55 protein-coding genes (2 of these 55 cut by a window edge) are annotated in these 56,585 nt (G+C 60.2%); 26 read left to right on the top strand and 29 right to left on the bottom strand.

The window, feature by feature from the left end:
* From AACY31_RS15650 to puuE, 4 genes are all read right to left on the bottom strand, one after another.
* Positions 1-287: the 5' portion of an ureidoglycolate lyase gene (locus AACY31_RS15650; RefSeq protein WP_339480530.1), read on the bottom strand. The gene continues 226 nt to the left of window position 1, outside the view; the window shows 287 of its 513 coding nt (coding positions 1-287); its start codon is at positions 285-287; its stop codon lies beyond the left edge, outside the window.
* 111 nt (positions 288-398) lie between these two features.
* Entirely contained in the window at positions 399-1,394 is a 996-nt protein-coding gene (gene alc, locus AACY31_RS15645) for an allantoicase (RefSeq protein WP_339480532.1), read from the bottom strand.
* A gap of 68 nt (positions 1,395-1,462) precedes the next feature.
* Positions 1,463-1,978 (bottom strand): 2-oxo-4-hydroxy-4-carboxy-5-ureidoimidazoline decarboxylase, encoded by a 516-nt coding sequence (gene uraD, locus AACY31_RS15640; RefSeq protein ID WP_339480534.1) that lies wholly within the window; start codon positions 1,976-1,978, stop codon positions 1,463-1,465.
* The gene (gene puuE / locus AACY31_RS15635) at positions 1,975-2,916 is read right to left on the bottom strand and encodes an allantoinase PuuE (RefSeq protein WP_339480536.1); all 942 of its coding nucleotides are present in this window, start codon (positions 2,914-2,916) and stop codon (positions 1,975-1,977) included. Before puuE ends, uraD begins: the two co-directional genes overlap by 4 nt.
* Before the next feature lie 414 nt (positions 2,917-3,330).
* On the opposite strand from puuE, the gene uraH reads away from it, so the two are divergent.
* Positions 3,331-3,684 (top strand): hydroxyisourate hydrolase, encoded by a 354-nt coding sequence (gene uraH / locus AACY31_RS15630; protein WP_058546670.1) that lies wholly within the window; start codon positions 3,331-3,333, stop codon positions 3,682-3,684.
* Between the two features lie 202 nt (positions 3,685-3,886).
* On the opposite strand, the gene AACY31_RS15625 is transcribed toward uraH, so the two are convergent.
* The 3 genes from AACY31_RS15625 to AACY31_RS15615 all read right to left on the bottom strand — a co-directional run bounded on the left by AACY31_RS15625 (position 3,887) and on the right by AACY31_RS15615 (position 6,698).
* Entirely contained in the window at positions 3,887-4,513 is a 627-nt protein-coding gene (locus tag AACY31_RS15625) for a LysE family translocator (RefSeq protein ID WP_339480537.1), read from the bottom strand.
* A 62-nt stretch (positions 4,514-4,575) separates the two neighbouring features.
* Positions 4,576-5,925, bottom strand: coding sequence for an NCS2 family permease (locus tag AACY31_RS15620; RefSeq protein ID WP_445261545.1), 1,350 nt, complete (start codon positions 5,923-5,925; stop codon positions 4,576-4,578).
* Between the two features lie 335 nt (positions 5,926-6,260).
* Positions 6,261-6,698, bottom strand: a complete 438-nt coding sequence (locus tag AACY31_RS15615) for a MarR family winged helix-turn-helix transcriptional regulator (protein ID WP_339504730.1) — start codon at positions 6,696-6,698, stop codon at positions 6,261-6,263.
* A gap of 81 nt (positions 6,699-6,779) precedes the next feature.
* On the opposite strand from AACY31_RS15615, the gene AACY31_RS15610 reads away from it, so the two are divergent.
* Positions 6,780-7,946, top strand: coding sequence for an aminotransferase-like domain-containing protein (locus tag AACY31_RS15610; protein WP_339491755.1), 1,167 nt, complete (start codon positions 6,780-6,782; stop codon positions 7,944-7,946).
* Between the two features lie 144 nt (positions 7,947-8,090).
* Here the strand turns inward: AACY31_RS15610 and AACY31_RS15605 are convergent, their stop codons facing one another.
* The 5 genes from AACY31_RS15605 to AACY31_RS15585 all read right to left on the bottom strand — a co-directional run bounded on the left by AACY31_RS15605 (position 8,091) and on the right by AACY31_RS15585 (position 10,854).
* Positions 8,091-8,462: a glutathione S-transferase N-terminal domain-containing protein gene (locus AACY31_RS15605; RefSeq protein WP_204127775.1), complete on the bottom strand. Its 372-nt coding sequence runs from the start codon at positions 8,460-8,462 to the stop codon at positions 8,091-8,093.
* Between the two features lie 104 nt (positions 8,463-8,566).
* Entirely contained in the window at positions 8,567-9,112 is a 546-nt protein-coding gene (gene folE / locus AACY31_RS15600) for a GTP cyclohydrolase I FolE (protein WP_003204506.1), read from the bottom strand.
* Between the two features lie 77 nt (positions 9,113-9,189).
* On the bottom strand, positions 9,190-9,747 hold the full coding sequence (locus AACY31_RS15595) for a Smr/MutS family protein (RefSeq protein WP_003204497.1): 558 nt from the start codon (positions 9,745-9,747) through the stop codon (positions 9,190-9,192).
* Between the two features lie 74 nt (positions 9,748-9,821).
* Complete coding sequence (locus tag AACY31_RS15590; RefSeq protein WP_339480542.1) at positions 9,822-10,142, bottom strand: hypothetical protein; 321 nt, start codon at positions 10,140-10,142, stop codon at positions 9,822-9,824.
* Between the two features lie 121 nt (positions 10,143-10,263).
* Entirely contained in the window at positions 10,264-10,854 is a 591-nt protein-coding gene (locus tag AACY31_RS15585) for a cysteine hydrolase family protein (protein ID WP_339480543.1), read from the bottom strand.
* 254 nt (positions 10,855-11,108) lie between these two features.
* Between AACY31_RS15585 and prmB the strand changes: the two genes are divergently transcribed.
* Positions 11,109-12,017, top strand: a complete 909-nt coding sequence (gene prmB, locus AACY31_RS15580) for a 50S ribosomal protein L3 N(5)-glutamine methyltransferase (protein WP_339480545.1) — start codon at positions 11,109-11,111, stop codon at positions 12,015-12,017.
* A gap of 220 nt (positions 12,018-12,237) precedes the next feature.
* On the opposite strand, the gene AACY31_RS15575 is transcribed toward prmB, so the two are convergent.
* The gene (locus AACY31_RS15575) at positions 12,238-13,026 is read right to left on the bottom strand and encodes a hypothetical protein (protein ID WP_339480546.1); all 789 of its coding nucleotides are present in this window, start codon (positions 13,024-13,026) and stop codon (positions 12,238-12,240) included.
* 152 nt (positions 13,027-13,178) lie between these two features.
* On the bottom strand, positions 13,179-14,144 hold the full coding sequence (locus AACY31_RS15570) for an alpha/beta hydrolase (RefSeq protein ID WP_339480752.1): 966 nt from the start codon (positions 14,142-14,144) through the stop codon (positions 13,179-13,181).
* Positions 14,145-14,287: 143 nt separating this feature from the next.
* On the opposite strand from AACY31_RS15570, the gene aroC reads away from it, so the two are divergent.
* Genes aroC through AACY31_RS15555 form a run of 3 tightly spaced genes read left to right on the top strand, consistent with a single transcriptional unit; the run spans position 14,288 to position 17,127 of the window.
* Complete coding sequence (gene aroC, locus AACY31_RS15565; RefSeq protein WP_003204486.1) at positions 14,288-15,379, top strand: chorismate synthase; 1,092 nt, start codon at positions 14,288-14,290, stop codon at positions 15,377-15,379.
* Between the two features lie 34 nt (positions 15,380-15,413).
* On the top strand, positions 15,414-16,559 hold the full coding sequence (locus AACY31_RS15560) for an MFS transporter (protein WP_339480549.1): 1,146 nt from the start codon (positions 15,414-15,416) through the stop codon (positions 16,557-16,559).
* A 34-nt stretch (positions 16,560-16,593) separates the two neighbouring features.
* Complete coding sequence (locus AACY31_RS15555) at positions 16,594-17,127, top strand: acireductone dioxygenase (protein WP_339480551.1); 534 nt, start codon at positions 16,594-16,596, stop codon at positions 17,125-17,127.
* A 160-nt stretch (positions 17,128-17,287) separates the two neighbouring features.
* On the opposite strand, the gene AACY31_RS15550 is transcribed toward AACY31_RS15555, so the two are convergent.
* A complete protein-coding gene (locus AACY31_RS15550; RefSeq protein WP_339480554.1) occupies positions 17,288-17,566 on the bottom strand; it encodes a DUF3509 domain-containing protein in 279 nt (92 codons plus the stop codon).
* 355 nt (positions 17,567-17,921) lie between these two features.
* Between AACY31_RS15550 and AACY31_RS15545 the strand changes: the two genes are divergently transcribed.
* The 4 genes from AACY31_RS15545 to AACY31_RS15530 all read left to right on the top strand — a co-directional run bounded on the left by AACY31_RS15545 (position 17,922) and on the right by AACY31_RS15530 (position 21,357).
* Positions 17,922-19,760 (top strand): long-chain-acyl-CoA synthetase, encoded by a 1,839-nt coding sequence (locus AACY31_RS15545; protein WP_339480556.1) that lies wholly within the window; start codon positions 17,922-17,924, stop codon positions 19,758-19,760.
* Positions 19,761-19,854: 94 nt separating this feature from the next.
* Positions 19,855-20,376, top strand: coding sequence for an ankyrin repeat domain-containing protein (locus AACY31_RS15540; RefSeq protein WP_339504728.1), 522 nt, complete (start codon positions 19,855-19,857; stop codon positions 20,374-20,376).
* Between the two features lie 187 nt (positions 20,377-20,563).
* The gene (locus AACY31_RS15535) at positions 20,564-21,094 is read left to right on the top strand and encodes a hypothetical protein (protein ID WP_339480561.1); all 531 of its coding nucleotides are present in this window, start codon (positions 20,564-20,566) and stop codon (positions 21,092-21,094) included.
* A 71-nt stretch (positions 21,095-21,165) separates the two neighbouring features.
* A complete protein-coding gene (locus AACY31_RS15530; RefSeq protein WP_339480563.1) occupies positions 21,166-21,357 on the top strand; it encodes a PLDc N-terminal domain-containing protein in 192 nt (63 codons plus the stop codon).
* A 63-nt stretch (positions 21,358-21,420) separates the two neighbouring features.
* Here the strand turns inward: AACY31_RS15530 and AACY31_RS15525 are convergent, their stop codons facing one another.
* The 9 genes from AACY31_RS15525 to gcl form a co-directional block, all read right to left on the bottom strand.
* Entirely contained in the window at positions 21,421-22,620 is a 1,200-nt protein-coding gene (locus AACY31_RS15525) for an MFS transporter (protein WP_339480565.1), read from the bottom strand.
* Between the two features lie 256 nt (positions 22,621-22,876).
* A complete protein-coding gene (locus AACY31_RS15520; protein WP_339480568.1) occupies positions 22,877-23,875 on the bottom strand; it encodes a sulfate ABC transporter substrate-binding protein in 999 nt (332 codons plus the stop codon).
* Positions 23,876-23,970: 95 nt separating this feature from the next.
* A complete protein-coding gene (locus tag AACY31_RS15515; RefSeq protein ID WP_339480570.1) occupies positions 23,971-24,795 on the bottom strand; it encodes an ion transporter in 825 nt (274 codons plus the stop codon).
* Between the two features lie 20 nt (positions 24,796-24,815).
* The gene (locus tag AACY31_RS15510; protein ID WP_339480754.1) at positions 24,816-25,727 is read right to left on the bottom strand and encodes an urea transporter; all 912 of its coding nucleotides are present in this window, start codon (positions 25,725-25,727) and stop codon (positions 24,816-24,818) included.
* A gap of 134 nt (positions 25,728-25,861) precedes the next feature.
* Complete coding sequence (gene pyk / locus AACY31_RS15505) at positions 25,862-27,277, bottom strand: pyruvate kinase (protein WP_339480571.1); 1,416 nt, start codon at positions 27,275-27,277, stop codon at positions 25,862-25,864.
* Entirely contained in the window at positions 27,267-28,547 is a 1,281-nt protein-coding gene (locus tag AACY31_RS15500) for a glycerate kinase type-2 family protein (protein ID WP_339480573.1), read from the bottom strand. Before AACY31_RS15500 ends, pyk begins: the two co-directional genes overlap by 11 nt.
* Before the next feature lie 149 nt (positions 28,548-28,696).
* Positions 28,697-29,587 carry a 2-hydroxy-3-oxopropionate reductase gene (locus AACY31_RS15495; RefSeq protein WP_339480575.1) on the bottom strand — a complete coding sequence of 297 codons (891 nt, stop codon included), beginning with the start codon at positions 29,585-29,587 and terminating at the stop codon, positions 28,697-28,699.
* Positions 29,588-29,734: 147 nt separating this feature from the next.
* The gene (hyi, locus tag AACY31_RS15490) at positions 29,735-30,517 is read right to left on the bottom strand and encodes a hydroxypyruvate isomerase (RefSeq protein WP_339480578.1); all 783 of its coding nucleotides are present in this window, start codon (positions 30,515-30,517) and stop codon (positions 29,735-29,737) included.
* 150 nt (positions 30,518-30,667) lie between these two features.
* On the bottom strand, positions 30,668-32,443 hold the full coding sequence (gene gcl, locus AACY31_RS15485; protein ID WP_339504727.1) for a glyoxylate carboligase: 1,776 nt from the start codon (positions 32,441-32,443) through the stop codon (positions 30,668-30,670).
* 268 nt (positions 32,444-32,711) lie between these two features.
* Between gcl and AACY31_RS15480 the strand changes: the two genes are divergently transcribed.
* Together AACY31_RS15480 and AACY31_RS15475 are read left to right on the top strand one after the other, a co-directional pair.
* Complete coding sequence (locus AACY31_RS15480) at positions 32,712-33,146, top strand: GlcG/HbpS family heme-binding protein (RefSeq protein WP_339491751.1); 435 nt, start codon at positions 32,712-32,714, stop codon at positions 33,144-33,146.
* Between the two features lie 214 nt (positions 33,147-33,360).
* Positions 33,361-33,819 carry an REP-associated tyrosine transposase gene (locus AACY31_RS15475; RefSeq protein WP_339480584.1) on the top strand — a complete coding sequence of 153 codons (459 nt, stop codon included), beginning with the start codon at positions 33,361-33,363 and terminating at the stop codon, positions 33,817-33,819.
* Between the two features lie 132 nt (positions 33,820-33,951).
* Here the strand turns inward: AACY31_RS15475 and AACY31_RS15470 are convergent, their stop codons facing one another.
* Positions 33,952-34,560, bottom strand: a complete 609-nt coding sequence (locus AACY31_RS15470) for a TetR/AcrR family transcriptional regulator (protein ID WP_053182288.1) — start codon at positions 34,558-34,560, stop codon at positions 33,952-33,954.
* Positions 34,561-34,690: 130 nt separating this feature from the next.
* Here AACY31_RS15470 and AACY31_RS15465 point away from each other — a divergent pair, with 130 nt between their 5' ends.
* Complete coding sequence (locus AACY31_RS15465) at positions 34,691-35,605, top strand: DUF808 domain-containing protein (protein ID WP_339480587.1); 915 nt, start codon at positions 34,691-34,693, stop codon at positions 35,603-35,605.
* Between the two features lie 3 nt (positions 35,606-35,608).
* Here AACY31_RS15465 and AACY31_RS15460 read toward each other — a convergent pair whose 3' ends face one another.
* The 3 genes from AACY31_RS15460 to AACY31_RS15450 all read right to left on the bottom strand — a co-directional run bounded on the left by AACY31_RS15460 (position 35,609) and on the right by AACY31_RS15450 (position 38,614).
* The gene (locus AACY31_RS15460) at positions 35,609-36,436 is read right to left on the bottom strand and encodes an HAD-IIB family hydrolase (protein ID WP_339480589.1); all 828 of its coding nucleotides are present in this window, start codon (positions 36,434-36,436) and stop codon (positions 35,609-35,611) included.
* Positions 36,437-36,534: 98 nt separating this feature from the next.
* Positions 36,535-37,323: an MlaA family lipoprotein gene (locus tag AACY31_RS15455; protein ID WP_339491747.1), complete on the bottom strand. Its 789-nt coding sequence runs from the start codon at positions 37,321-37,323 to the stop codon at positions 36,535-36,537.
* The gene (locus AACY31_RS15450) at positions 37,316-38,614 is read right to left on the bottom strand and encodes a serine/threonine protein kinase (protein ID WP_339480595.1); all 1,299 of its coding nucleotides are present in this window, start codon (positions 38,612-38,614) and stop codon (positions 37,316-37,318) included. Before AACY31_RS15450 ends, AACY31_RS15455 begins: the two co-directional genes overlap by 8 nt.
* Before the next feature lie 422 nt (positions 38,615-39,036).
* Here AACY31_RS15450 and AACY31_RS15445 point away from each other — a divergent pair, with 422 nt between their 5' ends.
* The 3 genes from AACY31_RS15445 to AACY31_RS15435 all read left to right on the top strand — a co-directional run bounded on the left by AACY31_RS15445 (position 39,037) and on the right by AACY31_RS15435 (position 42,091).
* On the top strand, positions 39,037-39,891 hold the full coding sequence (locus tag AACY31_RS15445) for a glycine betaine ABC transporter substrate-binding protein (protein WP_339480598.1): 855 nt from the start codon (positions 39,037-39,039) through the stop codon (positions 39,889-39,891).
* A gap of 233 nt (positions 39,892-40,124) precedes the next feature.
* Complete coding sequence (locus tag AACY31_RS15440) at positions 40,125-40,436, top strand: DUF485 domain-containing protein (protein ID WP_014339591.1); 312 nt, start codon at positions 40,125-40,127, stop codon at positions 40,434-40,436.
* Positions 40,433-42,091, top strand: a complete 1,659-nt coding sequence (locus AACY31_RS15435) for a cation acetate symporter (RefSeq protein WP_339504724.1) — start codon at positions 40,433-40,435, stop codon at positions 42,089-42,091. Before AACY31_RS15440 ends, AACY31_RS15435 begins: the two co-directional genes overlap by 4 nt.
* 465 nt (positions 42,092-42,556) lie before the next feature.
* Here AACY31_RS15435 and gltA read toward each other — a convergent pair whose 3' ends face one another.
* Positions 42,557-43,846, bottom strand: coding sequence for a citrate synthase (gene gltA / locus AACY31_RS15430; RefSeq protein ID WP_339480604.1), 1,290 nt, complete (start codon positions 43,844-43,846; stop codon positions 42,557-42,559).
* Between the two features lie 365 nt (positions 43,847-44,211).
* Between gltA and sdhC the strand changes: the two genes are divergently transcribed.
* The 10 genes from sdhC to brnQ form a co-directional block, all read left to right on the top strand.
* Positions 44,212-44,586, top strand: a complete 375-nt coding sequence (gene sdhC, locus AACY31_RS15425; RefSeq protein WP_003179220.1) for a succinate dehydrogenase, cytochrome b556 subunit — start codon at positions 44,212-44,214, stop codon at positions 44,584-44,586.
* Entirely contained in the window at positions 44,580-44,948 is a 369-nt protein-coding gene (gene sdhD / locus AACY31_RS15420) for a succinate dehydrogenase, hydrophobic membrane anchor protein (protein ID WP_041024951.1), read from the top strand. Before sdhC ends, sdhD begins: the two co-directional genes overlap by 7 nt.
* Positions 44,949-44,951: 3 nt before the next feature.
* Positions 44,952-46,724, top strand: coding sequence for a succinate dehydrogenase flavoprotein subunit (sdhA, locus tag AACY31_RS15415; RefSeq protein ID WP_339480607.1), 1,773 nt, complete (start codon positions 44,952-44,954; stop codon positions 46,722-46,724).
* Positions 46,725-46,735: 11 nt separating this feature from the next.
* Positions 46,736-47,440, top strand: a complete 705-nt coding sequence (locus tag AACY31_RS15410) for a succinate dehydrogenase iron-sulfur subunit (protein ID WP_003204434.1) — start codon at positions 46,736-46,738, stop codon at positions 47,438-47,440.
* Between the two features lie 262 nt (positions 47,441-47,702).
* Positions 47,703-50,534 carry a 2-oxoglutarate dehydrogenase E1 component gene (locus tag AACY31_RS15405; protein WP_339480610.1) on the top strand — a complete coding sequence of 944 codons (2,832 nt, stop codon included), beginning with the start codon at positions 47,703-47,705 and terminating at the stop codon, positions 50,532-50,534.
* A gap of 44 nt (positions 50,535-50,578) precedes the next feature.
* Entirely contained in the window at positions 50,579-51,796 is a 1,218-nt protein-coding gene (gene odhB, locus AACY31_RS15400) for a 2-oxoglutarate dehydrogenase complex dihydrolipoyllysine-residue succinyltransferase (protein WP_339491744.1), read from the top strand.
* A gap of 113 nt (positions 51,797-51,909) precedes the next feature.
* Positions 51,910-53,346, top strand: a complete 1,437-nt coding sequence (lpdA, locus tag AACY31_RS15395; protein ID WP_339480615.1) for a dihydrolipoyl dehydrogenase — start codon at positions 51,910-51,912, stop codon at positions 53,344-53,346.
* Positions 53,347-53,542: 196 nt separating this feature from the next.
* The gene (gene sucC, locus AACY31_RS15390) at positions 53,543-54,709 is read left to right on the top strand and encodes an ADP-forming succinate--CoA ligase subunit beta (RefSeq protein ID WP_003179235.1); all 1,167 of its coding nucleotides are present in this window, start codon (positions 53,543-53,545) and stop codon (positions 54,707-54,709) included.
* Positions 54,709-55,593 carry a succinate--CoA ligase subunit alpha gene (gene sucD, locus AACY31_RS15385; RefSeq protein WP_014339581.1) on the top strand — a complete coding sequence of 295 codons (885 nt, stop codon included), beginning with the start codon at positions 54,709-54,711 and terminating at the stop codon, positions 55,591-55,593. The genes sucC and sucD overlap by 1 nt, the downstream gene beginning before the upstream one ends.
* A 351-nt stretch (positions 55,594-55,944) precedes the next feature.
* Positions 55,945-56,585 carry the beginning of a branched-chain amino acid transport system II carrier protein gene (gene brnQ / locus AACY31_RS15380; protein ID WP_339480618.1) on the top strand. 673 nt of this gene lie beyond the right edge of the window, so the window shows 641 of its 1,314 coding nt (coding positions 1-641); its start codon is at positions 55,945-55,947; the stop codon falls past the right edge of the window.

The following is a 56,585-nucleotide window of genomic DNA, read 5'->3' as shown; positions in this document are numbered from 1 at the left end:
GCGACCACGATCAGAAAGGGGTTGCCGAGCAGCGGAATGAAGGCTTGGCTGCCCAGCGGATGGCGCTCCAGCATGCGCACGGTCAACGGCATGTCCAGCGCGTCGGCGCGGAAGATGCTGATGATCGCCTTGTCGTCCGGCGTGGCGGTTTCCACCGTCGCCAGGCGATGGAAGCGCATGGTCGAACCGTTGTTGATCATGAAGTGATCGCTGCCGTCGGTTTCGATCACGTCACCGAACGGGGCGAAGGCTTCTTTGGTCAACGGTTCGATCTTGAGTGTGCGCATGCTGGTCTTCTTATCCAAAAATTCTGTGTTGTCTGTTCTGTGGGAGTACAGCTTGCTGGCGGTGGCGCCAGTGCCGACGCTATCGCCGGTAAGCCGTGGTCCCACAAGAAGTTATTTCGCGACCTTACCGAGCACCCGCAGGCGACTCACCCCACCGTCCGGGAACACGTTCAGGCGGATGTGGGTGATCGGCCCGAGGGCCTTGATCTGCTCGGCGAAGGTGTGTTCGGCGTGCATTTCCAGCTTCTGGCTTGGCAGCAGCTCACGCCAGAACAGCGATTGGGTTTCGATCTGGCTGTCGGTGCCGCCCTTGACGAACGCGCCCTGGATCGAGCAACTGTCGGGGTAGTTGCCCTTGAAGTGCAGGGTGTCGACGATGATTTTCTCGACCTCGCCGGCATGGCCCAGGGCGACGATCACCCAGTCGTTGCCCGGGGTACGACGACGGGCGGTTTCCCAGCCATCGCCCATGTTCACGCCGCGACCGGGGTTGAGGATGTTGCTCATGCGACCGAAGTGTTCGTCGGAACAGGCCAGGGCACGGCCACCATTGAGGGCGGCAGCCAGGTCGATCTGTTCATTGTCGCCCACGGCCGACCAGTCGCGGTACGGAATGCCATAGACCCGCAACCGAGCCACGCCGCCATCGGGGTAGATGTTGAAGCGCAGGTGGCTGAAGGCCTGGACGTTGCTGATTTCGTGATAGTGGTGGCTGTTGCCTTGCAGCTCGACAGCCGACAGCACTTCGCTCCATTGGGTGTTTTCGTCTGGCTCGCCTTCGGTCAGGAAGCAGGCTTCCAGGGAGGCCGAGGGTGGGTAGTTACCGGTGAAGAATGAGGTGTCGATGTCCACGCCTTTGATCGAGCCGGCCACACCCAGGCGGATCACCGCGCTGTCGTAGCCTTCGAAGCGCTTGCGCCGCGATTCCCAGCCATCCATCCACTTGCCGTTGTCATCGAACACGCCCTCCTTCCATACGGCCGGGGTCGGTTGGAACAAACGGTTGGCGTCGGCGAACCAGTCATCGGTGACCGAGATGATCTTGGTGCCGAGGCGGGCGTCGGCCAGGTTGACGAACTTCTCGAAAGGTACGGCGTAAGCTTTCATTCTTCTTGTCTGCCTTTAAATAGGTTGGCTGGGGATGCTTGCAGGGCCTCGGGTAGCAGGGCTGCTCGCTATAGGGTCAGTAATCGGAACAACGCGATCTTGTTGATCTCTGCCAGCGCGCATTTGAATTCGGTGTCTACCGAGTGATGGATGCGCGTTTCGAACGCCGCGAGGATCTGATGCCGGTTGCTGCCTTTTACCGCCATGATGAAGGGGAACTTGAACTTGGCCTTGTAGGCGTCGTTCAGCTCGGTGAAACGCTGGAACTCTTCGGCCGTGCATTGGTGAATACCGGCGCCGGCCTGTTCGTTCGTGCTGGCTTCGGTCAGTTGGCCCTGGACAGCGGCTTTACCTGCCAGGTCCGGGTGAGCATTGATCAGCGCCAGTTGGCGGGCGTGATCGGCGCTCAAGAGGATGTCGCTCATGCGCTGGTGCAGGGTTTCGATCTGGTCGATTGACGGATCCTGGCCCAGGTCGAACGCCTTTTCGGCGACCCATGGCGAATGTTCATAGATGTCGCCGAAAGTCCGGACGAAGGCTGCACGGCTCAAGGTGGAAGGCTTGAGGGTCTGGAAGGTCGTCATTTCGAAGCCCCTGGTTTCAACGCTTGCGGGCACGGGTGAGTCTGTTGCCAGTGGCGGGCGATGTCGACGCGACGGCTGAACCAGACCTGTTCATGACCCTTGGCATATTCGAGGAAGCGCTTGAGGGACGCCAGGCGGGCAGGGCGGCCGATCAGGCGGCAGTGCAGGCCGATGGACAGCATTTTGGGGGCTTCGGCGCCTTCGGCATACAGCACGTCGAAGGCGTCCTTGAGGTATTGGAAGAAATCGTCGCCCTTGTTGAAACCCTGCACCTGGGTGAAGCGCATGTCGTTGGTATCGAGGGTGTAGGGGATCACCAGGTGCGGCTTGCCGTTGGGTGTGTTCGGTTCCCAGTAGGGCAGGTCGTCGTCGTAGGTGTCGCTGTCATAGAGAAAACCGCCTTCCTCCATGACCAGCCGGCGGGTATTGGAGCCGGTGCGACCGGTGTACCAACCCAGCGGGCGTTCGCCGGTGATTTCGGTGAGGATGCGGATCGCTTCGAGCATGTGCTCGCGCTCCTGGGCCTCATCCATGTATTGGTAGTCGATCCAGCGATAGCCGTGGCTGCAGATTTCGTGACCGGCGGCAACCATGGCGCGGATCACGTCAGGATGGCGCTGGGCGGCCATGGCCACGGCGAAAATGGTCAGCGGGATATCGAACGCCTTGAACAGCTTGAGGACCCGCCAGACCCCGGCGCGACTGCCATACTCGTACAGCGATTCCATGCTCATGTTGCGCTCGCCCTGCAGCGGTTGCGCCGCGACCATCTCGGAGAGGAATGCCTCGGATTCCTTGTCGCCATGCAGGATGTTGCGCTCGCCGCCTTCTTCGTAATTGAGCACGAAGGACAGGGCGATGCGGGCATTGCCCGGCCACTGGGGATGGGGAGGGTTACTGCCGTAACCGATCAGGTCGCGTGGGTAGTCAGCGCTCACTGCAGTCTTCCTTCTTGTTCGAACCATGTGGGTGGCGCCCTGGCGATGGATCATAGGCTGGCGTCACGACGATGGGTTGATTGTATACAACTTTATGTACGATTTGTAAGCCTGGTTTTTTGCATTTTTCACCGCTGCTCCGGGTTTGTCTACACTGCAAGAAACCTGCCCATCTGGTCAATTAATCAGTGTAAGGATAGCGTATCCATTGGTTTGGCTTCGGATTGGGTTGGAACCCTGGTCGGAACGCACAGGGGCAAAAATATTGATTTTTTATTGTGTACAATTTTATTTTAAAGTGTCTTAATTCGTTCATCGCCGTGGCGTTTCGTGCTCCGAAACGGTGCGGCCTGTCTTTCAACTGATTCAGGAGGCGTCGGGCCGGACTGCACTGCAGCGAGGCGCGCACAATCAATGGGACGTTTGACTACTCACGTTTTGGATGCTGCACACGGCTGCCCGGGCAGCTCGATCAAAGTCGAGTTGTACCGTGTGGAAGGTTCGCAACTGCAACTGGTCGCCAGCGCGCTGACCAACAGCGACGGTCGCTGCGACGCGCCGCTGCTGCAAGGGGATGACTACCGTTCGGGCGTCTATCAGATTCAATTCCATGCCGGCGATTACTACCGCGCCCGTGGTGTCCAGTTGTCCGAACCGGCGTTCCTGGATGTGGTGGTGCTGCGCTTCGGCATTTCGGCCGAGCAGGAGCATTACCACGTGCCCTTGCTGATTTCGCCTTACGCTTATTCAACCTATCGAGGCAGCTGACCCCCCGAGCTGCTGCCTTGTCCTGGAAGCGACTGCGCATGGCGCTTCTTTGGTTTTTTGCCCGCTCACACTGCGGGCTTTTTTTTGTCCATGAAAATAGGGTGTCTGGGAGGGCGTCTTCGCGAGCAAGCCCGCTCCCACACTGGATTTTTGTCGTTCACAAAAACCTGTGGGGCGAGCCTGCTCGCGATGTTTTTGGCGCTTAGCGGCTCAACAAGGACGCCGCCCCCGCACCGCCAAACAACCCGGCACTGACCCGGTTGAACCAGCCCTGGCCGTTACCCGTACGCAGGTACCGCGCCGCACCGTGGGCGCCGAAGCCGTAGGCCAGCTTGCACAGCAGGTCGAGCACGGTCCAGGTGGCGATCATGATCAACAGTTGGGGCAGGAACGCTTGCTTGGCGCTCAGGAACTGCGGCAGGAAAGCGGCAAAGAACAGAATGTCTTTCGGGTTGCTGGCGCCCAGCACGAACGCCCGGCCGAACAGCGCGCGAAAGCGTGGGATCGCGGCAGCCTGGGGTACTTCGGCACCCTGGGATGGTTGGCGCGATTGCTGCCAGCTCTGCCAGGCCAGATAAAACAGGTACAGGGCACCGACAATCTTCAGGGCACTGAACAGTTGCTCCGACGCCATCAACAACGCACCGAGCCCCAGCGCCGAGGCGCTCAGCAGGCAGATCGAGGCAAACACTCCACCCAGGAACGCCGGATACGAGCGGCGCAGGCCGTAGTTCAGGCTGTTGCCGATCATCAATAACGACAACGGGCCGGGGATGAGGATCACCACCAAGGCGGCACCACTGAACAACAGCCAGGTTTCCAGATTCATTGCTTTGCTCCTGATGTACAAAAGCCTCACCCAATGGATGAGGCGGGTAAATACGGTGTTGCTTACAAGAAGATGAACTTGGCGATGAAGATCGCGCAGAGCACCCACAGGCTGACGGAGATTTCCTTGCGTTTACCGGTGCCGGCCTTGAGCACCACATAGGTGATGAAACCCAATGCGATACCGTCGGCGACCGAGAACGTCAGGGGCATCATGATGGCCGTGACGATGGCCGGGATGCTGTCAGTCGCCTCGTCCCATTCGATGTGGGCCATGCCGCCCATCATCAGCATGGCAACGTAGATCAAGGCCCCGGCCGTGGCGTAGGCCGGGATCATCCCGGCCAGCGGTGCGAAGAACATGGCAGCAATAAATAGCACACCGACAGTCACGGCGGTAAGCCCCGTGCGGCCACCGGCGGCCACGCCAGCGGCACTTTCCACGTAGCTGGTCACTGGCGGCACGCCAACCATGGCGCCGAAGACGCTGGAGGCGCTGTCGGCTTTCAAGGCGCGGGACAGGTTCTCGATCTTGCCATCGGCTTTTACCAGGCCGGCGCGCTGGGCAACGCCCATCAGGGTGCCGGCAGTGTCGAACATGTGCACGAACAGGAAGGCCAACACCACGCTGATCATGCTGACGTTGAACACCCCGGCCACGTCCATCGCCATCCAGGTGGGGGCCAGGCTCGGTGGTGTCGACATGACGCCGTTGTACTGCACCAATCCCAGGCCCCAGCCGGCCAGGGTCACGGCGATGATGCTGATCAGGATCGCGCCGAACACGCGGTGATAGCTGAGCACGGCGATCATCAGGAAGCACACCGCGGCCAACAATGGACCGGGCTCACGCAACGAGCCGAGCTTGATCAGGGTGGCGGGGCTGTCGACGATGATCCCGGCGGTTTTCAGGCCGATCAGCCCGAGGAACAACCCGACCCCCGCGCCCATGGCGAACCGCAGACTCACCGGAATGCTGTTGAGCAGCCACTCCCGCACCCGTGACAGGGTCAGGACCATGAACAGCACACCGGAAACGAACACCGCGCCCAACGCGGTTTCCCAGTTGTAGCCCATGGTGCCGACCACGGTGTAGGTAAAGAATGCGTTCAAGCCCATGCCTGGCGCCAGGCCCACCGGCCAGTTGGCGTACAGGCCCATCAACAGGCAACCCAGGGCCGCGGCGATGCAGGTGGCGACGAATGCGGCGCCGTGATCAATGCCGGCGTCGGCCATGATGTTGGGGTTGACGAAGATGATGTAGGCCATGGTGATGAAGGTCGTCAGGCCGGCAATCAGCTCGGTCTTCACCGTGGTGCCATGCAAGCTGAGTTTGAAGAGGCGCTCCAGCCAGCCCCTGCGTAGTGGCGGCGAGAGGTCCAGCGTCCGGGCTTCGGGTTTGCGGCTTTCCACAGCGAGTACTCCTCAAGAGTTTTATTGTTATTTCCAGCACCGCACTCGCCCTGGGGGTGGCTGCGATGCGCTGAGGCAGGTAAGGCTGGCGAGGGGTATGTTGACCTGTTGGTCAGGAACTCGCACGAAGCGAATTATGCTTTTGTATACAAATAATGCAAATAATGTTTTCTGTGTTGTCGACGAAATGTTTGGCGATAGGGATATATCGCCTATGCGGACGCTATCGCGAGCAGGCTCGCTCCCACAGGGTTCATGGGTGAACACAAATCTTGCATTCATCACAGCCCACTGTGGGAGCGAGCCTGCTCGCGATAGCGTCGGATCAGACGCCGTCAGTCACCAGATTTCCCCAGCCCCAGATTCACCGCCAACCACCCATCCACCGCCGTCTCCCCGGCTTCGGCAAACACCCGCTCCAGCAATTTCACCTGTTCACGCCTCAACGCCTGCTCAAAGCGCTCACCCTCGGCGGTCAGTTCCAGCAGCCGTTTGCGTTTGTCGGTCTCGGACGCGACGCTGTTCACCAAGTGCATTTCCATCAACTGCCGCAACGGCATGTTCAACGCCTGCTTGCTCACCCCAAGCAGGGCCAGCAACTCCTTCACGCTCAATGCCGGGTAGCGGGCGATGAAAAAAACGATGCGCTGGTGCACCCGGCTCAACCCGCGGCGCTCAAGCATTTCATCGGCCTTGGCGGTGAAAGCCTGGTAACCGAAGAAGAACGCTTCCATGGCCATTTGTTGAGAGGTCGGATTTTTAAGGTCAAGCATATTGACGTATCCAGAGGTGGCAGAGTAGTTTTGGTCAACCAGTTTGACTCATTCCTCCCGTGCCCCGCTACAGGTGACCCCATGGCTTTTTCCGAACGTGTCTCGCGCCTCAAAAGTTCTTTGATTCGAGAAATTCTCGCGGCGGCACAGCGCCCTGAAGTGATGTCGTTCGCTGGCGGCCTGCCGGCCGAAGCCATGCTGCCGAAAGTGAAATGGGCGGCCATGCCGTTGTCTATGGGCCAGTACGGCATGAGCGAAGGCGAACCTGCTCTGCGCGAAGCCCTGGCGGCCCAGGCGCGGACGCTGGGCGTGGCCTGTGAGGCGAGTCAGGTGCTGGTGGTCAGCGGGTCCCAGCAAACCCTCGACCTGGCGGCCAAGTTGCACATCGACGTCGGCACGCAAGTGATGCTCGAAGCGCCGACGTATCTGGCCGCGTTGCAGATTTTCCAGCTGTTCGGCGCCGACTGCATCACCGTGCCCCTGGCGGCTGACGGGCCGGACCTGAAACAGTTGCGAGCCCGGCTGGAGCAGCATCGGCCAGCGTTCATCTACCTGATCCCGACGTTCCAGAACCCCTCGGCGGTGCGCTACAGCGAAGCCAAGCGCGATGCGGTGGCGGCGCTGTTGGACGAGTTTGGCGTGACCCTGATCGAGGACGAACCCTACCGCGAGCTGACGTTCGATGGTGGCAGCGCCACGCCGATTGTCAGTCGCTTGAAGAAAGCCAGTTGGATCTACACCGGCACCGTGTCGAAAACCCTGTTACCGGGGCTACGGGTGGGCTACCTGATTGCCAGCCCGGATTTGTTCCCGCACCTGTTGCGACTCAAGCAGTCGGCGGATTTGCACACCAATCGCATCGGTCAGTGGCAGGCGCTGCAGTGGATCGGCACCGAGCAGTACCGCAGCCATTTGAGTGAGTTGAGGGGTTTCTATCGGGACCGTCGTGATCGGTTCCAGGCGGCGTTGCAAACGCATTTCTCTGATATCGCGGACTGGAACGTGCCCCAGGGCGGGTTGTTTTTCTGGCTCACCCTCAGGCAACCGCTGGACACCCGCACCTTGCTCCCCGCCGCCTTGGCGGCCGACGTTGCGTTCATGCCGGGGGAGCCGTTCTTTCCTGAGCCGGACCAGCACCCCGGGCACCTGCGCTTGAACTTCAGCCACATCGACCCGGCGCGGCTGGATGAAGGGCTCAAGCGGTTGGCGGGGGTAGTGCGGGAGGCGTTGGCTGCGAAGGCGGCTTGATCTTCGCGGTGGCTGTCCGGGGCCCGTCGCGAGCAAGCTTTGCCCCCACAGGGACAGTGGCGAATACAAATCCAGTGTTCACCAAGGCCCCCTGTGGGAGCAAAGCTTGCTCACGATGAGGTCAGTCGCCACACCAGAAAACTATCAGGCTGCAGAGAACCGCTTATCCAGATAATCAATGATCACCTTGGACTCATACATCCAGGTGGTCTCGCCATTCTCTTCAATACGCAGGCACGGCACTTTGATCCGGCCGCCTTGCTCCAGCAGCGTCTGGCGATCCTGCTCATTGTTTTTCGCATCGCGCAGCGCCACCGGCACATTGAGGCGGCGCAGGGTGCGGCGGGTTTTCACGCAGAACGGGCAGGCGTGGAATTGATACAGCGTCAGGCTGCGAGCGGCTTGCTCGACCTGCGCCTGAGCCTCGGCCGGGCGCTTTTTCTTGCCCGGGCGGGTGATGAAGTCGATGAAGATAATGAGCTGGCCCAAGCCAACTCGAAGCGCTTTGACGATCACGGTATTAAGCCTCGCGGCAGGGAGGAAGAGGGCGCGCAGCTTACCTGATTTTTCACCGGCGAAAAAAAACCGGCGATCAATGCCGGTTTTCTTCAGGTGACGGATTACTTGATGAGGCTGAGGAATTCGCTACGAGTGGCGGCATTTTCCCGGAACTCGCCGAGCATCACCGAGGTGATCATCGAGGAATTCTGCTTCTCCACACCGCGCATCATCATGCACATGTGCTTGGCCTCGATCACCACCGCCACGCCCAGGGCGCCAGTCACTTGCTGGACCGCATCGGCGATCTGGCGGCTGAGGTTTTCCTGGATCTGCAGGCGACGCGCATACATGTCGACGATGCGCGCGACTTTCGACAACCCCAGCACCTTGCCGCTCGGGATGTAGGCCACGTGGGCCTTACCGATGAAAGGCAGCAGGTGATGTTCGCACAGCGAGTACAACTCGATGTCCTTGACCAGCACCATCTCGCTGTTGTCGGAGCTGAACAAGGCACCGTTGGTGACTTCTTCCAGGGTCTGTTCATAACCGCGGCAGAGGTACTGCATGGCCTTGGCAGCGCGCTTGGGCGTGTCGAGCAGGCCCTCGCGGGAAACGTCCTCGCCCAGTTGGCCGAGAATCGCGGTGTAATTCTGTTCCAGAGACATGAAACTACCTGTGGGATTTTACGCAAAGGGCAAGGGTACGGTGGCGGACACGGCGCTGCAAGCTCGGCAAGCGAGGGCTATTCGTCGCGGCCTTCCATCATGGTGCGCTTGAGCATCACGTAGACCGCCCCGGCGCCGCCGTGTTTTGCCTGGCAGGAGGTGAAGCCCAGCACTTGCGGGTGCTGGCGCAGCCAGGTGTTGACGTGGCTCTTGATCATCGGCCGCTTGCCGTCCAGGCGCACGGCTTTGCCATGGGTGACGCGCACGCAGCGGATTTCGAACTTGGTGGCTTCGGCCAGAAATGCCCACAGGGTTTCCCGGGCCTTTTCGACGCTCATGCCGTGCAGGTCGAGGCTGCCCTCAAAGGGGATCTGGCCGACCTTCAGCTTGCGCATCTGGCTTTCCTGGACGCCGTCGCGCGCCCACATCAACTCGTCTTCCGGCCCGACGTCGATCACGAACTGATCGGACAAGCCATCCACGGTCGTGGCGTCGGTACGCACGGTGGCAGCCTGGCGCAGCTTGGCGATTTGCGCACGATCGGCCTTGGGCTTGCCGGTCTCGGCCCGGTCGTGCTTGATCGGTTTTACGCCCTGGATCGCACTTTTGAACAGGGAAAAGTCGTCGTCTTGCATGTCAGCCTCCGCGAAGGCCGGCCAGTTTACCCAACTCTGGCGGGATCAGGCGCGACAAAACGTCGGATGGCGGGTCAGTCGTGCTTTTTCATCAGGTGCGGAGCCATGGCCAGCTCCAGGGATTGGCGGGCGCGACGGCGGCAGAGGCGCCAGAGCCAGACGCCCAGCAACAACACGAAAAGACCGACTGCCAGGACGATCGCCGAGCCCAGTGGGCTGGCGTTCAACTCGCCCAATGCGGGCGAGCGGCCCAGCAGGCTGGCGGCACCGGCCATGGCCAGCAGTACACCGAGTGTTGCCAGTAGCGCGGCGATCGCCGCGCCAAAACGAAGCCGCCAGTTGCTCGGGCCTTTGGGCCGCAAGCGACGTGCGTCAAAACCATCGGATAACTTCATTCCGACCTTCCTCAATGGGTATCGGCCCTTCGACCGGAAGATGTTCGGGTTGTTCCTGACAGTATGGCAAATGAGAGGCTTTTGCGGATGAGCGGCGCGAATGGCCGCTCATCAAGGCGAATCAGATGAAGTCACGGGTCAACGCCAGGGTGGCGAAGTTGTCTGCCATGATCGCCATTTCGGTCTGCTGAACGTGTTCGGCGCTGAGGACGCCGTCCTTGTGCGGCAGGTCTCGAGTGGCGCAGGCGTCTTCCACCAGGGTACAGCGAAAGCCCAGGTTCTTGGCGGCGCGCACGGTGGTGCTGACGCTGGAGTGGCTCATGAACCCGCACACGATCAGGTCCAGGGGGCCGAGGTCTTCCAGGCGTTTTTTCAACTCGGTGCCGTGGAACGCGCTGGGCAGCAGCTTTTCGATCACGGTCTCATCGCCCTGGGGTTCGAGGCCGGGAATGAATTCTCCGCGTTCGCCTTGCGGATCGAACAGCCCGCCATGGGTGCCCAGGTGGCGCACATGCACGATCGGTCGACCGGCTGCACGGGCCGCGCCGAGCACTTGCTTGATGTTCGCGACGGCTGCATCCATGCCGCTCAGGGCCAGGGGACCTGCGAGGTATTCTTTCTGGGCATCGATGATGATCAGGGTCGCTTGACTCAGATTGGCCGCTGCATAACCACGGCCGCTGAGTTGAAACATCGTTTTTGGAACGGACATTCTGGGGCTCCTTCGAGTGGGGCTTTTGCGACATTGTCCTCTGGCTGAGCGGTTCTGTGAATCGCTTCCATCGCAAGGGCCGCCGTTGCTGGTCTACAGCCTTGTCAAGATGCTCATCTTGTTCAATAGGCGGGTCAAAAAACGGATAATTCCTACGAGCGGTCCGGGGTTTTTCGTTCGTCATCGGGGCGTGTTTGGGTGGGGCCGCGTTTGGCTGGTAGACTCGCCCGTCGATTTTTCTGGAGTTTGCCGCCGTGATCACTTCCCGTCTCCGTACCCTGCGCGACCATATCCGTTGGGCCGTCAGCCGTTTCCATGGGGAGGATCTGTTTTTCGGCCATGGCACCGACAATGCGTGGGACGAAGCCCGGCAACTGGTGTTGGGCGCATTGCACCTGCCATGGGAAATTGCCGACAGCTACCTGGACTGCCGTCTTGAAGACGAAGAACTGGTCCATGTGCAGCGCCTGCTGCGTCGGCGTATCACAGAGCGGGTGCCAACCGCCTATTTGTTGGGGGAGGCCTGGTTCTGCGGGATGTCGTTCATCGTCGACGAGCGTGTGCTCATTCCGCGCTCGCCCATCGGCGAACTGATCGAAAAGCGTTTCGAGCCTTGGTTGGGCCAGGAACCCGCACGGATTCTTGATCTGTGCACCGGTTCCGGTTGCATCGGCATTACCTGTGCCTATGAGTTCCCGGAGGCTGAGGTGGTGCTGGCCGACCTGTCGTTCGAAGCGCTGGAAGTGGCTAACCAGAACATCGAACGCCATGGCGTCGATGAGCGCGTGTTCACGGTCCAGGGCGATGGCTTCGAAGGCCTGCCGGGGCAACGTTTCGACTTGATCGTGTCGAACCCGCCCTACGTCGATGCGGAAGATTTCGCCGACATGCCGCAGGAATACCAGCACGAGCCGGAGCTGGGCCTGGCTTGTGGCGATGACGGCTTGAACCTGGTTCGCCGGATGCTGGCCGAGGCGGCTGATCATCTGACCGAGAAGGGGTTGTTGATTGTCGAGGTGGGCAACAGCCAGGTGCACGTCGAGGCGTTGTACCCGGAAGTCGATTTCGCCTGGCTCGACTTCGAACGCGGCGGCCATGGCGTGTTCATGCTCAGCGCCGAACAATGCCGCCAGCATCAGGGGTTATTTGCTTCGCGGGTTTGATCCTATTGATCGCGGATTGCTTTCGTGGCGAGAGGATTTATCCCCGCTGGGCCTGTAGGAAATGTGTAGGAGCTGTCGAGTGAAACGAGGCTGCGATCTTTCCCCAAACACTTGAGCCTCAAGCGAAAGATCAAGATCAAGAGATCGCAGGCTTCGCCAGCTCCTACAGCGCTATCGCGAGCAAGTTCGTTCCCGCAGGGTTATTCAGGCGCTGTCGGGCTCAATGCCGTGTCGCAATCCAGATCAGCAACCCCGCCTGGAACATGGCGAAGGCCACCAGGCAGGTGATCGTGAAGCGCAGGCCGGCGTCTTCGCGCTTGAACTTGGTGACCTTTTCTTCGTGCTGCTTGAGTTTGACTTCCTGTTCCGCCAGGTTCTGCTCGGCCTGTTGCAGCATCTGCGCCGCTTCAAGGATTTCCACGAACTGCAACTTCTCGGTGTTCCAGTCCCCGAGCAGATCGCCAACGTGGGTTGGCTTGACGCTGCCCTTAAGGTGCTGGGCGTCGACATAGACCACCTCGAAACCTTGAGCCTTGAGAAAGCGGTCACGGCGCTGGCGAGTGTCTTCGTTCAGGGCGTCCTTGTTATCCAGGTCCGTGCCGTTCACCTGGTAGGCCGACCAGCGTTTCTTGGCCCAGGTAAGGCCCTGGGCCGCCAGGAAACGGCCGATGCCACGGTTAGACGGCTCGACTTGCAGGTTGTCCGGAGAAAAGAACAAGCGTTTCTCGACGTGGTCGGCCCAGACGTCCAGGTGATTCTGTTCCTTGCGCACGCGCTGGTTCGGCAACTGGATGCTCATGCGCAGCAAGCTGCGTTCCTTGCTGTGGCGCTCGGCATAGCTGAACTCGACAAACCGCAATGGCCGCGCACCGGTGGCGCGGTCGGTCTTGAGCGGCGCCAGCCGGAGCATCTTGTGATGCTCGGTATGCACGTCGGCCCAAGGCAGTTCCACCGCAGACGAGGCGGGGGCTTCGGCAGCGGTGTTGGGGGAAGTTTCAGTTTCAGTCATAACGGCAAAAATCCTGTCCAGGCCGGCGGGTCGGCAGCCATAGCGCTGCCCGACATCGGGCTATCGGCCGTTTTTGCCAGGACTGGAGGGCGCGTGTCCTGTATTACACATACTGTTTGTGAAACAGGACGCTAAGTGGCTACTAAAACCGCTCAACGGGCAGCTAGCGAGTCAATAAAGCGCAGAATTCGCGAACCAAGCTCGGCCGCCAGGGGCAGGTTGGGATCCTTGTAGGAGGCCAGTTGCCGTTTCATGTTGTTGGGCACGATGCGCATCACGTGGTTCATGCCCACGATCAGCGCCAGTTCGGCGTCGGGCTTGGCGGCTTTCAACTGCCTGGCGTCATCGACGCTGACCTGGATGTCATGGCTGCCCTGGATGATCAAGGCCGGCATCTTCAATGCCGCAAAGGCCTGGGCCGGGTGCTGGCGGAACAATGAGATCAGATAAGGCTGCACGCTGGGGCGGAAAATGACCTGCAGTTGTGCCGGCACGTTGCCGTCGAGTCGACCGGCCTTGAGGCTGTCGAGTAACTCGTTGCTGCGCAACATCAGCGGCGCTGGCAGGCGGTTGCTCAGTTGTTGGCGCAGCACCTGGTCGATCGGCCGGGCGCTGCCGGACAGCGAAATCACCGCCGCTGCATGGGCCTGGGGCGCGGCGAGGCTGGCGATCAACGCGCCTTCACTGTGGCCCAGCAGGATCAACGGGCCCAGGCGTGGATCGTTGGCGAGCTTGTGGCTCCAGGCCACGGCATCGGCCACATAGGCCTCGACGCTCAGGTTGCGTTCGTCCGGCGTCGCCGCAAGGCTGGCCGCTACGCCGCGTTTGTCATAGCGCACGCTGGCGATGTTGTGTTTGGCCAGTACCCAAGCCAGGCGCTTGAGGCTGTCGTTGCGCCCGCCCTCTGGGTTGTTGCCGTCGCGATCCGTAGGACCAGACCCGGAAATGATCAGGACAACCGGCACCGGCGTGTCGGACCTGGGCAGCAACAACGAGCCGAACAGCTCACCACTGCCTGTGTCGAGGCTGATCGGGCGTTGCAGCACCGTGGCCTGGGCCAGGCCGCAAAACAAGCCGGTGAACAAGGTAAGGCTTAAGGCAAGCAGCTTTAACATCATCACGCCATTAGTTACGAAGGTGCCGGTTGGACTGGTGGCCGCCGATAAGGTTCGAGGATGAACTACGCGGGGAGCCTGCGTATACTGGCGCGCATTACGAATCCACGGTTGAGTCTCTCAGCGTTTTTCACGGAGCACCCTGCATGTCCGGCAATACCTACGGCAAGCTGTTCACTGTCACCACCGCGGGCGAAAGCCATGGCCCGGCGTTGGTCGCCATTGTCGACGGCTGCCCGCCGGGCCTGGAGATTTCCCTGGACGACCTGCAGCGTGACCTGGACCGGCGCAAGCCAGGCACCAGCCGCCACACGACCCAGCGCCAGGAAGCCGATGAAGTCGAAATCCTGTCCGGCGTGTTCGAAGGGCGCACCACCGGCTGCGCCATCGGCCTGCTGATCCGCAACACCGACCAGAAGTCCAAGGACTACTCGGCCATCAAGGACCTGTTCCGCCCGGCCCACGCCGACTACACCTACCACCACAAATACGGTGAGCGCGACTACCGTGGCGGCGGTCGCAGTTCGGCCCGGGAAACCGCCATGCGCGTGGCGGCCGGGGCGATTGCCAAGAAGTACCTGGCCAGCCAGGGCATCGTCATTCGTGGCTACATGAGCCAGTTGGGCCCCATCGAAATCCCGTTCAAGACCTGGGACTCGGTGGAGCAGAACGCCTTCTTCTGTCCCGATCCAGACAAGGTGCCGGAACTTGAGGCCTACATGGACCAACTGCGCCGGGACCAGGACTCGGTCGGCGCGAAGATCACCGTGGTGGCTGAAGGTGTGATGCCGGGCCTCGGCGAGCCGATCTTCGACCGCCTCGACGCCGAGCTGGCCCACGCGCTGATGAGCATCAACGCGGTGAAGGGCGTGGAGATCGGTGCCGGTTTCGCCTGTGTCGCCCAGCGCGGCACCGAGCACCGTGACGAACTGACCCCGCAAGGTTTCCTGAGCAACAATGCCGGCGGCATCCTCGGCGGCATTTCCTCGGGCCAGCCGATCGTGGCGCACCTGGCCTTGAAGCCGACGTCCAGCATCACCACGCCGGGCCGCTCCATCGACATCCATGGCAACCCGGTGGACGTCATCACCAAAGGCCGTCATGACCCGTGCGTCGGTATCCGTGCCACGCCCATCGCCGAGGCGATGATGGCCATCGTGCTGATGGATCACCTGCTGCGTCATCGCGGCCAGAACGCCGACGTACGCGTCAGCACCCCGGTGCTGGGGCAGCTTTGATGGGCGGCCTGCCAGCCGCCGTGGCCTGACGACCGTGGCGGCACTGCCGTACTGGCGGCTCTCCAGCTTCTATCTGTTCTATTTCGCCCTGCTCGGTTCGACGGCGCCGTTCCTGGCGCTGTATTTCGACCACCTGGGGTTCAACGCGGCGCGCATCGGCGAGTTGGTGGCAATCCCGATGCTGATGCGCTGCGTGGCGCCGAACATCTGGGGCTGGCTGGGGGATTACACCGGTCGGCGCCTGGCGATCGTGCGTTTTGGTGCAGTCTGCACGCTGCTGGCGTTCTCGCTGATCTTCATCGATAAAAGCTACGCCTGGCTGGCGATGGTCATGGCGCTGCATGCGTTTTTCTGGCATGCGGTGTTGCCGCAGTTCGAAGTCATTACCCTGGCCCATTTGGGTGGGCAGGCCTCGCGCTACAGCCAGATCCGCCTGTGGGGTTCCATCGGGTTCATCATCACCGTGGTCATGCTCGGGCGCTTGTTCGAATGGCTGAGCCTGGACATCTACCCGGTGGCGCTGGTGCTGATCATGGCCGGCATCGTCCTCGCCAGCTTCTGGGTGCCCAACGCCCAGCCATTGCAGGGGTCGCGAGTGGCGGGGGACGGGTTTGTGCGGCAACTGCGCAACCCTGGCGTGCTGGCATTCTATACGTGTGTGGGCCTGATGCAGGTGAGTCACGGCCCGTATTACACCTTCCTGACGCTGCACCTCGAACACCTGGGCTACAGCCGCGGGCTGATCGGCCTGCTCTGGGCCCTCGGCGTCGTGGCGGAAGTGTTGGTTTTTCTGTTGATGAGCCGGATCCTGGCGCGGTTTTCCGTGCGCCGGGTGCTGCTGGCGAGCTTCCTGCTGGCGGCGTTGCGCTGGCTGTTGTTGGGCTCGCTGGCCGAGTTTCTCTGGGTATTGTTGTTCGCCCAAGTGCTGCACGCGGCGACCTTCGGCAGCTTTCACGCCGCCGCCATCCATTTCGTGCAACGCAGCTTTGGGCCTCGCCAGCAAGGCCAGGGGCAGGCGCTGTACGCGGCGCTGGCCGGCACGGGCGGAGCCTTGGGGGCGTTGTATTCCGGCTACAGCTGGAACGCCTTGGGTGCCAGTTGGACATTCAGCGTCGCCAGCCTCGCCGCCTTCGCGGCAGCCGTTATCATTGCCACACGTATGCAAGAGGACCGGCCATGAGCCTTCGAACCGTTAATTTGCTGGAGCCATTGTCATGAGCAGCCTGTCCGTCTATCACGTCTCGAGCCCTGACATTCCGAACAAGGTGTTGACTCACTTTGAGGACATTGCCGCGACCTTGGCTGAGCAAGGTATTCACTTTGCCCGTTGGGAAGCGGCGGTGAAAATCCAGCCGGGTGCCAGTGAGGAAGAGATCATTGCGGCTTACCAGGCTCAGATCGATGGGTTGATGACTGAACGGGGTTATGTTGGGGTCGATGTTGTCAGTGTCAGCAGTGATCATCCGGAACAGGCTGGGGAGCTCGATGAGTATCGCCATAGCCAGGATGAAGTGCGATTTTTCGTTACCGGTCGTGGTTTGTTTAACCTGCACCTTGGCGATTATGTCTACGCGGTGCTGTGTGAAAGGAATGACTTGATAACGGTGCCTGCTGGTACGCCGCATTGGTTTGACAGGGGGGAGCGGCCGCATTTCGTTACGATTCGTTTGTCTGGTGATTTGCAGGGGTTGGTTGCTGAGCTCACTGGGGATGATATTGCTCGGCGGTTTCTGCGTTTGGAGGATTAACAGCAACGCCGTTTACACAAAATCCAGGACACCCCCACACCCTCGAAGAAATGGATCTACACACCAAAGCGGGCTTTCCCAAGGCGCAAAAAACGGCGCTTCCCATCTCTGAAAAAAGCGCCGTTTCCAAGTGAACAGCAAGCCGAGTTGACCAGCAGGCTCACGCGCTATGGTAAGTCGGTAAAGCAAACCGATGCTGGCTCTGCAACAAGGTGATCTGTGGCAACTCGCTAGCCTGTTCAGCCAGGTCGCGACGAATCGCGCTGATCGCCCAGGACAACTGATCCCCCGCATGCAACTGTGTATAGGAAATCGTACGTTTGAACAGCTTGCCGTCACTATTACGCAAGGTCAGCAGAATGCCGCCATCCGGGCGGGGCTGAGTGGTCACTTCGTAGTTGGAAAACAGGGACGCAAACTTCTCTTGAATCATGTTCATCGTTGACTGCTCCATGGTATGGCAAACCGTGGAGGGGACGTTGCACTGTCTGTGCCAGCATCTTCTTTTATACAAAAACCCTTAAAAACAGCGAGTTATCTTTTTTCTGTATTTTTGATTTCGTGCATTTTGCATGAATAGCCATCGCGCATCCTGCATTTTGCGTGGTCGGGCAATGATTTTTGGAACCAAATCGTTTTCCGGCGCTCACGCTTCGCCTGTCTCAGGCAGTGGATACAAAACATTGCAAAAACCGCGTGTACAGTGCCGCAATCGCCGGCGTACTTTCGAGCCAAATCAACTCCTGCCCGATAACAAGAACCGAGACCCACGAGGTCGAACGGGGAATTTCACCATGAGTCGTACACCCAGCGACGTGATTACCTGGGGCATGATGCTGCGCAAGCTGCCAGCCATTGCCAAAGCTATCCCCCGGATTGTCAAAGGCATGAAACAGGCCAACGTCCAGGACCCGACCCAGCCTTGCGGCCTGGGTTGGTGTTTCGAGCAGGCCACGCAACGCAATCCTCAAGGCCCGGCGCTGCTGTGCGGCGATACGGTGTTGAGTTATGCACAGGTCAACGCGCAGGCCAATCGCATCGCCCATTACCTGCTGGCCCAGGGCATCGGCAAGGGCGATTGCGTGGCGATATTCATCGAGAACCGGCCACAGCTGTTGATCAGCGTACTGGCGATGGCCAAGGTTGGCGCGGTCAGTGCCATGCTCAACACCTCACAAACCGGCGACGCGCTGGTGCACAGCCTGGCCCTGGTCAACCCAGTCGCGGTGGTGGTGGGGGATGAACGGGTCGCGGCCTTCAACGACATACGAGAGCGAACCACGCTGTCGAGCAGCAGGACCTGGTGGCTGGCGGATCAGGACAGTGCCGATATCACGTCCGATGCCCCGTCCGGTTTCATCGACCTGATGGCTGGCAGCGAGGATTATCCAAGCGATAACCCGGCGTGCAGCCAGCAGGTGTTCTGCAACGACCCGTGTTTTTATCTCTACACCTCGGGTACCACCGGGCTGCCCAAGGCCGGGGTGTTCCGCCATGGTCGCTGGATGCGCACGTCCACCAGCTTCGGCTTGATCGCCTTGGACATGCAGCCTGACGATGTCGTCTATTGCACCTTGCCGCTGTATCACGCCACGGGCCTGTGCGTGTGCTGGGGCGCGGCGATCTGTGGCGCATCGGGGTTTGCGATTCGGCGCAAGTTCAGCGCCAGCCAGTTCTGGAGCGACGTGCGCCGTTACCGGGCGACCACGCTGGGTTATGTCGGTGAGTTGTGCCGCTACCTGATCGACCAGCCTGTCGCTGCCGATGACCGCCACCACGGTGTGAAGAAAATGATCGGCAACGGTCTGCGCCCCGGGGCCTGGTCGACTTTCAAGACCCGGTTTGGCATCGACCATATCTGTGAGCTGTATGCCGCCAGCGACGGCAATATCGGTTTTACCAACATCCTGAATTTCGACAACACCATCGGGTTTTCCTTGATGGGCTGGGAGCTGGTGCAGTACGACCAGGCCAGCGGCTTGCCGTTGCGCAACCTGCAAGGTCGCATGCAAAAAGTGCCCAGGGGCCAACCGGGCCTGCTGCTGGCGCGGATCGACGAGAAGGCGCCACTGGATGGCTACACCGATCAGGCCTTGACCGAAAAAACCATTTGCCGGGATGTCTTTGCGTCGGGCGACCGTTACTTCAATACCGGAGACCTGTTGCGCAACATTGGTTTCGGGCATGGGCAGTTCGTTGATCGCCTCGGCGACACCTATCGCTGGAAAGGTGAGAACGTCTCCACCACGGAAGTCGAAAATGTGCTGCTGCAACATCCGCAGGTGGCCGAGGCGGTGGCCTACGGCGTGGAGATCAATGGCACCAATGGCCGTGCGGGCATGGCGGCAATCACGCCGTCCGAATCCCTGGCGACCCTGGACTTCAGCGAGTTGTTGCAGTTTTTGCAATGCAAGTTGCCCGCCTATGCCGTGCCGCTGTTCTTGCGCATCAAGGTGAAAATGGACACCACCGGCACCTTCAAGTATCAGAAGGCCCGCCTCAAGGCCGAAGCGTTCGACCCATGCATCACCGGGGATGAGCCGGTCTACGCCTGGCTGCCGGGCACCGATACATACGTGCGGGTGGATCGGCAGTTGGCAGTTCGGATTCAGGGCGGACAATTGCGTTATTGATTCTGGCTATGACGGACACAGCGAAAAAAGGGATGACAGCGCCCGGGTCCCTCGGGAAACTAGCCGCTTTGCGAAGACCCGAGTGGAGTTACCCATGTCCGATACAAGCCGCCAGATGACCCCGCAAGAGGCTGCTGAGTTTGCCGAGCAGGTGTTCAATGTCGCACGCCAGGGTGATGCGGCCATGATGGCCGCGTTGCTGAGCAAGGGCCTGCCGCCCAACTTGCGTAATCACAAGGGTGACACCTTGTTGATGCTGGCCGCTTACCACGGGCATGTGGAAACGGTGAAAGTGTTGCTGGAGCACAAGGCCGATCCGGAAATCCGCAACGACAACGGCCAGAGCCCGATTGCCGGCGCGGCGTTCAAGGGCGATCTGGCGGTGGTTTCGGCGCTGGTGGAGGGCGGTGCGCAAGTGGAAGGTGCCTCCTTCGATGGCCGTACCGCGCTGATGATGGCGGCGATGTTCAACCGGGTGGAAATTGTCGACTACCTGATCGGCAAAGGCGCTGATCCGAAAGCCAAGGATGCGAACGACGTCTCGGCCCTCGATGCTGCCCGGACCATGGGCGCGGTGGACACCACGGCGCAGTTGGAAAAGTTGTTGGCCCTGTAGGAGCTGCCGAGCGAAGCGAGGCTGCGATCTTTTGATCTTGATCTTGATCTTGATCTTGATCTTTCGCTTGAGATTCAACTGTCAGGTGAAAGATCGCAGCCTCGCTTCGCTCGGCAGCTCCTACAGGCTGATGTGATGCGCTATCCTGCCCGTCCTCCAAACACCCTTCGCCACAGGATTCACCCCCATGAAAGCCGCCCTCATCGAACTCATCGGTAAAATCAGCTCCGGCTGCCTCGGCGAGGCGGAGATTGCGAAAATCGCTGACGAAGCGGCCCAGGCCTACGCCGATCCGACGGCTTTCCTGGCGGCCAACCCCGATATCAACTACGACGACACCTTCCCGATCCCGTTGGGTGAGTGGGTAGTGGTGGGCAGTCTGCCGGATACCGTGCTGTTCCAGGCCGACACCTACGTTGACCTGTTCGAACAGATCGTCGCCTCGTTCGGCCCCGGCGTGGCGTTCAACCTCAAGCCCAAGCAACTGGCGAAAACCGAAGCCCTGACCGCGCTCAACCGCATCCAGATCCAGATGAGCAGCCTGAACAAGGAAAACGGCGGCTACGTGCTGATGAACTTCAGCCAATTGCTCGACGATGAATTGCAAATGGTGCTGGTCTACGGCAACGATGTGCCACGGGTGCTGGAGCTGTGTGCCGAAGTCGGCATCGCCGCCGCGCCATCCCTGGAGGCCCTCAAGGTCGCGGTCCACGTCTGACGCAATAAAACGGAACCCTTATCGAGGGCCCGCTATCCTAAGTGTGCACATCACCATTTGGGAGCGACACTATGGGTTCCACCTTCAATGGTCTGGTCGGCCTGATCATCCTGGCGCTCGATATCTGGGCGATCATCAACGTACTCAAGAGTGGCGCGCAAATCGGGATGAAAATCCTCTGGGTGCTGCTGATCCTGCTGTTGCCGGTACTGGGCCTGATCATTTGGGCGATTGCCGGGCCGCGTGGCAACGTGCAGATCTGACAACGCTGTCCACAAAAAGCCCGGTGGCTGAAGGCGACCGGGCTTTTTGGGGGGCATGGGGCTTTAGGCCGTTGCCAGGGATGGCTTGCGCGAGGTGCTTAAAAAACGCAGCAAGGCCAGCAGTGGAAAGGCACTGCCGACGATCACCACCCACAACCAGGCGCCATGTTCGTACAGCGCACTGGCAATCGATGAGCCGAAGGCACCACCGACGAAGATGCTGGTCATGTACAGCGCATTCAGTCGGCTGCGACTCTTGGCATCGAGGGCATAGATGGTGCGCTGGCCCAGGACCATGTTCATCTGCACACAGAAATCCAGGGCCACGCCGGTCACCGCCAGGCCGATCACGCTGTAGAGCGGATGGATGAACGCCGGCAGGAAACTCAGGCTGGCGAACAGCATCGCCAGCAGCGAGGCGTTGCGGGTATGGCCGGCATCCGCCAGGCGACCGGCAATGGGCGCGGCGATGGCGCCAATGGCACCGACCAGGGCGAACAAGGCGATTTCAGTCTGGGACAGGCCATGGTTGCGTGACAGTTCCAACGGCACGGCGGTCCAGAACAGGCTGAACGTGGCGAACAAGCAAGCCTGGTAGAACGCCCGTTGCCGCAACAGCGGTTGTTGGCGCAGCAGGGTGCCGAGCGAGCCCAGCAGTTGGCCATAAGAGGCGCTATGGTCGGGCTGGCGCTTGGGCACGGTCAGGGCCAGGACGATGCTGATGGCGGCCATCAGCGCAGCGGCGATGATAAACATGGCCCGCCAGCCGAAGTGATCGGCCACGACGCTGGAGACTGGCCGCGCCAGCAGGATCCCCAGCAGCAGGCCGCCCATGATCCCTCCCACGACCCGCCCCCGGGACTCCTCCGGCGCCAGGTGTGCGGCCAGCGGAATCAGCACTTGCACCGACACCGAGCTGAACCCCACCAACAGCGAAACCAGCAGGAATACGTTCGGTTGATCGGTGAACGCTGCCCCTAACAAACTGGCGATCGCCACCACGGTGGTGATGATCATCAGTCGACGGTTCTCCAGCAAATCCCCCAGTGGCACCAGGAAAAACAGGCCAAGGGCATAACCGATCTGGGTCAGCGAGACGATCAGGCTGGCCATGGTGCTGCTCAGGCCGACGTCAGGAGCGATCAGTTCGATGATGGGTTGGGCGTAGTAGATGTTGGCGACGATGGCGCCGCAGCAGAAGGCGAAGAGCAGGACCATGCCGCGGGTCAAGGTGCTGCCGGGCGTGGGGGAATGAGCACTCATGGCAATCTCGTCGATCAATTGAAAGGATGGCGTGAGGCTAAAGACTTGCGGTGGGCTGGAATAGGGCTTTGTGGCTGATATCAGTCATACCTGTTGTTGATGATAGGCAGTCCTGTAGGAGCTGCCGAGTGCAACGAGGCTGCGATCTTGCCCCTGACAGTTGAGTCGCAAGTGGACGCTCAAAACCAAAATATCGCAGCCTTAGGCAACTCCTACAGAGGCCTGCGGTGGATGCCCCTGCGGCTTATTATCTTCTTTACTGCCCGCTGTAGATCTGGTCGAAAATCCCACCGTCATTGAAGTGAGTCTTCTGCACCGTGCGCCAGTCGCCGAAGGTTTTTTCCACGGACAGGAAGTCCACTTTCGGGAAACGGTCGGTGTATTTGGCCAGTACCGCCGGGTCCCGTGGACGCAGGTAGTTGGCGGCGGCGATTTCCTGGCCTTCGGGTGACCACAGGTACTTGAGGTACGCCTCGGCGGCTTCGCGGGAGCCTTTTTTCTCGACGACTTTGTCCACCACGCTGACCGGTGGCTCGGCCTCGGCGGAAACGCTCGGGTAGATCACTTCGAACTGGTCACGGCCGAATTCGCGGGCGATCATTTCCGCTTCGTTTTCAAAGGTCACCAGCACATCGCCGATCTGGTTGGTCATGAAGGTGGTCGTCGCGGCGCGACCGCCGGTGTCCAGTACCGGCGCTTGCTTGAACAGCTTGCCGACGAAGTCCTTGGCTTTGGTTTCGTCACCGCCATTGTTGAGCACGTAACCCCAGGCCGACAGGTAGGTGTAGCGACCGTTGCCGGAGGTTTTCGGGTTGGGCACGATCACCTGCACGCCGTCCTTGAGCAGGTCGGGCCAGTCTTTCAAGGCTTTCGGGTTGCCTTTGCGCACGATGAACACCGTGGCCGAGGTGAACGGCGCGCTGTTGTTTGGCAGGCGGGAAACCCAGTTCTCGGGCACCAGTTTTCCGTTGTCCGCCAGGGCGTTGATGTCGGTGGCCATGTTCATGGTGATGACATCCGCCGGCAGCCCGTCGATCACCGAGCGCGCCTGCTTGCTGGAGCCGCCAAACGACATCTGCACGGTGATGTTTTCGTTGTGCTCGGCCTGCCAGTGCTTCTGGAAGGCGGCGTTGTAGTCCTTGTAGAAATCGCGCATCACGTCGTAGGACACGTTGAGCAGGGTCGGGGCGGCGTGGGCCAGGCTGCCAAAAGTCAGGCCGACGGCGAGAAGGGAGGCGCCAAAGAGGTTCTTCACTGCGAATTCCTTTTTATTCGAACGGGGGTTCCGGGCAATTAGCCAGGACACTAGCTGCAAGCCTATAGACCTTCAAGCATCAAAAAGTACTTTGCTTATTCCAGTTTCTTAAACAGCGCATTGCCACAACGGGAGCAGAAAGCAGCACCGTGTTCGTGGTTGTTTTTGCTGCACACTGGGCAATCGTGCTGGAGCTGGTCACCGCGCATGGCCGTGGCCAGCTCAGCCGTGAAAATACCCGTCGGCACGGCGATGATCGAATAACCGGTGATCATTACCAGGGATGACACCACCTGACCCAGCGGCGTCTTGGGCACGATGTCGCCGAAGCCCACGGTGGTGAGTGTCACGATAGCCCAATAGATGCCCTTGGGAATGCTGGTGAAACCGTTCTGGGGGCCTTCGATGACGTACATCAGCGTGCCGAAGACGGTTACCAGGGTCGAGACGCTGACCAGGAACACGATGATTTTCTGCTTGCTCCCGCGCAGCGCCGCCATCAGGTAATTGGCTTGCTTGAGGTAGGGGCTGAGCTTGAGCACACGGAAAATCCGCAGCATGCGGATGATCCGAATGATCAGCAGGTATTGGCCATCGCTGTAGTACAGCGCCAGGATCCCCGGCACGATCGCTAGCAGATCCACCAGTCCGTAGAAACTGAAGGCATAGCGCAGCGGCTTGGGCGAGCAGTACAGGCGCAGGCCGTACTCGACAAGGAAGACGAAGGTGAAGCCCCACTCGATACCGGCCAGCAGGGCCGCGTAGTTTTTGTGCACGCTGTCGATGCTGTCGAGCATCACGATCACCAGGCTGGCGAGGATGATCAACAGCAAGGTGCTGTCGAAGCGCCGTCCGGCCACGGTGTCGGTGTGGAAAATGATCACGTAGAGGCGTTCACGCCAGTTATTGCTGCTTTGCATAATCTTCGCCTGAACTGGAATCAGCGAAGCCTAGGGCGATTGCCCAGCAGAGCGCAAGGCGCGCTGTCGAGGCTGGCTTGGCGCCACGCCCGACCGCTGGCCTGGATCAACCAGCAAGCGAGGATGAACGGCGCCGTCAGCGGGGGCAGGCCAAGGGCGATAAAACCTGGGGTGAGCATGACCGTCAGGAGAATGCCAGCCAGCGGCAGCCAAGGTTGGCGGCGCTGCTGGCTGAGGGCCAGCGCCACCAAAGCCGGGTTGTAACCGCCCAGCCCGAAAAGAGCGGTTGAGTTTTCATGTTGCGACAAGGCGAAGGCCAGGCCAACGGCGGAACCAAACAATGCCCAAGCGGCGGCACGACGGTCGGCCAGCAGCAGGCCCGCCGCAATCAGCGCACCAGCCACCGGATGATCGAGAAACATGACCTGGCCCAGTCCGCTCAAATGCGCGGCCAGCAGGTTGGGTATCGTCATTTCAATCGAGGTGGTTGGGGGCGGCGGCAGGGGGAAGCTCATCAGCAGCCAAGCCAACCCTACAAAAGGCGCGGTGTAGGCGGGCAGGCATCGAGGGCCACGGGTGCGCTTGAGCCATTGCTGGGTCAGCATCGCGCTGAAACCGCTTGCGGCGATGATCAACGGTGGTAGCAGGACGGACCGGGGCAACGTGAGGCTTAGCAACAAGCCCAGCAGGATGCCGTTGTAGCTGAACAGCCCGGCTTGCCGGTCGGCCTTGGCGTAACCGCGTCGCTGGGCCGTGAACAACCCGGCCACCGCACCCAGCAACGCAGCGCCGAACAGGGCGGGCGCAGTGAGCAGGATCGCCAGCAGGCACAGCAGGCCGCACAACGGATGGCGCTGGAGCAAGACTTGGCTGAAGCCGTTGAGCAGGGCGGTAGCCCAGTCGGGGCATTGGGATTGGACATGATGGCTCAGAGATAAGAGAACACCGGGGCCAGCGCTAGTCCCGTAGGAGCTGTCGAGTGCAGCGAGGCTGCGATCTTTCCCAGGCCCCTTGAGTCGAGAGCGAAGATCAAGATCAAAAGATCGCAGGCTCCTACAGAAGCAAATCAGATCAACGTCTCAATGCGCAGCGAATTGGTCGACCCCGGCTGCCCGAACGGCACGCCCGCCGTGATCAGCAAGGTATCGCCGCGCTGGGCCATGCCTTGGGCCTGGGCGATTTCCAGGGCGGTGGAACAGACCTCATCCACTTGCTTCAACCGATCATTGACCACCGAGTGCACGCCCCAGGCCAGCGTCAGGCGGCGGGCCGCCTGCAGGTTTGGCGTGAGGTTGAGGATCGGTACCGTCGGCCGTTCCCGCGCCGCCCGCAGGCTGGAGCTGCCCGATTCGCTGTAGTTCACCAGCACCGCCACCGGCAGCACATTGCTGATACGACGGATCGCGCAACTGATCGCATCCGACACCGTGGCCTCGGCTTTCGGCCGGCTGACGTCCAGTTGCGTTTGGTAGTCGGGGCCGTTTTCCACTTGGCGGATGATCTTGCTCATCATCTGCACGGCTTCGAGGGGGTAGTCGCCGGAAGCGGTTTCCGCCGACAGCATCACCGCGTCGGCCCCCTCGGCCACGGCGTTGGCCACGTCGGTGACTTCGGCGCGGGTGGGTGCTGGGGAGAAGCGCATCGACTCGAGCATCTGCGTCGCCACCACCACCGGTTTGCCGAGGGCGCGGCAGGTGCCGATGATGTTTTTCTGGATTTGCGGCACGCTTTCGGCCGGGACTTCGACGCCCAGGTCACCGCGAGCAACCATGATCGCGTCGCTCAATTCGGCGATTTCCCGCAGTTGGGTCACCGCCGACGGTTTCTCGATCTTCGCCATCAGGAACGCTTTGTCGCCGATCAGCGCTCGGGCCTCGTCCAGGTCCTCGGGCCGCTGGACGAACGACAGTGCCACCCAGTCCACGCCCAGCGCCAGGCCGAAACTCAAGTCTTGGCGGTCCTTGGTGGTCAACGGGCTCAGGTCGAGCACGGCCTGGGGTACGTTCACGCCTTTGCGGTCGGACAGCTCACCGCCGTTGAGCACTTGGGTGTCGATGGCGTCGCTGTGCCTGGCGGTCACGCGTAGGCGCAACTTGCCGTCGTCCAGCAACAGGTCCATGCCGGGCTCCAGAGCCGCGATGACTTCCGGGTGGGGCAGGTTGACCCGACGTTGATCACCCGGTGTCGGGTCCAGGTCCAGGCGCAGGGCCTGGCCGCGTTGCAGCAGGACTTTGCCGTCGGCGAACCGGCCGACCCGCAGTTTCGGGCCTTGCAGGTCCAGCAGGATGCCCAGCGGGTAATTGAGCTGCTGCTCGACCTCACGAATCCACTGGTAGCGCTGGGCGTGGTCGGCATGCTCGCCGTGACTGAAGTTCAGGCGGAAGATGTTCACCCCAGCCTGTACCAGCTCACGGATGTCATCGATGCCACGGGTGGCGGGGCCGAGGGTCGCGAGGATCTTGACCTTTTTATCAGGCGTCATGGTTGGGGTTCTCGAGGATCAGGATGGCACGGAAGTCGTTGACGTTGGTGCGGGTCGGTTCGGTGACGATCAGCGCATCCAGGGCGGCGAAGTAGCCGTAGCCGTTGTTGTTGTCTAGCTCGTCGCTGGCGCTGAGCCCCAGTTCGGCGGCGGCGCCATAGCTGTCCGGGGTCATGAGGGCCCCGGCGTTGTCTTCGGAGCCGTCGATGCCGTCCGTGTCGCCGGCCAACGCGTAGATCCCAGGATGACCCTTGAGGCTGTCGGTCAGGCTCAGCAGGAACTCGGCGTTGCGCCCGCCACGGCCACTTCCGCGCACAGTGACGGTGGTTTCGCCGCCGGAGAGGATCACGCACGGCGCCGCCAGTGGCTGGCCGTGCAGGGCGATTTGCCGGGCGATGCCGGCGTGGACCTTCGCCACCTCCCGGGATTCACCTTCCAGGTCACCGAGGATCAATGGGCTGAAACCGGCCTGGCGCGCCTTCACTGCCGCGGCCTCCAATGACTGCTGGGGGCGGGCGATCAATTGGAAGTGGTTGCGGGCCAGGCTCGGGTCGCCGGGCTTGACGGTTTCCGATGCCGGGCTGTGCAACCAGGTGCGCACCGAGGCCGGCACCTCAATGTGGTAGCGCTGGAGAATCGCCAGGGCTTCGGCCGACGCGCTGGGGTCGGCCACGGTGGGGCCGGAAGCGATGACCGTGGCAAGATCCCCGGGCACATCGGATATCGCGTAGGTGTACACCGTCGCCGGCCAGCAGGCCTTGCCCAGGCGCCCACCCTTGACCGCCGAGAGGTGCTTGCGCACGCAATTCATCTCGCCGATGGTCGCGCCGGATTTGAGCAGGGCTTTGTTGATCGATTGCTTGTCGGCCAGGGTGATGCCTTCGGCGGGCAAGGCCAGCAGGGCAGAGCCGCCGCCGGACAGCAGAAAGATCACGCGGTCGTTTTCGCTGAGGTTGCTGACCCTTTCCAGCATCCGCCGGGCCACGGCCAAGCCGGCGGCGTCAGGCACCGGGTGGGCGGCCTCCACGACTTCGATTTTCTGGCAGGGCGCACCATGGCCGTAGCGGGTCACCACCAGGCCAGACACTTCGCCCTGCCAGCAGCGCTCGACCACTTGCGCCATGGCCGCCGCGGCCTTGCCAGCACCGATGACGATCACCCGACCGCTGCGGTCGCTGGGCAGGTAGCGTTCAAGGACGTGTTGCGGATGGGCCGCGTCGATGGCTGTGGCAAACAGCTCGCGCAGCAGTTGTTGCGGATCGACCGACATGGCGGGCTCCTGGTTTTTGTTATTGGCTGAGACGACTCGGTTACCTGTGGGAGCGACTCTGCTCGCGAAGACGGCGTGTCAGTCAATACTTTATTGACCGGTAGATCGCCTTCGCGAGCAGGCTCGCTCCCACAGGGTTCTTTGGTGTGTCAGTTATCGCGGATGGAGAAATTGGCCATGTGCTCCAACCCCTTGATCAACGCCGAGTGATCCCAGTTGCTGCCACCAATGGCCGCGCAGGTGCTGAACACTTGTTGGGCGTTGGCGGTGTTGGGCAGGTTGATGTTCAGTTCCCTGGCGCCTTGCAGGGCCAGGTTCAGGTCCTTCTGGTGCAGACTGATGCGGAAGCCCGGGTCGAAGGTGCCCTTGATCATGCGTTCGCCGTGCACTTCGAGGATCTTCGACGAAGCGAAACCGCCCATCAGCGCTTCACGGACCTTGGCCGGGTCGGCACCGTTTTTCGAGGCGAACAACAACGCTTCGGCCACGGCCTGGATGTTCAAGGCAACGATGATCTGGTTCGCCACTTTGGCGGTCTGGCCGTCGCCGTTGCCACCCACCCGGGTGATGTTCTTGCCCATGGCCTGGAACAGCGGCAGGGCCCGCTCGAAGGCGGCGCTGTCGCCACCGACCATGATGCTCAGCGTCGCGGCTTTGGCACCGACTTCACCGCCGGAGACTGGGGCGTCGAGGTACTGCGCGCCTTTTTCATTGATCTTCGCCGCGAACGCTTTGGTGGCGCTGGGGGAGATCGAGCTCATGTCGATCACCACCTTGCCCGCGCCCACGCCCGTCGCCACGCCATCGGCGCGAAACAGCACGTCTTCGACCTGGGGGGTGTCCGGGACCATGACGATGATGAACTCGGCTTCCTGGGCCACCTCCTTCGGGTTGGCCAACGCCACCGCACCACCGGCCAGCAGGTCGGCTGGGGCCGAGTCGTGGTGCTGGGACAGGAACAGGCTGTGTCCGGCCTTTTGCAGGTTCAGTGCCATGGGGTGGCCCATGATGCCGGTGCCGATGAATCCGATCTTAGCCATGAAAAAATCCTCTTGTTGTTATCGCTGCTCGTAGGAGCTGTCGAGTGCAACGAGGCTGCGATCTTTTGATCTTTCACCGGGGACTCAAGCGCCAGGGGAAAGATCGCAGCCTCGTTGCACTCGGCAGCTCCTACAGGGAAAGGTGGGTCAGATCGCGTTATGGGTTTTCAGCCAGCCCAACCCCGCTTCGGTAGTGGTCAGCGGCTTGTATTCGCAGCCGACCCAGCCCGTGTAGCCGATGCGGTCCAGGTGTTCGAACAGGAAGCGATAGTTGATCTCGCCCGTGCCCGGCTCGTTGCGGCCGGGGTTGTCCGCCAGTTGCACGTGGTTGATCTCGCCCAGGTGCGCCGACAGGGTCCGGGCCAGGTCTCCTTCCATGATCTGCATGTGGTAGATGTCGTATTGCAGGAACAGGTTGGCGCTGCCCACTTGCTCGCGGATCGACAGGGCCTGGGCGGTGTTGTTCAGGTAGAAGCCGGGAATGTCGCGGGTGTTGATGGCCTCCATTAGCAGCTTGATGCCGTTGGCTTGCAGCTTTTCGGCGGCGTATTTCAGGTTGGCGACGAAGGTTTTCTCTACCAGGGTTTCAGAACAGTTCTGCGGGCGAATCCCGGCCAGGCAGTTGACCTGGGTGTTGCCCAGTACCTGGGCGTAGGCGATGGCCAGGTCGACACCGGCGCGGAATTCCTCGACCCGGTCCGGCAGGCAGGCAATGCCGCGCTCACCTTTGGCCCAGTCACCGGCCGGCAGGTTGAACAGCACCTGGGTCAGGCCGTTGGCGTCGAGCAAGGCCTTGAGTTCGGCGGAGCTGTAGTCATAGGGGAACAGGTATTCGACGCCACTGAAACCGGCCTTGGCGGCGGCTTCGAAACGGGCGAGGAAATCCTGCTCGGTGAAGAGCATGGACAAGTTGGCGGCGAAACGCGGCATGGTGGTCTCCTGCTATAAATTAAATGGCGCCCTGACCCGTAGGAGCTGTCGAGCGAAGCGAGGCTGCGATCTTTCTATCGACATTTAAGATTTAAGCGAAAGATCAAAAGATCGCAGCCTTCGGCAGCTCCAGGTAAAGCAACCGTCAGTTCAGTCGAGTAGCGAAATGGCGGTCGGCGCATCGTTGCCGACCAGCGCCAGATCTTCAAACTCATTGACGGCGTTGATCTCGGTGCCCATGGAAATGTTGGTCACCCGCTCCAGGATGATCTCGACGATCACCGGCACCTTGAACTCCTCGATCATCGCCTGGGCCTGGCGCAGGGCTGGCTGGATACCGGCCGGTTCGAACACCCGCAACGCCTTGCACCCCAGGCCTTCGGCCACGGCAACGTGGTCCACGCCGTAACCGTTGAGTTCCGGGGCGTTGAGGTTGTCGAAGGACAGCTGCACGCAGTAGTCCATGTCAAAGCCGCGCTGGGCCTGGCGAATCAAGCCCAGGTACGAGTTGTTCACCACGACGTGGATGTAGGGCAGCTTGAACTGCGCACCCACCGCCAGTTCTTCGATCATGAACTGGAAATCATAGTCGCCCGACAGCGCCACGACCTTGCGGCTTGGATCGGCCTTGACCACCCCCAGCGCGGCCGGAATGGTCCAGCCCAAAGGGCCCGCCTGGCCGCAGTTGATCCAGTGGCGTGGCTTGTAGACGTGGAGGAACTGCGCCCCGGCGATCTGTGACAGGCCGATGGTGCTGACGTAGCAGGTGTCCTTGCCGAACACCTGGTTCATTTCTTCGTACACCCGTTGTGGTTTGACTGGCACGTTGTCGAAGTGGGTCTTGCGTTGCAGGCTGGCCTTGCGCTGCTGGCAGTCTTGCAGCCAGGCGCTGCGGTTTTTCAGCTTGCCGGCGGCTTGCCATTCACGGGCCACTTCGATGAACACCGTCAGGGCCGAGGCGGCATCGGAGACGATACCCAGGTCGGGGGTGAACACCCGGCCGATCTGGGTCGGCTCGATGTCCACGTGAATGAATGTGCGGTCTTCGGTATAGACGTCCACCGAACCGGTGTGACGGTTGGCCCAGCGGTTGCCGATGCCGAGCACCACGTCCGACTTGAGCAAGGTGGCATTGCCATAGCGATGGGAGGTTTGCAGGCCGACCATGCCGACCATCAGCGGATGATCGTCGGGAATGGTGCCCCAGCCCATCAAGGTGGGGATGACGGGGATGCCGGTCAGCTCGGCGAACTCCACCAGCAGGTCGCTGGCATCGGCGTTGATGATGCCGCCGCCGGCCACCAGCAATGGATGCTCAGCCTGATTGAGCATCGCCAGGGCTTTTTCGATCTGCACGCGGTTGGCCGCGGGTTTGGCCAGGGGCAGTGGTTGGTAGGCGTCGATGTCGAATTCGATCTCGGCCATCTGCACGTCGAACGGCAGGTCGATCAGCACCGGGCCCGGACGGCCGGAACGCATCTCAAAGAACGCCTTTTGGAAGGCATACGGCACCTGGCCCGGCTCCAGTACGGTGGTTGCCCACTTGGTCACGGGTTTGACGATGCTGGTGATATCCACAGCCTGGAAGTCTTCTTTGTGCATGCGGGCGCGGGGCGCTTGGCCGGTGATGCACAGAATCGGGATCGAATCGGCCGAAGCGCTATAGAGCCCGGTCACCATGTCGGTGCCAGCCGGGCCTGAGGTGCCGATGCACACACCGATATTGCCGGCCTGGGTCCGGGTGTAGCCCTCGGCCATGTGCGAGGCGCCTTCAACGTGGCGAGCGAGGACGTGATCGATGCCACCCACCTTCTGCAGGGCGGAGTACAGCGGGTTGATCGCTGCACCCGGGATGCCGAAGGCCGTGTCCACGCCTTCACGGCGCATTACCAGAACGGCGGCTTCGATTGCTCTCATTTTGCTCATGATTTTGTGCCTCTTACGTTTTGTAATTGTATACAAGTGGCTTTGCGCAGAGTGTATTCACGGCGAGCGACGCAGGTCAATCCCTTTCCTCAAGCACCTGTTTCATTCGTCGGAAGGCCTGGTTTTGCTGCGGCTTTTTGTCGCTAAAGGTGATTTGTGGGAATTTTTGTATACAAAAACAAAGAGTGTTGTGTTCTATTTGTTGGATTCGGTTTTGCTGAAAGTGAAGCCCGCATGGCTTTCCCATAACAAAAGAAGGACAGCACCCATGAGCGTTCTAACCTTGAAAATCGCCGTCAACCTGGCCGAGCATGCCCTTGCCACCGGTCGTGAAATCAGCGCAGCGCCCTTGACCGTCGCGGTCCTGGACAGCGGTGGACACCTGATTGCCTTGCAGCGCGAGGACGGCGCCAGCCTACTTCGCCCGCAGATCGCCATCGGCAAGGCCTGGGGGGCCATCGCCCTGGGCAAAGGCTCGCGCCTGCTCGCTCAGGATGCCCAGCAACGCCCGGCGTTTTTCGCGGCATTGAACGGGTTGGGACAGGGAAACGTCGTACCGGCACCGGGTGGGGTGTTGATCAGGGATCAGGACGGGAAGGTGCTGGGGGCGATTGGTGTCAGTGGTGATGTTTCGGATGTGGATGAGCAGGTGGCGGTCAGGGCGGTGGAGGCGCTGCGGTTGAGGGCGGATGTGGGGGCTTGATTTGTACTGACTGAGCCTTTGCTATCGCGAGCAGACTCGCTCTGACAAGAGGGCGGCGGTGGCGCACGTTCTGCAAACACTGCAAATCCACACTGTGGGAGCGAGCCTGCTCGCGATAGCAATCTTGCAGACACATCCAGCTAAAAGTCTGCCTCCCATCCAGGCATTCACGGGTCTAGCCTTCTTTATGACTCAATCATCAAAGGGGCAAGGAATGCCTGGTTCACCTGCTTCACATAGACTGCGCCTCGGCCGCTATGCCGAATCCAGCCGGATCTATTTACTGTCCACCAACACATTTGGCCGCGCACCAGTTTTTAAGGACGTTGTCCTGGGTAGACTGGTCGTTGAGCAATTTCGAAAAGCTCAGGAACAAGGCCGGGCCGACTCACTGGCCTGGGTTGTTATGCCGGATCATTTCCATTGGTTGATCGAGTTGCGCAGGGGATCTCTGAGTGCGTTGATGCAAAGGACCAAATCATTGAGTACCAAGACTGTAAATCTGCGCCTGGACAATAAAGTTAGCCTTTGGCAGCAAGGATTTCATGACCGAGCGCTGCGGCGAGAAGAAGATCTGAAGATAATGGCGCGCTATGTTGTCGCTAACCCTTTGCGGGCAGGTCTGGTGAAGCGGCTTGGCGACTATCCGCTGTGGGATGCCATTTGGCTTTGACTTGAAATCCAGTTGCCGCTTTCGCGAGCAGGCTCGCTCCCACAAGGAATTCAGGTTGCTCGCAGAATCTGTATTCACCGCAAACCCTGTGGGAGCGAGCCTGCTCGCGAAGGCGGCGACTCGGTCCTGAGCCTAGCGATCCACCTCACACCCCTTCAACACCAACCGAATAATCGTCTGCGCCGCCGCTTCGTAATCCGCCTCATCGAGCTTGGCCTTGCCGGTCACGGCGCTGATCTGCCAGTCGAAATCGGCATAGGTCTGGGTGGCGGCCCAGATGCTGAACATCAGGTGGTTGGGGTCGATGGGGGCGATTTGGCCGCGGTCGATCCAGGTTTGGATGCAGTCGATGTTATGCCGGGCCTGGGCGTTGAGTTGGTCCACCAGGTCGGGGCTCAAGTGGGGGGCGCCGTGCATGATTTCGCTGGCGAAGACTTTCGAGGCGAAGGGCAGGTCGCGGGAGATGCGGATTTTGGAACGGATGTAGTGGCTCAGCACCTCGCCGGGCACGCCGTCGGCATTGAACGGTGTCGAAGCCTGGAGAATCGGCTCGATGATGCTTTCCAGCACCTCGCGGTAGAGGTTTTCCTTGGATTTGAAGTAGTAGTAGACGTTGGGTTTGGGCAGGCCTGCCTTGGCCGCGATGTCGCTGGTCTTGGTCGCGGCGAAGCCCTTGTCGGCAAACTCTTCGCTGGCGGCACGCAGGATCAGTTCTTTGTTGCGCTCGCGGATTGTGCTCATAAACCCAGGGGTTCCTTGCCTGTTCTGGCGGTGGCGCATGGTAGCACCGGCCTCGCGCGGCGCTCAAGAATGCCCAAGGCGCTGCGGCTCGCGGTATGCTGCGCGGCATTATTATTGAAGGAGCCCCTCCATGGCCGGAAGCAGTTTGCTGGTACTGATCGACGATATCGCCACTGTGCTCGACGATGTTGCGCTGATGACCAAAGTGGCCGCCAAGAAAACCGCCGGCGTGCTTGGCGATGACTTGGCGCTCAATGCCCAGCAGGTGTCAGGTGTGCGTGCCGAGCGGGAACTGCCCGTGGTGTGGGCGGTGGCCAAGGGGTCGTTCCTCAATAAGTTGATCCTGGTGCCATCGGCGCTGGCGATCAGCGCCTTCGTCCCTTGGTTGGTGACGCCGTTGTTGATGGCGGGTGGTGCTTATTTGTGTTTCGAAGGGTTCGAAAAACTGGCCCACAAGTTCCTTCATAGTCCGGCCGAAGACCAGGCGGAACATGCGCAATTGGTCGAGGCCGTGGCGGATCCGGCGGTCGATCTGGTGGCCTTTGAAAAGGACAAGATCAAGGGCGCGGTACGCACCGACTTCATCCTCTCGGCGGAAATCATCGCCATCACCCTCGGCACCGTCGCCGATGCAGCGCTGACCCAGCAAGTGATCGTGCTGTCGGGCATCGCCATCGTCATGACCATTGGCGTCTATGGTCTGGTGGCCGGGATCGTCAAGCTCGATGACCTGGGGCTCTGGTTGACCCAGAAGCCGGGGCAGGCCGCCAAAAGCATCGGCGGCGCCATCCTGAGTGCTGCGCCCTACATGATGAAAAGCCTGTCGGTGATCGGCACGGCGGCGATGTTCCTGGTGGGCGGTGGCATTCTCACCCACGGCGTGCCGGTGGTGCACCACTGGATCGAAAGCGTGACGGCCAGCGCCGGCGGTGTCGGGTTTATCGTGCCGATGCTGCTCAATGCGGTGGCGGGTATTGTCGCCGGTGGCGTGGTGTTGCTGGGCGTCATGGCCGTGGCCAAGCTTTGGAAAGCGGTACGAGCCTGAACCTCAGGATTGCGCGACCGAGTGAATCGGCACCAGCACATGCTTCGAGAGGTATCGGGCCACGGCTTCGTCACTGCAGGCGCCAATGATCTGAGCATCGGGCAGCGCCTGGGTCACGTCTTGATGAGCGGTTGCCATGATGACCGCTTTGCCTGCAACTGAGAGCATGCCAAGGTCATTCATGCCGTCCCCAAAGGCGATGCAGGCGCCAATGGGGACATCAAGAAACGCGGCCAGCTGTTTCAGGGCGTGCCCCTTGCAAACGTCGCTGGCCATCACTTCCAGGCACCAGGTAAACGAGAACACCGTGCTGATGCGGTTGGCGAATCGCCGCTCCAGCCGCTTCTGCAAAGCCAGTAAAACCTGGTGATCTTTTTCCTTCTGAAAGAAAAACACCTTTTCGACGTTTTCCGTAGGCCACGACTCGGGTCGGATCACGGTCGGTTGGAAATGCGGGTTGCGGTTGAAGTCGCTGACATCATGCTCGCAGCCGATTAACCAGCCGCACGGACCGTACAGGTTGATGATCAGGTCAGGGATGTGGCGGGTTTCTTCAATCAGCCCCTGGACAACGTCGTCAGGCAGCGCTTGGCAACGCATCAATCCGCCACAGGCGCTGCTGATCCTGGCACCGTTGGAGGTGATCAGGTGCAAGGGAGGCGAACTGTCGTCGAGCAACGTCTCGACGTCGGCCTGTTGGCGGCCCGTTGCCAACACCACATGCAGGCCGGCATCGTAAAGGTGTCGCATCACCGTCCGGGTGTAGTTGCCCAGCGTATCGCCGGGCAAGAGCAAGGTTCCGTCCAGGTCCGAAGCAATCAATGAATACATGGTGTTCCTCGAATAGGCTGCCGAGCCACAACCAAGGGCTGTGGCCCGCAAGGCGACTGCCGCCAACACGCCGCATGCGGACGTGTTGGCTTTAAGGATTACTCGGCAATCTGCAACTTGCGAGACTCGGTGTACACGTAGCGCACCTTCTCATACTCGAACGGTGAGTTCAGTTGCCCATAGCGGAAACTGGTCTGGTGGCGTTTGTCTACGCCGCGCAGAAGCAGCAACTCTGGGTGGTTGGAACTGACTTCAGAGACGTTCAGGTAGTTGATCGCCGATTCGGCCGTATAGTCCACCAGCAAGCCTGAGGTGTCGCGCAGGTTCGACGGGCCGAAGATTGGCAATACGAAATACGCGCCGCCGGGCACGCCGTAGAAGCCCAGGGTCTGGCCGAAATCTTCGCTCTGGCGCGGCAGGCCCATGGCCGTGGCCGGGTCCCACAGGCCGGCGATGCCGACGGTGGTGTTGAGCAACAGGCGCGCCGTGGTTTCCATCGAACGCTTGCCCTTGAATTGCAGCAGGCTGTTCATCAGGTTCGGCACGTCCCCCAGGTTGTTGAAGAAGTTGCTGACGCCGGTGCGCACGAAGCCGGGGGTAACGTAGCGATAGCCATCGACGACGGGCAGGAAGACCCATTGGTCGAAGCGGTAGTTGAAGTGGTAGACGCGGCGGTTCCAGGATTCCAGCGGGTCATAGACGTTCAGGGCGTTGAGGGTCGAGCGCTCGAACTCACGCTGGTCCAGGCCCGGGTTGAACTTGAGTTTGGTCAGCGGTTCCTTGAAACCGTCCGAATCCACCACCACCGGTGCATTGGCTTTGCTGTTGTCGGCGTGGACCATGCCCGCACTCATTAACGCAGCGATAAGCAGCAGATATTTAGCCACGGAAGAACTCCAGCATGGCGTCGCTGTTGACGCGGTAGTTAAGGTTGCCGCAGTGGCCGCCCAGTGGATAAACCGTCAGGCGATCGCCAAAGGTCTTGCGCAGGAAGCCCAGGTCGCCCGGGCCGAGAATGACGTCGTCGGCATTGTGCATGACGGCAATCTTCGGGCTGTCGTGCAGGTAATCTTTCAGCGCGTACAGGCTGACCTGGTCGACCAGTTGCAGCAGGCTGCCGCCGTCAGTGCGCGCGCGCCACATGGGGATCACCTGCTCGGTGAGGTAACAGTCGAAATCGCATTGCAGCGCACGTTTGAGGAACGGCGTCAGGCTGGTGCTTTCGGTAATCGGGAACTTGGGCGGGATGATCAAGCCGCGTCGGTTGATCAGGTCCGAGGTGAACGCGATGTCGGCGGCCGAGAAACGGAACGTGGTGCCGATCAACATGGCCATCTGCTCGTTGCTCAGGTGTTGCTTGGACTGCTGGAAGTCGTAGAGCAGGGCATCGTTGAGGTCGATGTAGCCTTTTTGCTGGAAGTAGCGGGTCAGCTTGTTCAGCACCAGTTCATAGAAGGTGGTGGTGTTGTTGATGCCCTTGACCTCGGTCTGGACCAGTTTGTCCAGGTTGGTGATCGAGGTGTAGAGGTTCACCGGCGGGTTCAGCAGCAGCACCTTCTTGAAATTGAAGCTGCGCCGGGTCTCGTCCAGGTGTGCAACGAAGGCCGCGTCCAGGGCACCGAGGCTATAACCGGTCAGGTAATACTCGGTCACCGGCAGCTTGGGGTTCTGCGCGCGCACGGCCTGCATCACGCGGTACATGTCTTCGGCGTCTTCCTTGGAAATGCCTGGCGTGGCGAAGCGCGAAGCGGCGCTCATGAAGTCGAAGCTGGTGGGCGATGACAACTGCACCACGTGGTAGCCGGCCTTGTAGTAGAGGCGCTTGAGGTATTCATTAATGCTACTGTCAAAGCGCGCACCGGTGCCGGCGATGAGGAAGATCAGCGGCGCGGGTTTGTCCTGGGTGGCCATGCGGTAGGTGAGGCTTTTCACCGGCCAGAAGTTGTCCGGCAGGATGAACTCGCGTTCCGGGCGCAGGGTCAGGGTGTGGTCTGCCTGGTTGATGTCTTCGATCAGCGGCAACTCCGGACGCAGGTCCGGTGGCGTGGTGGCGATGGTCGCCTCGAACGGGTTGGTCAAGGGGTAGCCATAGCTGGCAGCGTCAATATCTGCCGCCAGCGCGGACGCACTCAGGATAAGTCCGCCAAGAAGGGCAGCGAAGCGCAAGGAACGAAGCATGACTGGATCCCTTAGAGGAAGGTGCCGAATGAGGTTCGCAGGCTATGACCACCGAAGCAGAGCCAAGTGCCACGATGGGCGCAAAACAGGCACGAACGGGGCGCGATACTAGCGGGACGATACACGTTCGTGTGCGCTGGCGGCTAGTTATCTGGCGCTTGTCGATTTGCCCGCAAAATCTCACGTGTGGCGGTGATCCAGGTGCCCGGAACTGGGAGCTGGCGTTCTGATGTCGTTTCTCGTTGCCTCGACGTCGTAGACAGAGAAGGTTCCGGATCGGCGCAGGTTGATGATCAACGAGTCAGTACTCCACTGGCGTGCGAACCGGTTGGCAGGCGAGCGTGATGGGGGCGCTGAGCACCATAACAATACGTTGACGCTGCTCGACATCCGTCGGGCGCAGCACTTTCGGGGAAGTAACGATGAAGATGCGACGACTCTTGGGCGCAGGTGCCGCACTGGTACTGGCGATCAGCTCCACCCTGGCCAGCGCCGAAAACAAAACCTTGAGCATCGGTTACGTTGATGGCTGGTCCGACAGCGTCGCGACCACTCACGTGGCCGCCGAAGTCATCCAGCAGAAGCTTGGCTACAATGTGAAGCTGCAAGCGGTCGCGACCGGGATCATGTGGCAGGGCGTGGCCACCGGTAAACTCGACGCGATGCTCTCGGCCTGGCTGCCGGTGACTCACGGCGACTATTGGACGAAGAACAAGGACCAGGTGGTCGACTACGGCCCCAACTTCAAGGACGCAAAAATCGGCCTGATCGTGCCGGAGTACGTCAAGGCCAAGTCGCTCGAGGATCTGAAAACCGACGACTCCTTCAAGAAGCGCATCGTCGGCATCGACGCCGGTTCAGGCGTAATGCTCAAGACCGAACAGGCCATCAAGGACTACGACCTGACCGGTTATCAACTCAAGGCCAGTTCCGGTGCCGGCATGATTGCCGAGCTGACCCGTGCCGAGAAGAAAAACGAATCCATCGCCGTCACCGGTTGGGTGCCGCACTGGATGTTCGCCAAGTGGAAACTGCGCTTCCTGGAAGACCCGAAAGGCGTCTACGGCGCGGCTGAAACCGTGAACAGCGTCGGCAGCAAGGAACTGGAGGCCAAGGCGCCGGAAGTGGTCGCGTTCCTGAAGAAATTCCAATGGTCTTCGAAAGACGAGATCGGCGAAGTCATGCTGGCGATCCAGGAAGGCGCCAAGCCTGACGCCGCCGCCAAGGATTGGGTTGCCAAGCACCCAGACCGCGTGAAGGAGTGGACCGGCAAGTAATCGGCCTGGTGTAGCTGTTCCGAAAAACCGCGTGGCTTTGTGTCATGCGGTTTTTTTGTGCGTGCAGATCCTTAGTCTTGTACAAAACCCTGTGGGAGCGGGCTATTGCGAAAATGTCCGGGAAACGGGCAACACCGTCATGTCGTTCTAATACTAAGGTCGTCTGGAACCTGGCCTTGAGCCGCATAGAGTAGGGTCGTTCAAATTAAATCTGTGCTGCGAGGATAAAAACAATGAACGACAGCATTTACCTCTCTATTCAAAACAGCCCCCGCTTCAAGGAGCTGGTGAGAAAAAGGGAAAAGTTCGCCTGGATTCTCTCGGCGATCATGCTTGGGCTGTATTCCGGCTTCATTCTTCTGATCGCCTACGGGCCACACATTCTCGGGGCCAAGATCTCGCCTGAGTCCACTATCACCTGGGGCATTCCCATCGGTGTCGGCCTGATCCTCTCGGCCTTCATCCTGACGGGTATCTACGTACGGCGCGCCAACGGCGAATTCGACGACCTGAACAATGCGATTCTCAAGGAGGCTCAGCAATGATCCGGCGTCTACTGGCTCTATTGAGCATCGCAGCGTTCGCCCCGGGCGCCTGGGCGGCTGAAGCCCTGACCGGTGCCGTGCAGAAGCAACCCCTCAACGTCGCGGCGATCCTGATGTTCGTGGCCTTCGTCGGGGCGACTTTGTATATCACCTACTGGGCGTCGAAGAAAAACAACTCGGCGGCCGACTACTATGCGGCCGGCGGCAAGATCACCGGTTTCCAGAACGGCCTGGCCATCGCGGGCGACTACATGTCGGCGGCGTCCTTCCTGGGGATCTCCGCACTGGTGTTCGCCTCCGGCTACGATGGCTTGATCTACTCCATCGGCTTCCTGGTGGGCTGGCCGATCATCCTGTTCCTGATCGCCGAGCGCCTGCGCAACCTGGGTAAATACACCTTTGCCGACGTGGCGTCCTATCGCCTCGGGCAAACCCAGATCCGCAGTCTGTCCGCCTGCGGCTCGCTGGTGGTGGTGGCGTTCTACCTGATCGCGCAAATGGTCGGTGCTGGCAAGCTGATCCAGCTGCTGTTCGGCTTGGACTATCACGTCGCGGTGGTCATGGTGGGTATCCTGATGTGCCTCTATGTGCTGTTCGGCGGCATGCTGGCCACCACCTGGGTACAGATCATCAAGGCGGTGCTGTTGCTGTCGGGTGCTTCGTTCATGGCCCTGATGGTCATGAAGCACGTTAACTTCGACTTCAACATGCTGTTCTCCGAGGCGGTCAAGGTTCACGCCAAGGGTGAGGCGATCATGAGCCCTGGTGGCCTGGTCAAGGATCCGGTCTCGGCGTTCTCCCTGGGCTTGGCGTTGATGTTCGGTACTGCTGGCCTGCCACACATCCTGATGCGCTTCTTCACCGTCAGTGACGCCAAGGAAGCGCGCAAGAGTGTCCTGTATGCCACCGGTTTCATCGGTTACTTCTACATCCTGACCTTCATCATCGGCTTCGGCGCGATCCTGTTGGTCAGCACCAACCCGGCCTTCAAGGACGCGGCAGGTGCCTTGCTCGGCGGCAACAACATGGCGGCGGTGCACCTGGCTAACGCTGTGGGCGGCAGTATCTTCCTGGGCTTCATCTCGGCGGTAGCCTTTGCCACCATCCTGGCGGTCGTCGCTGGCCTGACCCTGGCCGGTGCCTCGGCGGTGTCTCATGACCTGTATGCCAGCGTGATCAAGAAAGGCAAGGCCAACGAGAAGGATGAGATCCGCGTGTCGAAGATCACCACCATTGCCCTGGCGGTGCTGGCGATCGGCCTGGGTATCTTGTTCGAGAAGCAGAACATCGCGTTCATGGTGGGCTTGGCGTTCTCCATCGCGGCGAGCTGCAACTTCCCAGTACTGCTGCTTTCGATGTACTGGAAGAAGCTGACCACTCGTGGCGCCATGATTGGCGGCTGGCTGGGCCTGGTCAGTGCCGTGGGCTTGATGGTGCTGGGTCCGACCATCTGGGTGCAGATCATGGGTCACGAGAAAGCGATCTTCCCGTATGAATACCCTGCGCTGTTCTCGATGGCCATTGCCTTCGTCGGCATCTGGTTCTTCTCCATCACCGACAAGTCGGCTGAAGGTGTGAACGAGCGGGCGCTGTTCTTCCCGCAGTTCGTGCGTTCGCAGACGGGGCTGGGGGCGAGTGGGGCGGTTAGCCACTAACAGCCGCTGCAAGGTGAAAGCTTCAAGTTAAAGCGTTGTGTTTGAAGAAATACCCCGGTCGAGAGGCCGGGGTATTTTTTTTGTGTGCGATAACTGCGGTTCGAGTGATGACGTCTTCGCGAGCAAGCCCGCTCCCACAGGTAATGCTGTTCACGTAAGGCTGTGGATTGGGGTAAGGGTGTATATCCGTTACCGCAGCAACGGATATGTACCCAATCCAACTCAACCCAACCCCAAAGAAAACGGCGCTCCCTCGGAAAAGCGCCGTTTTCTTAAGTGAGCGGTATTACGCTCCCACAGAGGATTTGCGTCATACACAGGGTCCAATGTGTGCGAGCTTGCTCGCGAAGGTGTCGGACCAGTCGCCGCAGATATCAAAGAGGGCATAAACAAAACAGCCCCTGTTCTTATATAAGAAGCAGGGGCTGTTTCGGTGCGGCTTGGTACCTATCGCAAGGGCAGGGCTTACTTGCGGTCTTCCAGCTGGGTGATGTCACGCGACTCGTAGCCGGTGTACAACTGGCGCGGGCGGCCGATCTTGTACGGGCTGGAGAGCATTTCCTTCCAGTGGGAGATCCAGCCCACGGTCCGCGCCAGGGCGAAGATCACGGTGAACATGCTGGTTGGAATGCCGATCGCCTTGAGGATGATCCCCGAGTAGAAGTCGACGTTCGGGTACAGCGAGCGCTCGATGAAGTACGGGTCGGTGAGGGCGATCTCTTCCAGGCGCATGGCCAGTTCGAGTTGCGGATCGTTCTTGATCCCCAGTTCCTTGAGTACTTCGTCGCAGGTCTGCTTCATGACGGTGGCGCGCGGGTCGCGGTTCTTGTAGACCCGGTGACCGAAGCCCATCAGCTTGAATGGATCGTTCTTGTCCTTGGCCTTGGCGATGAACTTGTCGATGTTCGAGACATCGCCGATTTCATCGAGCATGGTCAGTACCGCTTCGTTCGCGCCGCCGTGGGCAGGGCCCCAGAGTGCGGCGATACCGGCAGCGATACAAGCGAACGGGTTGGCACCCGAGGAGCCGGCCAGGCGCACGGTAGACGTGGAGGCGTTCTGCTCGTGGTCGGCATGGAGGATGAAGATCCGGTCCATGGCCTTGGCGAGCACCGGGCTGATCGGTTTGATCTCGCACGGGGTGTTGAACATCATATGCAGGAAGTTCTCTGCATAGGTCAGGTCGTTGCGCGGGTACATCATGGGCTGACCCATGGAGTACTTGTAGACCATGGCTGCCAGGGTTGGCATCTTCGCCACCAGGCGAATCGCGGAGATTTCGCGATGCTGGGGGTTATTGATGTCCAGGGAGTCGTGGTAGAAGGCCGATAGGGCGCCGACAACGCCGCACATGACAGCCATCGGGTGGGCATCGCGACGGAAGCCGTTGAAGAAAGTCTTCAACTGCTCGTGAACCATGGTGTGGTTCTTCACGGTGCTGACGAACTGGGCCTTTTGCTCTGTGGTCGGCAGCTCGCCATTGAGCAGCAGGTAGCAGGTTTCCAGGTAGTCCGATTTTTCGGCCAGTTGCTCGATCGGGTAGCCGCGGTGCAGCAGGATGCCGTTGTCGCCGTCGATATAGGTGATTTTCGACTCGCATGAGGCGGTCGACATGAAACCCGGGTCGAAGGTGAAACGGCCCGTGGCCGTCAGGCCCCGTACGTCGATTACATCGGGACCAACGGTGCCGGTTAAAATGGGCAGCTCGACGGGGGCTGCGCCCTCGATGATCAACTGCGCTTTTTTGTCAGCCATGTGGCCTCCTATTAATGCTTGGAATCATCAGACAGACCCCCCACGCAGGGCCCGCACCACTATAGTGAGATAAATCCGAATGTCAATTTGCCTAAAGTCTTGCTCCAGAAGGCTTTAACCGGACTTTTTCCGCGAAATTACCTGCCGTTTACGCCTTTTGCTTCATATGTGCAATGCGCTATTAGGGGAAGGTGAACGCGTTGTCATTAGTAGCCTAACTGTCTATACTCGGCCACCGACCGCCAGGGGCTTTTGGGCCTGCTTTCTTGGGGGTCGTCACTCCCTGGGTGGTGAGTACCTGACCAGTGCGCGCCCCAACAACTTTGCCCTGATTGTTAGGGGCTCTTCAGTGTGAAAAAAAAGCCGTGAAAAGCCAACGACCTGTAAACCTAGACCTAAGGACCATCAAACTCCCAGTCACTGCTTACACGTCCATTCTTCACCGTATTTCCGGTGTCATCCTCTTCGTCAGCCTGGCCATCATGCTTTATGCATTGGACAAGTCGCTCGATTCGGAAGAAGGCTTCGGTCAGGTGAAGGCGTGTCTGACCAGTCCGCTAGCCAAGCTAGTGATTTGGGGCATCCTGTCCGCCTTGCTGTATCACTTGGTCGCCGGTGTGCGCCACTTGATCATGGACATGGGCATCGGTGAGACGCTGGAAGGCGGCAAGCTGGGCTCAAAAATCATTATCGCCGTGTCTGCGGTGTTGATCGTTCTGGCAGGAGTCTGGATATGGTAACCAACGTCACGAACCTTTCGCGTTCGGGCCTCTATGACTGGATGGCGCAGCGTGTGTCTGCGGTCGTTCTCGCGGCTTACTTCATTTTCCTGATCGGATATGTTGTAGCAAACCCAGGCCTGGGCTATGCCCAATGGCATGAACTGTTCGCAAGCAACTGGATGCGTATCTTCAGTCTGCTGGCACTTGTCGCACTGGGCGCTCACGCCTGGGTCGGCATGTGGACCATCGCAACCGACTACCTGACGCCAATGGCATTTGGCAAGTCGGCGACTGCCGTACGTTTCCTCTTCCAGGCAGTATGCGGCGTTGCGATGTTCGCTTACTTCGTCTGGGGTGTGCAGATTCTCTGGGGTATCTGATTCATGGCTAACATTCCAACGATTTCTTTCGACGCCATCATTATTGGTGGTGGCGGTGCCGGCATGCGCGCGGCGCTGCAACTGGCGCAGGGCGGTCACAAGACTGCCGTGATCACCAAGGTTTTTCCGACACGCTCGCACACTGTTTCCGCCCAGGGCGGCATCACTTGCGCCATCGCTTCGGCCGACCCGAACGATGACTGGCGCTGGCACATGTACGATACCGTCAAGGGTTCCGACTACATCGGTGACCAGGACGCTATCGAATACATGTGTCAGGAAGGCCCGGCCGCGGTGTTCGAGCTGGATCACATGGGTATGCCATTCTCGCGTACCGAGCAAGGTCGTATCTATCAGCGTCCGTTCGGTGGCCAGTCCAAGGACTACGGCAAGGGCGGCCAGGCTGCGCGTACTTGCGCGGCGTCGGACCGTACCGGTCACGCGCTGCTGCACACCCTGTACCAGGGCAACCTGAAGGCCGGTACCACGTTCCTGAACGAGTACTACGCCGTTGACCTGGTGAAGAACCAGGACGGTGCCTTCGTCGGCGTGATCGCGATCTGCATCGAAACCGGCGAAACCACCTACATCCGCGCCAAGGCCACCGTGCTGGCGACTGGCGGTGCGGGCCGTATCTACGCATCCACCACCAACGCCCTGATCAACACCGGTGACGGCGTCGGCATGGCTCTGCGTGCTGGCGTGCCGGTGCAAGACATCGAAATGTGGCAGTTCCACCCAACCGGCATCGCCGGGGCCGGTGTACTGGTGACCGAAGGTTGCCGTGGTGAAGGTGGTTACCTGATCAACAAGCACGGCGAGCGTTTCATGGAGCGTTATGCTCCGAACGCCAAGGACCTTGCCGGTCGTGACGTTGTGGCTCGTTCGATGGTTAAAGAGATCATTGCCGGCAACGGCTGTGGCCCCGATGGCGACCACGTGATGCTCAAGCTCGACCACCTGGGCGAGGAAGTGCTTCACAGCCGCCTGCCAGGCATTTGCGAGCTGTCCAAGACCTTCGCTCACGTCGACCCGGTCGTCGCGCCGGTTCCAGTGGTTCCAACCTGCCACTATATGATGGGCGGCGTTGCCACCAACATTCACGGCCAGGCGATCACTCAGAACGGCGAAGGCGTGGATGAAATCATCCCTGGCCTGTTCGCAGTGGGTGAAGTGGCTTGCGTATCGGTTCACGGTGCCAACCGCCTGGGCGGCAACTCGCTGCTCGACCTGGTGGTCTTTGGTCGCGCTGCCGGCCTGCACCTGGAAAAAGCGCTGTCCGACGGTATCGAATATGACGATGCCACCGACGCCAACATCGAAGCCGCCCTGGCGCGTCTGTCCGCTCTGAACGAGCGTACCGAAGGTGAAGACGTGGCGACCCTGCGTCGCGAGTTGCAAAACTGCATGCAGAACTACTTCGGTGTATTCCGTACTGGCGAGTACATGCAGAAAGGTATCGCTCAGCTTGCTGACCTGCGTGCTCGCATCGCCAACGTGAAGATCAACGATAAGTCGCAGGCGTTCAACACTGCCCGTATCGAAGCGCTGGAGTTGCAGAACCTGTTGGAAGTGGCCGAAGCCACCGCCATCGCCGCAGAAGTGCGTAAAGAGTCCCGTGGTGCCCACGCCCGCGAAGACTTCGAAGACCGTGACGACGAAAACTGGCTGTGCCACACCCTGTACTTCCCGGGTGACAAGCGCGTCACCAAGCGTGCCGTGAACTTCTCGCCGAAGACTGTTCCGACTTTCGAACCAAAAGTCCGGACTTATTGAGGGTGACCGCTATGTTGCAAGTCAGTGTTTATCGCTACAACCCTGATCAGGACGCTGCGCCGTTCATGCAGGACTTCCAGGTCGATACCGGTGGTAAAGACCTGATGGTGCTGGACGTGCTGGCCCTGATCAAAGAGCAGGACGAGGGTTTCTCCTATCGTCGCTCTTGCCGTGAGGGCGTTTGCGGCTCCGACGGCATGAACATCAACGGCAAGAACGGCCTGGCCTGCATCACGCCGCTGTCTGCCGTGGTCAAGGGCAACAAGCTGATCGTTCGTCCGCTGCCAGGTTTGCCGGTTATTCGTGACTTGGTCGTCGATATGAGCATCTTCTACAAGCAATACGAGAAGGTGAAGCCATTCCTGCAGAACGACACGCCGGCTCCGGCCATCGAACGTCTGCAGACTCCTGAAGAGCGTGAAAAGCTCGACGGTCTGTACGAGTGCATCCTGTGCGCTTGCTGCTCGACCTCGTGCCCATCCTTCTGGTGGAACCCGGACAAATTCCTGGGCCCGGCCGCCCTGCTGCAAGCGTATCGCTTCCTGGCAGACAGCCGTGACACCAAGACGTCCGAGCGCCTGGCTTCGCTGGATGACCCGTTCAGCGTATTCCGCTGCCGCGGGATCATGAACTGCGTCAACGTTTGTCCAAAAGGCCTGAACCCGACTAAGGCCATCGGTCACATTCGTAACATGCTGCTGCAAAGCGGCGTGTGATTCAGCTGCTGTACCCGTAGGACCGTTGTACCCGTAAAGGCCAGGGCGCGGGCTTCAACCCGCGTTTCGGCTATAACCAGAACAGCCGCTTACAAAGCGGCAGTTCTTATTTTGAAGAAATGAGACAAGCAGGGGCATCCGGGCTGGTACCCGGACTATCGGCGTGATCCTAAGTGGCTTGTTTTAGTCGCTGCACTCGGACTTCTGCAAGTTTGCTCGGTGTTTTTGCCGGTGGTGTTCCCCTAATCGAGGGTGACCAAGCATGCAAGAAAGCGTGATGCAGCGCATGTGGAACAGTGCCCACCTTTCCGGTGGTAACGCTGCCTATGTGGAAGAGCTTTATGAGCTCTACCTGCACGACCCTAACGCTGTGCCAGAAGAATGGCGCACCTACTTTCAGAAGTTGCCGGCTGACGGTAACTCTGCCACTGATGTTTCGCACTCGACGATTCGCGATCATTTCGTGCTGCTGGCAAAGAACCAGCGCCGCGCTCAACCGGTGTCTGCCGGCAGCGTGAGCAGCGAGCACGAGAAGAAGCAAGTTGAAGTGCTGCGACTGATCCAGGCCTACCGGATGCGTGGCCACCAAGCAGCCCAGCTGGACCCGCTGGGGCTGTGGCAGCGTCCTGCACCTGCAGACCTGTCGATCACTCACTACGGCTTGACCAATGCCGATCTTGATACGACCTTCCGTGCCGGCGACCTGTTCATCGGCAAAGAGGAAGCGAGCCTACGCGAAATTCACGAAGCGTTGCAGCAGACATATTGCCGCACCATCGGCGCTGAATTTACGCACATCGTCGATTCCGAGCAGCGCCAGTGGTTCCAGCAGCGTCTGGAAAGCGTTCGTGGTCGTCCGACGTACTCCGTCGATATCAAGAGCCACTTGCTCGAGCGCGTCACTGCCGCCGAAGGCTTGGAAAAGTACCTGGGCACCAAATACCCGGGCACCAAGCGTTTCGGCCTGGAAGGTGGCGAAAGCCTGATCCCGCTGCTGGACGAGTTGATCCAGCGTTCGGGCTCCTACGGCACCAAGGAAGTTGTCATCGGCATGGCCCACCGTGGTCGCCTGAACGTGCTGGTCAACACCTTTGGCAAGAACCCGCGCGAGCTGTTCGACGAGTTCGAAGGCAAGAAGAAGGTCGAGCTGGGTTCCGGTGACGTGAAATACCACCAGGGCTTCTCGTCCAACGTGATGACCACAGGTGGCGAAGTGCACCTGGCCATGGCCTTCAACCCATCCCACCTGGAAATCGTTTCCCCGGTGGTCGAGGGTTCGGTCCGTGCCCGTCAGGATCGTCGCAACGATCCAACCGGTGAAAAAGTCCTGCCGATTTCCATCCACGGTGACGCTGCGTTCGCAGGTCAAGGCGTGGTCATGGAAACCTTCCAGATGTCGCAGACCCGCGGCTTCAAGACCGGCGGTACCATCCACCTGGTTATCAACAACCAGGTCGGCTTCACCATCAGCAACCCGGAAGACTCGCGCTCCACCGAGTACTGCACCGACGTTGCGAAGATGATCCAGGCGCCGATTCTCCATGTGAATGGCGATGACCCGGAAGCCGTGCTGTTCGTGACCCAGTTGGCCATCGACTACCGCATGCAGTACAAGCGCGACGTGGTGATCGACCTGGTCTGCTACCGTCGTCGCGGCCACAACGAGGCCGACGAACCAAGCGGCACCCAGCCGCTGATGTATCAGCAGATCGCCAAGCAGCGCACCACCCGTGAGCTGTATGCCGAGCGCCTGACCCAGGGCGGTGTGCTGGATGCCGAGCGCGTCCAGGAAAAAGTCGATGAATATCGCAATGCCCTGGATAACGGCCTGCACGTTGTAAAAAGCCTGGTCAAAGAGCCGAACAAAGAGCTGTTCGTGGACTGGCGTCCATACCTGGGCCACGCCTGGACCGCGCGTCACGACACTCGTTTCGACCTCAAGACCCTGCAGGAACTGTCCGCCAAGCTGCTGGAAATTCCGGAAGGCTTCGTGGTTCAGCGCCAGGTCGCGAAAATCTACGAAGACCGGCAGAAGATGCAAGCCGGCGGCCTGCCGATCAACTGGGGTTACGCCGAAACCATGGCGTACGCGACCCTGGCGTTCGAAGGTCACCCGATTCGCATCACCGGCCAGGACGTAGGCCGCGGTACTTTCTCGCACCGCCACGCGGCGCTGCACAACCAGAAAGACGCCAGCACCCACATCCCGCTGCAACACCTGTACAAAGGCCAGCCACGTTTCGACCTGTACGATTCGCTGCTGTCCGAAGAGGCCGTCCTGGCGTTCGAATATGGCTACTCCACCACCGAGCCAAATGCGCTGGTGATCTGGGAAGCCCAGTTCGGCGACTTCGCCAACGGTGCCCAGGTGGTTGTCGACCAGTTCATCACCAGCGGCGAGCACAAGTGGGGCCGTCTCTGCGGTCTGACCATGCTGTTGCCACACGGTTATGAAGGGCAGGGGCCGGAGCACTCTTCGGCACGTCTGGAGCGTTACCTGCAGCTGTGTGCCGAACACAACGTCCAGGTCTGCGTACCGACGACTCCGGCGCAGATCTACCACCTGCTGCGTCGTCAGGTCATCCGTCCGCTGCGCAAGCCGCTGATCGTGCTGACACCGAAGTCGCTGCTGCGTCACAAACTGGCGATCTCTACGCTCGAGGATCTGGCCGAGGGCTCCTTCCAGACCGTTATTTCGGAGATCGATACCCAGGACGCGGCGAAGGTGACTCGCCTGGTCTTGTGCAGCGGTAAGGTCTACTACGACCTGCTGGAAAAACGTCGTGCCGAAGGCCGCGAAGACATCGCCATCGTGCGTGTCGAACAGCTTTACCCGTTCCCGGAAGAAGACCTGATGGAGGCCATCGCGCCTTACACCAACCTCACCCATGTGGCGTGGTGTCAGGAAGAACCGATGAACCAAGGCGCTTGGTACAGCAGCCAGCATCACCTGCGTCGCAGCATCGGCAACCATAACAAGGCCCTGGGCCTGGAATATGCCGGCCGTGATGCTTCCGCTGCACCTGCGTGTGGTTATGCGTCGATGCACGCCGAGCAGCAGGAAAAACTGCTGCAAGATGCCTTCACTGTTTAACGCCTTCGCGCTGACTGAAACCGAATTTTAAGGACCCACAGATAATGGCTATCGAAATCAAAGCCCCGTCATTCCCGGAATCGGTTGCCGATGGCACCGTTGCCACCTGGCACAAGAAACCAGGCGAGGCCGTCAAGCGTGACGACCTGATCGTCGACATCGAGACCGACAAGGTCGTGCTGGAAGTATTGGCCGAAGCTGACGGCGTGCTGGGCGCAATCATTGCCGAAGAGGGCGCTACCGTTCTGTCGAACCAGGTCCTGGGCTCGATCGAAGAAGGCAGTGCTGCTGCCGCTGCTCCGGCTGCTGCACCGGCTGCCGCCCAGGCCGCCGCACCAGCCGCCGCTGGCGAAGACGATCCAGTTGCTGCGCCTGCTGCTCGCAAGCTGGCTGAAGAGAACGGCATCAACATCGCTTCCGTTGCCGGCACTGGCAAGGGTGGTCGTGTGACCAAGGAAGATGTGGTTGCCGCCGTTGCCGCCAAGAAAGCTGCTCCGGCCGCCGCGCCAGCCAAGCCTGCCACACCTGCCGCTGCCGCGCCGGTGTTCGCGGCCGGTGACCGTGTTGAAAAACGCGTTCCGATGACCCGCGTTCGCGCTACCGTGGCCAAGCGTCTGGTAGAAGCCCAGTCGAACATGGCAATGCTGACCACCTTCAACGAAGTCGACATGACCGAAGTCATGGCCCTGCGTTCGAAGTACAAGGACCTGTTCGAGAAGTCCCATAACGGCGTACGCCTGGGCTTCATGTCGTTCTTCGTCAAGGCTGCCACCGAAGCGCTGAAACGCTTCCCGGCCGTCAACGCGTCGATCGACGGTTCCGACATCGTTTACCACGGCTACGCCGATATCGGTGTTGCTGTTTCCAGCGACCGTGGCCTGGTGGTTCCGGTACTGCGTAACGCCGAACTGATGAGCCTGGCCGAAATCGAAGGCGGCATCGCTACCTTCGGCAAGAAGGCCCGTGACGGCAAGCTGTCCATCGAAGAGATGACCGGCGGTACGTTCACCATCACCAACGGTGGTACATTCGGTTCGATGATGTCGACCCCGATCGTCAACCCGCCGCAAGCGGCTATCCTGGGCATGCACAACATTCTGCAGCGTCCGATGGCGATCAACGGTCAGGTCGTGATTCGTCCGATGATGTACCTGGCGCTGTCCTACGATCACCGCCTGATCGACGGTAAAGAAGCCGTGACGTTCCTGGTAACCATCAAGAACCTGCTTGAAGATCCGGCTCGTCTGCTGCTGGATATCTGATTTTCGCTGCGAGGGCCGGTCTGTTGTGACCGGCTTCTTGCTGAAACAACCGGTTTCGTCCCTCGACGGTCATCACAAGTGACCGTCCGGTTTGATTCGAAAAGGAATGACTCATGACTCAGAAATTCGACGTGGTAGTGATTGGTGCGGGCCCTGGCGGCTACGTAGCGGCCATCAAGGCTGCGCAACTGGGCCTTACCACTGCCTGCATCGAGAAATACACCGACAAGGAGGGCAAACTGGCCCTCGGCGGTACTTGCCTGAACGTCGGTTGCATTCCTTCCAAGGCGCTGCTGGACAGCTCCTGGAAGTTCCATGAGGCGCAGGATGGCTTCAAGATCCACGGTATCAACCACGCTGGCGTGACCATGGACGTGCCAGCGATGGTTGGCCGCAAGGCCAACATCGTCAAGGGCCTGACCTCTGGCGTTGCCACCCTGTTCAAAGCCAATGGCGTGACCTCGATCCAGGGCCACGGCAAGCTGCTGATGGGCAAGAAAGTCGAAGTGACCAAGCCAGACGGTTCGGTTGAAGTGATCGAAGCCGAGAACGTCATCCTGGCACCGGGCTCGCGTCCGATCGACATTCCACCGGCTCCGGTCGACCAGAACGTAATCGTCGATTCCACCGGTGCCCTGGAGTTCCAGACCGTGCCAAAACGCCTGGGCGTGATCGGCGCTGGTGTGATCGGCCTCGAGCTGGGTTCGGTATGGTCGCGCCTGGGCGCGCAAGTGACCGTACTGGAAGCCCTCGATACCTTCCTGATGGCTGCTGACACCGCGGTGTCCAAGGAAGCGCTGAAAACCCTGACCAAACAGGGCCTGGACATCAAACTGGGCGCTCGCGTCACCGGTTCGAAAGTCAACGGCGAAGAGGTCGTGGTGACCTACACCGACACCAACGGTGAACAGACCATCACCTTTGACAAACTGATCGTCGCGGTCGGCCGTCGTCCTGTGACCACTGACCTGCTGGCTACCGACAGCGGCGTGGAAATCGACGAGCGCGGCTTCATTGCCGTCGATGACCAGTGCGCAACCGCAGTACCGGGCGTCTTCGCCATCGGTGACGTGGTTCGCGGCATGATGCTGGCGCACAAGGCATCCGAAGAAGGCATCATGGTCGTCGAGCGCATCAAGGGCCACAAAGCCCAAATGAACTACGACCTGATCCCATCGGTTATCTACACCCACCCGGAAATCGCATGGGTTGGCAAGACCGAGCAGGCCTTGAAAGCCGAAGGCGTTGAAGTTAACGTCGGCACCTTCCCGTTCGCCGCCAGTGGCCGTGCCATGGCAGCCAACGATACCGGTGGTTTCGTGAAAGTCATCGCCGATGCCAAGACGGATCGCGTATTGGGCGTTCACGTCATTGGCCCAAGCGCTGCCGAGCTGGTACAGCAAGGCGCGATCGGCATGGAATTCGGCACCAGCGCTGAAGATCTGGGCATGATGGTCTTCTCCCATCCGACCCTGTCCGAAGCCTTGCACGAAGCGGCCCTGGCCGTAAATGGCGGCGCCATCCACGTGGCCAACCGCAAGAAGCGTTAAAAAATAATAAGAAACCACGGCGGTATGGCCCGTCGTGAGCCTTGCGAGCAAGACTCACCGCGGAATATCCGCTGGACGCAGCCTTGCGTAGCCGAACCGGTTGACTGGAACGCTACGCAAGCAGCAGTCACAGGTGGTGCGGCACCAGAACGGTGCAGCACCGAATGCGCAGTACCTAACGAAGACGGTAATAAGCATGAATCTTCACGAGTATCAGGGTAAGCAGCTGTTCGCTGAGTACGGCCTGCCAGTATCCACCGGTTACGCGGTAGACACCCCGGAAGCGGCAGCAGAAGCTTGCGACAAAATCGGCGGCAGCGAATGGGTTGTCAAAGCCCAGGTTCACGCCGGTGGTCGCGGTAAAGCGGGCGGCGTCAAGCTGGTTCGCAGCAAAGAAGACGCCAAAGCCTTCGCACAGCAGTGGCTGGGCAAGCGTCTGGTGACTTACCAGACTGACGCCAACGGTCAGCCAGTCACCAAGATCCTGGTTGAATCGTGCACTGATATCGCTAAAGAGCTGTACCTGGGCGCTGTCGTTGACCGTTCGAGCCGCCGCATCGTGTTCATGGCTTCCACCGAAGGTGGCGTGGACATCGAGAAAATCGCTCACGATACCCCTGAGAAAATCCTCAAGGCCACTATCGATCCACTGGTTGGCGCACAGCCATTCCAGGGTCGCGAGCTGGCATTCCAGCTGGGCCTGGAAGGCAAGCAGGTCACTCAATTCGCCAAGATCTTCGTAGGTCTGGCCAAGCTGTTCCAGGACCACGACCTGGCGCTGCTGGAAGTGAACCCGCTGGTGATCAAGGCCGACGGCGACCTGCACTGCCTCGATGCCAAGATCAACATCGACGCCAACGCCATGTACCGTCAGCCAAAGCTGAAGACTTTCCACGATCCGTCGCAAGACGATCCGCGCGAAGCGCACGCTGCCAAGTTCGAACTGAACTACGTAGCCCTGGAAGGTAACATCGGCTGCATGGTCAACGGTGCCGGCCTGGCCATGGGTACCATGGACATCGTCAACCTGCATGGCGGCAAGCCAGCCAACTTCCTCGACGTGGGCGGTGGTGCTACCAAGGAACGCGTAACCGAAGCGTTCAAGATCATCCTGTCCGACACCAATGTCGCTGCAGTACTGGTCAACATCTTCGGCGGCATCGTTCGCTGCGACATGATTGCCGAAGGCATCATCGGCGCCGTGAAAGAAGTTGGCGTGAAAATCCCGGTTGTTGTTCGCCTTGAAGGCAACAACGCTGAGCTGGGCGCTAAAGTACTGGCAGAAAGCGGTTTGAACATCATCGCTGCAACCAGCCTGACCGACGCTGCTCAACAAGTTGTCAAAGCTGCGGAGGGCAAATAATGAGCGTCCTGATCAATAAAGACACCAAGGTTATCTGCCAGGGTATTACCGGTTCGCAAGGTAGTTTCCACACCCAGCAAGCCCTGGAATACGGCACCAAGATGGTTGGCGGCGTAACGCCAGGCAAAGGCGGCACCGAGCACCTGGGCCTGCCAGTGTTCAACACCGTGAAAGACGCTGTAGCCGCCACTGGCGCCACCGCCAGCGTGATCTACGTTCCAGCGCCTTTCTGCAAGGACTCCATCCTTGAAGCGGCGTTCGGCGGCATCAAGCTGATCGTCTGCATCACCGAAGGCATCCCGACCATCGACATGCTGGAAGCCAAGGTCAAGTGCGACGAGCTGGGTATCACCCTGATCGGCCCTAACTGCCCAGGCGTGATCACTCCAGGCGAATGCAAGATCGGCATCATGCCAGGTCACATTCACTTGCCAGGCAAGGTCGGTATCGTTTCCCGTTCCGGCACCCTGACCTACGAAGCTGTCAAGCAGACCACTGACGCCGGTTTCGGTCAGTCGACTTGCGTCGGCATCGGCGGTGACCCGATCCCAGGCTCGAACTTCATTGACATCCTGAAGCTGTTCCAGGAAGACCCGAAGACCGAAGCGATCGTCATGATCGGTGAGATCGGCGGTTCGGCTGAAGAAGAAGCGGCTGCCTACATCAAGGCCAACGTGACCAAGCCGGTTGTTTCCTACATCGCTGGTGTGACTGCTCCTCCGGGCAAGCGCATGGGCCATGCTGGCGCAATCATCTCTGGCGGCAAAGGCACTGCAGACGAGAAGTTCGCTGCACTGCAAGACGCAGGTGTGAAAACCGTGCGTTCGCTGGCAGACATCGGCAAGGCCCTGGCCGAGCTGACTGGCTGGGAAATGAAGAAGTAAGCTTCGGCTGACTTTTTTGTTCCAGCAACAAAGGCCACCTTCGGGTGGCCTTTGTCGTTTCTGGCACTGTGGAAACAAGGCCTTGGTCCCACAGATAAATCCACTTGCCACAGGGGCTTCGCAGGAAAATAGATACGCAAACGCGACACACGAACGTCGTGCATCGGATAGTTAGCCCCTTTACAGTGCGTTTTCTCGCTAAATTCGTTAGGCTAGCAGCCATTTTTGCGACCGCTGCCCACAAGGAAGCGCCGCGCTAAACGGGTCGGTCCCATACGGATCGGCAGCATTTCCCTCTACCCATAAGGGAAATCCCTCTCTAAATTCCGATTCAGTAGTGTGGTTTCCTTAATGAAAGTGTTGAAAGGCCAGGATGTCCTGGCGCTTGGTTTCATGACATTTGCCCTGTTCGTCGGGGCCGGCAACATCATCTTCCCGCCTATCGTCGGTTTGCAGTCCGGACCTCATGTCTGGATGGCAGCGCTGGGCTTTTTGATCACGGCGGTCGGGCTGCCGGTCATCACGGTCGTTGCACTGGCCAAGGTGGGCGGTGCGATGGACGCCTTGAGCAGCCCCATCGGCAAGCTCGCCGGTGGTGTACTGGCGGCGGTGTGCTACCTGGCCGTCGGCCCGTTGTTCGCCACGCCGCGTACCGCCACCGTTTCGTTCGAAGTCGGCCTGGCGCCGTTGACCGGTGAAAGCCCGCTGGCACTGTTCCTCTACAGCGCAGTGTATTTCCTGCTGGTGTTTTTCATCTCGCTCTACCCGGGCCGCCTGCTGGACACCGTCGGACGCTTCCTCGCGCCATTGAAGATCATCGCCCTGGCTGTGCTCGGCATCGCCGCGTTTGCCTTGCCCGCAGGTGATATTGGCGTGGCGACCCCCGAGTACATCGCGGCGCCGTTCTCCCAAGGGTTCATCAATGGCTACCTGACCATGGATACCTTGGGCGCCTTGGTGTTCGGCATTGTCATCGTCAACGCGATCCGTTC

This window comes from Pseudomonas sp. RL_105y_Pfl2_101, assembly GCF_963970585.1.
In the GTDB taxonomy this organism is placed as follows: domain Bacteria; phylum Pseudomonadota; class Gammaproteobacteria; order Pseudomonadales; family Pseudomonadaceae; genus Aquipseudomonas.
This window is presented reverse-complemented; position numbering and strand designations above follow the sequence as displayed.

Bases quoted from the DNA above. Each gene is read 5' to 3' on its own strand.
- AACY31_RS15595 (WP_003204497.1), bottom strand. From the start codon at position 9,747: ATGCAAGACGACGACTTTTCCCTGTTCAAAAGTGCGATCCAGGGCGTA.
- AACY31_RS15470 (WP_053182288.1), bottom strand. From the start codon at position 34,560: ATGAGCACAATCCGCGAGCGCAACAAAGAACTGATCCTGCGTGCCGCC.
- AACY31_RS15465 (WP_339480587.1), top strand. From the start codon at position 34,691: ATGGCCGGAAGCAGTTTGCTGGTACTGATCGACGATATCGCCACTGTG.
- AACY31_RS15480 (WP_339491751.1), top strand. From the start codon at position 32,712: ATGAGCGTTCTAACCTTGAAAATCGCCGTCAACCTGGCCGAGCATGCC.
- AACY31_RS15445 (WP_339480598.1), top strand. From the start codon at position 39,037: ATGAAGATGCGACGACTCTTGGGCGCAGGTGCCGCACTGGTACTGGCG.
- alc (WP_339480532.1), bottom strand. From the start codon at position 1,394: ATGAAAGCTTACGCCGTACCTTTCGAGAAGTTCGTCAACCTGGCCGAC.
- AACY31_RS15530 (WP_339480563.1), top strand. From the start codon at position 21,166: ATGGGTTCCACCTTCAATGGTCTGGTCGGCCTGATCATCCTGGCGCTC.
- hyi (WP_339480578.1), bottom strand. From the start codon at position 30,517: ATGCCGCGTTTCGCCGCCAACTTGTCCATGCTCTTCACCGAGCAGGAT.
- AACY31_RS15525 (WP_339480565.1), bottom strand. From the start codon at position 22,620: ATGAGTGCTCATTCCCCCACGCCCGGCAGCACCTTGACCCGCGGCATG.
- uraH (WP_058546670.1), top strand. From the start codon at position 3,331: ATGGGACGTTTGACTACTCACGTTTTGGATGCTGCACACGGCTGCCCG.
- AACY31_RS15435 (WP_339504724.1), top strand. From the start codon at position 40,433: ATGATCCGGCGTCTACTGGCTCTATTGAGCATCGCAGCGTTCGCCCCG.
- AACY31_RS15440 (WP_014339591.1), top strand. From the start codon at position 40,125: ATGAACGACAGCATTTACCTCTCTATTCAAAACAGCCCCCGCTTCAAG.
- AACY31_RS15590 (WP_339480542.1), bottom strand. From the start codon at position 10,142: ATGAAGTTATCCGATGGTTTTGACGCACGTCGCTTGCGGCCCAAAGGC.
- AACY31_RS15550 (WP_339480554.1), bottom strand. From the start codon at position 17,566: ATGAACATGATTCAAGAGAAGTTTGCGTCCCTGTTTTCCAACTACGAA.
- gcl (WP_339504727.1), bottom strand. From the start codon at position 32,443: ATGAGCAAAATGAGAGCAATCGAAGCCGCCGTTCTGGTAATGCGCCGT.
- AACY31_RS15615 (WP_339504730.1), bottom strand. From the start codon at position 6,698: ATGCTTGACCTTAAAAATCCGACCTCTCAACAAATGGCCATGGAAGCG.
- uraD (WP_339480534.1), bottom strand. From the start codon at position 1,978: ATGACGACCTTCCAGACCCTCAAGCCTTCCACCTTGAGCCGTGCAGCC.
- AACY31_RS15405 (WP_339480610.1), top strand. From the start codon at position 47,703: ATGCAAGAAAGCGTGATGCAGCGCATGTGGAACAGTGCCCACCTTTCC.
- sdhD (WP_041024951.1), top strand. From the start codon at position 44,580: ATGGTAACCAACGTCACGAACCTTTCGCGTTCGGGCCTCTATGACTGG.
- AACY31_RS15610 (WP_339491755.1), top strand. From the start codon at position 6,780: ATGGCTTTTTCCGAACGTGTCTCGCGCCTCAAAAGTTCTTTGATTCGA.
- AACY31_RS15625 (WP_339480537.1), bottom strand. From the start codon at position 4,513: ATGAATCTGGAAACCTGGCTGTTGTTCAGTGGTGCCGCCTTGGTGGTG.
- lpdA (WP_339480615.1), top strand. From the start codon at position 51,910: ATGACTCAGAAATTCGACGTGGTAGTGATTGGTGCGGGCCCTGGCGGC.
- AACY31_RS15540 (WP_339504728.1), top strand. From the start codon at position 19,855: ATGTCCGATACAAGCCGCCAGATGACCCCGCAAGAGGCTGCTGAGTTT.
- AACY31_RS15495 (WP_339480575.1), bottom strand. From the start codon at position 29,587: ATGGCTAAGATCGGATTCATCGGCACCGGCATCATGGGCCACCCCATG.
- AACY31_RS15450 (WP_339480595.1), bottom strand. From the start codon at position 38,614: ATGCTTCGTTCCTTGCGCTTCGCTGCCCTTCTTGGCGGACTTATCCTG.
- AACY31_RS15570 (WP_339480752.1), bottom strand. From the start codon at position 14,144: ATGATGTTAAAGCTGCTTGCCTTAAGCCTTACCTTGTTCACCGGCTTG.
- pyk (WP_339480571.1), bottom strand. From the start codon at position 27,277: ATGACGCCTGATAAAAAGGTCAAGATCCTCGCGACCCTCGGCCCCGCC.
- odhB (WP_339491744.1), top strand. From the start codon at position 50,579: ATGGCTATCGAAATCAAAGCCCCGTCATTCCCGGAATCGGTTGCCGAT.
- AACY31_RS15460 (WP_339480589.1), bottom strand. From the start codon at position 36,436: ATGTATTCATTGATTGCTTCGGACCTGGACGGAACCTTGCTCTTGCCC.
- sucD (WP_014339581.1), top strand. From the start codon at position 54,709: ATGAGCGTCCTGATCAATAAAGACACCAAGGTTATCTGCCAGGGTATT.
- AACY31_RS15555 (WP_339480551.1), top strand. From the start codon at position 16,594: ATGAGCAGCCTGTCCGTCTATCACGTCTCGAGCCCTGACATTCCGAAC.
- AACY31_RS15500 (WP_339480573.1), bottom strand. From the start codon at position 28,547: ATGTCGGTCGATCCGCAACAACTGCTGCGCGAGCTGTTTGCCACAGCC.
- aroC (WP_003204486.1), top strand. From the start codon at position 14,288: ATGTCCGGCAATACCTACGGCAAGCTGTTCACTGTCACCACCGCGGGC.
- AACY31_RS15575 (WP_339480546.1), bottom strand. From the start codon at position 13,026: ATGACTGAAACTGAAACTTCCCCCAACACCGCTGCCGAAGCCCCCGCC.
- folE (WP_003204506.1), bottom strand. From the start codon at position 9,112: ATGTCTCTGGAACAGAATTACACCGCGATTCTCGGCCAACTGGGCGAG.
- sucC (WP_003179235.1), top strand. From the start codon at position 53,543: ATGAATCTTCACGAGTATCAGGGTAAGCAGCTGTTCGCTGAGTACGGC.
- AACY31_RS15535 (WP_339480561.1), top strand. From the start codon at position 20,564: ATGAAAGCCGCCCTCATCGAACTCATCGGTAAAATCAGCTCCGGCTGC.
- AACY31_RS15585 (WP_339480543.1), bottom strand. From the start codon at position 10,854: ATGTCCGTTCCAAAAACGATGTTTCAACTCAGCGGCCGTGGTTATGCA.
- AACY31_RS15475 (WP_339480584.1), top strand. From the start codon at position 33,361: ATGCCTGGTTCACCTGCTTCACATAGACTGCGCCTCGGCCGCTATGCC.
- AACY31_RS15545 (WP_339480556.1), top strand. From the start codon at position 17,922: ATGAGTCGTACACCCAGCGACGTGATTACCTGGGGCATGATGCTGCGC.
- AACY31_RS15410 (WP_003204434.1), top strand. From the start codon at position 46,736: ATGTTGCAAGTCAGTGTTTATCGCTACAACCCTGATCAGGACGCTGCG.
- sdhA (WP_339480607.1), top strand. From the start codon at position 44,952: ATGGCTAACATTCCAACGATTTCTTTCGACGCCATCATTATTGGTGGT.
- AACY31_RS15515 (WP_339480570.1), bottom strand. From the start codon at position 24,795: ATGCAAAGCAGCAATAACTGGCGTGAACGCCTCTACGTGATCATTTTC.
- gltA (WP_339480604.1), bottom strand. From the start codon at position 43,846: ATGGCTGACAAAAAAGCGCAGTTGATCATCGAGGGCGCAGCCCCCGTC.